General features: G+C 53.3%; 43 protein-coding genes and 2 tRNA genes. 25 read left to right on the forward strand and 20 right to left on the reverse strand.

Annotated elements, in window-relative coordinates; all coding sequences use genetic code 11:
* Positions 1–136: 136 nt before the first annotated feature.
* Positions 137–1228, forward strand: a complete 1092-nt coding sequence (locus BUB55_RS08020) for a hypothetical protein (protein ID WP_143152971.1) — start codon at positions 137–139, stop codon at positions 1226–1228.
* 58 nt (positions 1229–1286) lie between these two features.
* Here BUB55_RS08020 and BUB55_RS08025 read toward each other — a convergent pair whose 3' ends face one another.
* The 4 genes from BUB55_RS08025 to BUB55_RS08040 are packed head-to-tail and all read right to left on the reverse strand — an operon-like array spanning position 1287 to position 4011.
* Positions 1287–2171, reverse strand: coding sequence for a radical SAM/SPASM domain-containing protein (locus BUB55_RS08025; protein ID WP_073189800.1), 885 nt, complete (start codon positions 2169–2171; stop codon positions 1287–1289).
* A gap of 8 nt (positions 2172–2179) precedes the next feature.
* The gene (gene rdgB, locus BUB55_RS08030; RefSeq protein WP_073189802.1) at positions 2180–2806 is read right to left on the reverse strand and encodes an RdgB/HAM1 family non-canonical purine NTP pyrophosphatase; all 627 of its coding nucleotides are present in this window, start codon (positions 2804–2806) and stop codon (positions 2180–2182) included.
* A 29-nt stretch (positions 2807–2835) separates the two neighbouring features.
* The gene (locus tag BUB55_RS08035; RefSeq protein ID WP_073189804.1) at positions 2836–3027 is read right to left on the reverse strand and encodes a TM2 domain-containing protein; all 192 of its coding nucleotides are present in this window, start codon (positions 3025–3027) and stop codon (positions 2836–2838) included.
* Between the two features lie 45 nt (positions 3028–3072).
* Positions 3073–4011, reverse strand: coding sequence for a tRNA-dihydrouridine synthase family protein (locus BUB55_RS08040; protein WP_073189805.1), 939 nt, complete (start codon positions 4009–4011; stop codon positions 3073–3075).
* Positions 4012–4046: 35 nt separating this feature from the next.
* Between BUB55_RS08040 and BUB55_RS08045 the strand changes: the two genes are divergently transcribed.
* The 10 genes from BUB55_RS08045 to nadE all read left to right on the forward strand — a co-directional run bounded on the left by BUB55_RS08045 (position 4047) and on the right by nadE (position 22260).
* Positions 4047–6065, forward strand: coding sequence for an alginate O-acetyltransferase AlgX-related protein (locus BUB55_RS08045; protein ID WP_073189807.1), 2019 nt, complete (start codon positions 4047–4049; stop codon positions 6063–6065).
* Positions 6066–6824, forward strand: a complete 759-nt coding sequence (locus tag BUB55_RS08050) for a transglutaminase family protein (protein ID WP_073189809.1) — start codon at positions 6066–6068, stop codon at positions 6822–6824.
* A gap of 41 nt (positions 6825–6865) precedes the next feature.
* Entirely contained in the window at positions 6866–9619 is a 2754-nt protein-coding gene (locus BUB55_RS08055) for a TIGR02171 family lipoprotein (protein ID WP_073189811.1), read from the forward strand.
* Positions 9620–9646: 27 nt separating this feature from the next.
* On the forward strand, positions 9647–12394 hold the full coding sequence (locus tag BUB55_RS08060) for a TIGR02171 family lipoprotein (RefSeq protein ID WP_073189813.1): 2748 nt from the start codon (positions 9647–9649) through the stop codon (positions 12392–12394).
* 3 nt (positions 12395–12397) lie between these two features.
* Positions 12398–15130 carry a TIGR02171 family lipoprotein gene (locus BUB55_RS08065; protein ID WP_073189815.1) on the forward strand — a complete coding sequence of 911 codons (2733 nt, stop codon included), beginning with the start codon at positions 12398–12400 and terminating at the stop codon, positions 15128–15130.
* 3 nt (positions 15131–15133) lie between these two features.
* Positions 15134–16639: a hypothetical protein gene (locus tag BUB55_RS08070; protein WP_234971862.1), complete on the forward strand. Its 1506-nt coding sequence runs from the start codon at positions 15134–15136 to the stop codon at positions 16637–16639.
* Positions 16640–17018: 379 nt separating this feature from the next.
* Entirely contained in the window at positions 17019–18455 is a 1437-nt protein-coding gene (locus BUB55_RS08075) for a DnaA ATPase domain-containing protein (protein ID WP_234971863.1), read from the forward strand.
* Between the two features lie 11 nt (positions 18456–18466).
* Positions 18467–19333 carry an NAD-dependent epimerase/dehydratase family protein gene (locus BUB55_RS08080; protein ID WP_073189821.1) on the forward strand — a complete coding sequence of 289 codons (867 nt, stop codon included), beginning with the start codon at positions 18467–18469 and terminating at the stop codon, positions 19331–19333.
* A gap of 92 nt (positions 19334–19425) precedes the next feature.
* Entirely contained in the window at positions 19426–20658 is a 1233-nt protein-coding gene (locus BUB55_RS08085; protein WP_073189823.1) for a hypothetical protein, read from the forward strand.
* Between the two features lie 96 nt (positions 20659–20754).
* Positions 20755–22260, forward strand: a complete 1506-nt coding sequence (gene nadE / locus BUB55_RS08090) for an NAD(+) synthase (protein WP_073189825.1) — start codon at positions 20755–20757, stop codon at positions 22258–22260.
* Between the two features lies 1 nt (position 22261).
* Here the strand turns inward: nadE and mnmA are convergent, their stop codons facing one another.
* Positions 22262–23359: a tRNA 2-thiouridine(34) synthase MnmA gene (mnmA, locus tag BUB55_RS08095; protein ID WP_073189827.1), complete on the reverse strand. Its 1098-nt coding sequence runs from the start codon at positions 23357–23359 to the stop codon at positions 22262–22264.
* Between the two features lie 36 nt (positions 23360–23395).
* On the opposite strand from mnmA, the gene BUB55_RS08100 reads away from it, so the two are divergent.
* The 3 genes from BUB55_RS08100 to BUB55_RS08110 are packed head-to-tail and all read left to right on the forward strand — an operon-like array spanning position 23396 to position 27489.
* Entirely contained in the window at positions 23396–24304 is a 909-nt protein-coding gene (locus BUB55_RS08100; RefSeq protein ID WP_073189829.1) for an AAA family ATPase, read from the forward strand.
* A gap of 12 nt (positions 24305–24316) precedes the next feature.
* On the forward strand, positions 24317–25525 hold the full coding sequence (locus BUB55_RS08105) for a DUF58 domain-containing protein (RefSeq protein WP_073189831.1): 1209 nt from the start codon (positions 24317–24319) through the stop codon (positions 25523–25525).
* Complete coding sequence (locus tag BUB55_RS08110) at positions 25522–27489, forward strand: transglutaminase-like domain-containing protein (RefSeq protein WP_234971864.1); 1968 nt, start codon at positions 25522–25524, stop codon at positions 27487–27489. Before BUB55_RS08105 ends, BUB55_RS08110 begins: the two co-directional genes overlap by 4 nt.
* 3 nt (positions 27490–27492) lie before the next feature.
* Here the strand turns inward: BUB55_RS08110 and BUB55_RS08115 are convergent, their stop codons facing one another.
* Positions 27493–28029 (reverse strand): lipocalin-like domain-containing protein, encoded by a 537-nt coding sequence (locus BUB55_RS08115; protein ID WP_073189833.1) that lies wholly within the window; start codon positions 28027–28029, stop codon positions 27493–27495.
* A 254-nt stretch (positions 28030–28283) separates the two neighbouring features.
* On the opposite strand from BUB55_RS08115, the gene BUB55_RS08120 reads away from it, so the two are divergent.
* The gene (locus BUB55_RS08120) at positions 28284–29549 is read left to right on the forward strand and encodes a sialate O-acetylesterase (RefSeq protein ID WP_073189835.1); all 1266 of its coding nucleotides are present in this window, start codon (positions 28284–28286) and stop codon (positions 29547–29549) included.
* Between the two features lie 22 nt (positions 29550–29571).
* Here the strand turns inward: BUB55_RS08120 and tsaA are convergent, their stop codons facing one another.
* Together tsaA and BUB55_RS08130 are read right to left on the reverse strand one after the other, a co-directional pair.
* A complete protein-coding gene (gene tsaA, locus BUB55_RS08125) occupies positions 29572–30252 on the reverse strand; it encodes a tRNA (N6-threonylcarbamoyladenosine(37)-N6)-methyltransferase TrmO (protein WP_073189876.1) in 681 nt (226 codons plus the stop codon).
* Positions 30253–30263: 11 nt separating this feature from the next.
* Positions 30264–31037, reverse strand: a complete 774-nt coding sequence (locus BUB55_RS08130) for a hypothetical protein (protein WP_073189837.1) — start codon at positions 31035–31037, stop codon at positions 30264–30266.
* A gap of 247 nt (positions 31038–31284) precedes the next feature.
* Here BUB55_RS08130 and rpsO point away from each other — a divergent pair, with 247 nt between their 5' ends.
* The 4 genes from rpsO to BUB55_RS08150 all read left to right on the forward strand — a co-directional run bounded on the left by rpsO (position 31285) and on the right by BUB55_RS08150 (position 37392).
* Positions 31285–31557, forward strand: coding sequence for a 30S ribosomal protein S15 (rpsO, locus tag BUB55_RS08135; RefSeq protein WP_073189839.1), 273 nt, complete (start codon positions 31285–31287; stop codon positions 31555–31557).
* A 60-nt stretch (positions 31558–31617) separates the two neighbouring features.
* A complete protein-coding gene (gene pnp, locus BUB55_RS08140) occupies positions 31618–33828 on the forward strand; it encodes a polyribonucleotide nucleotidyltransferase (RefSeq protein WP_369828159.1) in 2211 nt (736 codons plus the stop codon).
* A 172-nt stretch (positions 33829–34000) separates the two neighbouring features.
* Complete coding sequence (locus tag BUB55_RS08145; protein ID WP_073189842.1) at positions 34001–35671, forward strand: HD domain-containing phosphohydrolase; 1671 nt, start codon at positions 34001–34003, stop codon at positions 35669–35671.
* A 50-nt stretch (positions 35672–35721) separates the two neighbouring features.
* Positions 35722–37392: an HD domain-containing phosphohydrolase gene (locus BUB55_RS08150; RefSeq protein WP_073189844.1), complete on the forward strand. Its 1671-nt coding sequence runs from the start codon at positions 35722–35724 to the stop codon at positions 37390–37392.
* A gap of 25 nt (positions 37393–37417) precedes the next feature.
* On the opposite strand, the gene BUB55_RS08155 is transcribed toward BUB55_RS08150, so the two are convergent.
* Positions 37418–38164, reverse strand: coding sequence for a glycosyltransferase family 32 protein (locus BUB55_RS08155; RefSeq protein WP_159431947.1), 747 nt, complete (start codon positions 38162–38164; stop codon positions 37418–37420).
* Positions 38165–38359: 195 nt separating this feature from the next.
* On the opposite strand from BUB55_RS08155, the gene ispG reads away from it, so the two are divergent.
* Both ispG and BUB55_RS08165 read left to right on the forward strand, forming a co-directional pair.
* Positions 38360–40099, forward strand: coding sequence for a (E)-4-hydroxy-3-methylbut-2-enyl-diphosphate synthase (ispG, locus tag BUB55_RS08160; RefSeq protein ID WP_073189847.1), 1740 nt, complete (start codon positions 38360–38362; stop codon positions 40097–40099).
* 81 nt (positions 40100–40180) lie between these two features.
* Positions 40181–41347: a phosphoglycerate dehydrogenase gene (locus BUB55_RS08165; RefSeq protein WP_072810253.1), complete on the forward strand. Its 1167-nt coding sequence runs from the start codon at positions 40181–40183 to the stop codon at positions 41345–41347.
* 12 nt (positions 41348–41359) lie between these two features.
* Here the strand turns inward: BUB55_RS08165 and BUB55_RS08170 are convergent, their stop codons facing one another.
* Entirely contained in the window at positions 41360–43132 is a 1773-nt protein-coding gene (locus BUB55_RS08170) for an AMP-dependent synthetase/ligase (protein WP_143152972.1), read from the reverse strand.
* Between the two features lie 106 nt (positions 43133–43238).
* Between BUB55_RS08170 and BUB55_RS08175 the strand changes: the two genes are divergently transcribed.
* The 3 genes from BUB55_RS08175 (at position 43239) to BUB55_RS08185 (ending at position 49174) form a co-directional block, all read left to right on the forward strand.
* A complete protein-coding gene (locus tag BUB55_RS08175; RefSeq protein WP_073189849.1) occupies positions 43239–43565 on the forward strand; it encodes a hypothetical protein in 327 nt (108 codons plus the stop codon).
* Positions 43566–43798: 233 nt separating this feature from the next.
* Complete coding sequence (locus BUB55_RS08180) at positions 43799–46201, forward strand: pectate lyase family protein (protein ID WP_073189878.1); 2403 nt, start codon at positions 43799–43801, stop codon at positions 46199–46201.
* 222 nt (positions 46202–46423) lie between these two features.
* Positions 46424–49174, forward strand: coding sequence for a CIA30 family protein (locus BUB55_RS08185; protein ID WP_073189851.1), 2751 nt, complete (start codon positions 46424–46426; stop codon positions 49172–49174).
* A gap of 100 nt (positions 49175–49274) precedes the next feature.
* Here BUB55_RS08185 and tgt read toward each other — a convergent pair whose 3' ends face one another.
* The 7 genes from tgt to BUB55_RS08220 form a co-directional block, all read right to left on the reverse strand.
* Entirely contained in the window at positions 49275–50426 is a 1152-nt protein-coding gene (gene tgt / locus BUB55_RS08190; RefSeq protein ID WP_073189853.1) for a tRNA guanosine(34) transglycosylase Tgt, read from the reverse strand.
* Between the two features lie 54 nt (positions 50427–50480).
* A tRNA-Leu gene (locus BUB55_RS08195) sits at positions 50481–50564 on the reverse strand.
* Between the two features lie 121 nt (positions 50565–50685).
* Entirely contained in the window at positions 50686–52029 is a 1344-nt protein-coding gene (gene murD, locus BUB55_RS08200; protein ID WP_073189854.1) for a UDP-N-acetylmuramoyl-L-alanine--D-glutamate ligase, read from the reverse strand.
* Positions 52030–52189: 160 nt separating this feature from the next.
* Positions 52190–52273: transfer RNA gene (locus BUB55_RS08205), tRNA-Leu, on the reverse strand.
* A 30-nt stretch (positions 52274–52303) separates the two neighbouring features.
* The gene (gene secG / locus BUB55_RS08210) at positions 52304–52735 is read right to left on the reverse strand and encodes a preprotein translocase subunit SecG (RefSeq protein ID WP_073189856.1); all 432 of its coding nucleotides are present in this window, start codon (positions 52733–52735) and stop codon (positions 52304–52306) included.
* Positions 52736–52776: 41 nt separating this feature from the next.
* Entirely contained in the window at positions 52777–53538 is a 762-nt protein-coding gene (gene tpiA, locus BUB55_RS08215) for a triose-phosphate isomerase (protein WP_073189857.1), read from the reverse strand.
* A 98-nt stretch (positions 53539–53636) separates the two neighbouring features.
* Positions 53637–54080 (reverse strand): hypothetical protein, encoded by a 444-nt coding sequence (locus BUB55_RS08220; RefSeq protein ID WP_073189859.1) that lies wholly within the window; start codon positions 54078–54080, stop codon positions 53637–53639.
* A gap of 103 nt (positions 54081–54183) precedes the next feature.
* Here BUB55_RS08220 and BUB55_RS08225 point away from each other — a divergent pair, with 103 nt between their 5' ends.
* Entirely contained in the window at positions 54184–55146 is a 963-nt protein-coding gene (locus BUB55_RS08225) for a hypothetical protein (protein ID WP_073189861.1), read from the forward strand.
* Here the strand turns inward: BUB55_RS08225 and BUB55_RS08230 are convergent.
* The 3 genes from BUB55_RS08230 to BUB55_RS08240 form a co-directional block, all read right to left on the reverse strand.
* The gene (locus BUB55_RS08230; protein WP_073189863.1) at positions 55066–55833 is read right to left on the reverse strand and encodes a hypothetical protein; all 768 of its coding nucleotides are present in this window, start codon (positions 55831–55833) and stop codon (positions 55066–55068) included. The two genes, BUB55_RS08225 and BUB55_RS08230, sit on opposite strands and share 81 nt — an antisense overlap.
* A gap of 153 nt (positions 55834–55986) precedes the next feature.
* A complete protein-coding gene (gene recA, locus BUB55_RS08235) occupies positions 55987–57081 on the reverse strand; it encodes a recombinase RecA (protein WP_073189865.1) in 1095 nt (364 codons plus the stop codon).
* Between the two features lie 39 nt (positions 57082–57120).
* Positions 57121–57654: a CinA family protein gene (locus BUB55_RS08240; protein ID WP_143152973.1), complete on the reverse strand. Its 534-nt coding sequence runs from the start codon at positions 57652–57654 to the stop codon at positions 57121–57123.
* Positions 57655–57671: the final 17 nt, after the last annotated feature.

Raw genomic sequence — 57671 nt, forward strand, 5'->3', positions numbered from 1 at the left:
TTGTGTTTGATTTGTGGTTATTTCAAATCTAAAAATTGGAACATCCTATTTTTTTACCCCCTTAGTGGAATTTGCGAAAGAAAATATACGTTACCTTTTGCCGTGGTTTAGGATGTTTAAACTAAGAGGTAAACACATGAAAAAACTGATTGGCCTGATGGCCGTAGTCTCCCTGGTGGCTTGCTCCGAATCGACCGATCCAGCTACCGCCGCTTCAAATTTTGGTGCTGCCGCTAACCAAGGCACTAACCAAGGAACCGATCAAGGTACCGGCACGCAAAACCAGAACCCGTGCACGACCGATGCCCAGGGCGCAGCTTTGGTTTTTGACGCCGCGACCAATCTTTGCTTTAACCAGGTCACAAGAAAGTATTATAACCCGACGACCGGTTTTTATGTTGACCCGGCTACGGGCATTCCTCTCCAGTCCAGCAGCTCTGTGGCTCAGGTTCCGATGTCTGAAACTGTCATTGACCCCTATGCTGGCATGAGCTCTTCTTCTGTAGCCCCGATTGGCCCTGCCTCTTCGTCTGCTGTAGCTCCGGCCTCCTCCTCCTCTTCGCAGACTGTTGCTCCGAAGTCCAGTGCCGCGACGGTAGTAAAATCTTCTTCGTCCGTAGCTGTTGACGACGGCAAGTTCAAACTGGAATTGTGGGACGGCGCCGCTGGCGAAGCCCAGGTGCAGACCGGCAACAAGACCGGAGGCTGGTGGTACAGCTACGGTAACGACGGTTCCGAGATTACATGGGGTGCCGCAGTGGGCGATGAATACGACGATGGTTCCATGGCTCCTGTAGTGGCCGCATGTAGCGGTGTTTGCGGTGACTACGTCATTGGCGGAACCGACGAATATCCGTACCTCGGTTTTGGCTTTGGCTATGCCAAGGCGAATACGACTACGGGTGATGCCACTGCCATTAAGGGCATTTGCGTTACCTACACCTATTCGGGTGATGCCACGTTCGCCATTGAACTTGGTTTGACCACGGCTCAAGAGAACAAGCTTGGCAGTGCCCTCCCGATGGTTGAATTGCCGGCGGGTACCAAGAAGACGCTTGATTTCTCTTGGACCGATTTTGTTCAGCCGACTTGGGCAACTACGACCATGACCGGTGCCAATGCCGCCAAGCAGTTGTCTTCCATCAAGTTCAAGTTTGCAGACCCCAAGGCTGGCGATACGGGCTCCTTCGCGGTCTACAAGATTGGTCCTCAGGGTTCCTGCAACTAATCCCTGCTTACAGGTTAAAAAAAGGTCCCGCATGGCGGGGCTTTTTTTTATGCGCTATTTACTTGAATCGCTTGCAAAAGCTGCAGGTTTTGCAAAGGGGGTGACGCAGCTCGTGCTTTTGGAACCCTTCGCGGAGGTTTGCGGCGAGCGGGCTCTCGAGAATCTCAAGAAGGCTTTGTTCCTGGATGCGCCCGAGGAGTATCTGCCCTCCGTGATCGAGGCAACAGGCGACTACGCGTCCGTCGTGTAGAATGCCGCAGTGCGTGTCGAGGGCGAGGCATGTCCCCCTGGCCGAAACTCCGCTTTGGACCGTTCCGCTTGCTGGCGCTACGGGCCACTCGAACCGGCTATCTTCGTGCAGGTAGAGCCTGCCCGTGACCTCAAAGCTCTTGTGGCGGCTGCAAAAGTGCCCCGGCTCCACCTGCGTCCCGAATGCTTTGTTGACCTGTTCCAGCATATAGCGGTTCCATGCGGAAGCCATGTCGTCGCCCACGTTCCAAAGGCGCAGGTTGATGTACAAGTCGGGCCGCGCCATGAGGGCGATGCGGCAAAAGTCGAGTACATTTTGTAAATGCCCCGTGGCCTCCGCCTGCGGGAGTTCTGCATAGGCGTGCGTCGAAAAGTTCACTTGGCGTACGGCGGGGCTTTGCAAAATGTGGTGCCCGCAGCGTGCAACGGTTGTGCCATTGGTGGTGAGGTTCAGTTTGAGCTTGGTGTGTTCCAGTTTTTTGACGTAGTGCGCGAATCCAGGGTGGAACGTGGGTTCGCCCAGCACGTGGAAGTACACGTTTTGCGCCCCGACCTGCTCGGCGCCTTCAATGCACTTTTCAAAGAGTCCCGAGGGCATGAAAGTGCGGCGTTCCGCTCCGGTGGCGACTCCGCAGGGGCAAAAACTGCAATGCAGGTTACATACGTCTGTAATTTCGATATAGACGCTGTTCATTGTCGGTGCTATTTCCCGAGCGTTTTTTTCAATGCCCGGATGGCGTTGCCTCGGTGGCTGATGAGTTTCTTTTCTTCGAGTTCCATTTGGGCGAAGGTGCGGGTTTCGCCCTCGGGTACAAACAACGGGTCGTAACCGAAGCCCATGTCGCCGACGGGTGCATGATTGATATTGCCGCGGCACTCTCCCTCGTAAATGAGCGGGTCGGTGATGACGAGCTTGCCGTCGGCGGCAGGTTCCACCTTTTGGTACGAGAGGGCGCAAAAGTAGCGTGCCCTGCGGTCCTCGATGCCGTCGAGCTTGGCGAGCAGTTTGTCGTTGTTGGCACCGTCATTGCCGTGGCCACCGGCATAGCGGGCGCTGTAGATTCCCGGTTCGCCGTTCAAGGCTAACACTTCCAGACCCGAGTCGTCGGCGAGGACGGTAGCCTCGATACCGCGGGCGGCAAGCCACTTGGCGGTGGTATTCGATTTGATGATGGCGTTTTCGGCAAAGGTCTTGCCGTCTTCCACGATGTCGCCGTCAAAGCCGATGTCTTTGAGAGTCTTGAATTCGTAATGGTCCGTGCCCAAAATGTGGGCGAAGTCCCTGATTTTCCCAGCGCTGCCGGTAGCGATAACAAATAAATGCTTCATTATTTAGCGGTTGGTGATTTGTTTACTATTTAATAATGTTCCGGTTTCATGACGATTAAGATGGCGTCGACGACAACGCCTACGCCGCACAGGCCCGCGGTGCAGAGCCACAGGATGCCTGTCCAGATTTTTCCTTCGTAAAAGCGGTGTAAGCCCAAGTAGCCCAGCAAAATGCAGAGGGCAAGGGCTATCCATTTGTTGTGTTCACCTTCGGCTGGCATAGAGACTCCTTTGCTTTGGTGTGAATATAAAAAATTTCCTGTTGGTTAAACACCCAAAGACGATGCTTCTGTTACCTCAAATATTTTTTTGTAATCGTTTAACCGCTTGCTTTTCATGATCTGCTTGTGGAGCTTTGCCGGGAGTGCCGTTTGGAATTCCCAAAAGGCGTGCATACGGTTGAGAATCTGGTTTTCTTCGGGGCAAAGGCGAGTCGCGTCGTCTAAAAATCCCTGGTGCATTTTTAGGATGGCCAAAAGCCGCTCTTCGGCGCTCCATGGGCGCCCGCTCATGTATTCGGCGGCGAGGGTCGGCTGGGCGAGCAGCCCTCGGCCAATCATGACACCTGAGAGTTTCGGGTATTTCGTTTTAAAGGCGTGGATTTGCCCAATGTTTTGAATATCGCCGTTAAAAATCAGCGGGTGCTTGCATTGCTCGTAGAATAGTTCAAAGGCCTGCATGTCGAGAGCCCCCTTGTACTGCTGCCGCCCGAGGCGTGGGTGCAACGTGATGTGCTTTAGGGGTATGTTGTTTAAAACAGGGAGCAGTTGCAAACCCTCGCCATCATGATCCAAGCCAAGACGCATTTTTATGGAAAAATGAATGTGGTTCAGTTTGTTTATTTTGTCTGCAATCTGTTTGACTATGTCGGGGTGGGGTAGCATTCCCGAACCGCGACCGTGCCCGGTTTGCATGGGGTAGGGGCATCCCAGGTTCAGGTCGATTTCGGTAAAACCTGCTTGTTCTAGAGATTTGACGAGTTTTTGGAATTCGTCGGGCCCGCTAAAAATGATTTGCGGAACGGTATGGGTAGAGGGGTTGTTCTCGGGGAGGGCGTCTTTTAGGTCGCGCGGGCGGGGTTCCCCCTTTTGCAGCCTGATGAAGGGTGTGTAGTAATGCTCGATGCCGCCGATGTGCCGTGCGAGATTTTCGCGGTAGATGGCGTCGGTATAACCTTGGATGGGGGCAAGAAGCAGGGGGAGCATACTCCTAAAAAATACAAAATGCTATTTTGACTGGTATGAAGACGAATTATGTGCAATATAGCTTGGCGGCCTTCTCGTTGGGCCTGATTTCCCTGGGACTCTTGTCGTGCGCGTCGGGTGGCGCTGCCGAAAAGGCTCCGGCAAACGACGTTCCTCCCGCGGTGCAGGCGGTGAGTGCCGAGGCGGCGCAGCTTCCCATGGTCAATGTGCCCTCGACGACGTTTGAGTTGCGCATGATTGACGCCACGCACGAAGTGCGCGTGATAGAAAAGCCGACGCTTGCGGCTCTAGATTTTGCAGCCTACTACGCGAACCCGATTCGCCTTGCGGGCAAGGATGAAAAACCCGAGAACTACCAGGGAACGATGGCGGGGGCGAAGATTGCCGAGTACCCGTTCCCCATGCTCGATTCCATTTCGGAATTCCAGCCGACTTCGGTGACGACGGTTGTGCCCGTCGTGTGGGAACCGTTCTCCAAGATGCTCTACACGCAAACCGGTTCCGACACGCTTGCACAGGTGTTGAATGCCGTGGAGGCGGTCAAGTGGAACGAACCCGAGGTGTTCCGTGCCTTCCAGATGGTGACCCGCCTGTGGGGCGTGCCCGTCGCAGGTTCCCCCGATGGGGCCTCGGCGAAGGTGGAATGGTGGGTCGAGGTGATGCCAGCTGTTTGGACGAACCGCGCTCCGTTCTATGGAAAACTGAAGTTCGCGTCGTCGGGCGAGACTGCCGAAATCTTGAACTTTTACTTGACGGGTGAATTGAACGCCGAAGACGCCATGAACTGGGCGCGCACGCTCTCTTCGTACTGGTACCCGACTTTGAATACCGACTTGGAACCGCATACGCCGGGCGATGTCTGGCCTGCCGGTACGCGTAACAAGCCGTTCGCCGTGATGCGCGGGAACCCGATGGGGACGCCCATGTGGGTCGCCTTTGAAGTTCCCGCGTTTGCCATGAGCGACGAGGCCCTGTGGGCAAAGCGCAAGGCCGATTCGCTGGCGGCCGCGGGCGAGGTCGTCCCGGTGAACAGAAACCTCGATACCAGTTCTGCATTCAGGCTCGAGACTTTGGCTGCCATGGAGAACAGCTGCCCCGCCAATGCCGAAACCCAAAAGTTCCGCGAAGCGCTCGCAAAGCAGATGGCGAAACTCCCCAAGGAGCAAAACGCCTGGGCTGCGGTGGATGCCAAGGGCAAACCCTCCGCCGAAAAGTTCCTCTGGTTCCGTCGCAACGCCAACTACTTGCTGGCCGACAAAATCAGTGCGCAGGATAGCCTTCACAATCCGCTGCCGCGCATGGTGGAGCTCAAGCAGTACTTGGATTCCCTCGGGATTCAGTTATTGGTGGTCCCTGTCCCGGTGAAGGAGGAAGTCTATGCCGACAAGCTTGTGCCGGGCACCCGCGCCGACTTGTGCGTAAACGTGAACGGTCGTGAATTCATTCGCGAATTGCTCTCGGCGGGCATCGATGTTTTGGATTTGTACCCGGCCCTGATGGCCGCCCGCGCGGCTGACGAGCCTCCGCATTACAGCTACCAGCGCTACGATACGCACTGGGCGCTTCCCGGTATGCTCGCTGCCATGGAACAGCTGGCCACGCGCGTCACGCAGTATTCCTGGTACGCCGAGTCCGGCGCGCAACCAGGAAGCCTCGTGATGAAGGATACCGTTACCCTCCGCGAGGGTGACCTGGTCGCCCACCTCCCGGATGCCGAAAAGTCCAAGTATACCGCCGACACGCTTGCTGTGATGAAGGTCTACAAGGGTGATGCCGCTTACAAGGGAGGCAAGAATGCCCCGATCCTTTTGATGGGCGACTCCTTTACCGGCGTGTTCGAGTCGGTGGATCAAAAAAGCGGCGGTCCGGGCTCACTTTTGGCCTATGCCACCGGCCTCGACGTGCAGGTGGCGACGAGCTGGGGCGGCGGTCCCGGAGTCCGTAGCCGCATGATGAAAATGCAAAAAGACTTGGCCGCCAAGCGTCTGGTAATCTACATGATGACGGCACGCGACTTTTGGCAGAGCCCCATGGAATGGGACGCCTTGAGGTAAATGCGGATCCTGAAGAAATTCTTTTGGCCTGTGTTCACCGCCCTCGTGGCGGTGGCGCTTACGCTTGTGCTGTGGAGCGGTCGCGAAGAGCAAATGAGCTACCGCAAAATGGCGTGTTCCTTTGAAGAGTTGCCTCTTGGCTGTGTCGATGCGAACGCGGAGTGGCAAACGGGCCTTGCGTTTTTTGACAGCGCGGTGACGGCATCCAAGGATACCTTGCAGTCGCTCAAGAACTTGCTATGGGAATATTGGGACATTGAATTTGTGGGGGCGGACTCGGCGGCTTCGAGTCGAGAAGTGATTCTCCCTTTGCAGGTATTGAAAACAAAAAAGTCGGGTTGTATGGGGCTTGCGTGGCTCGCCCTGATGGTGGCCGAGGCGCGGAACTTGCCGCTAAACGCCATCCTTTTGCCGGGGCATGTTTTTTTGCGCTATGGCAAAAAGGACGATGGCCGGGGGCAGTTTGGCGTCAAGCCCAAAACCGAGAACCTGGAGCCGAATCGCCGGGGGTATGGCTATACCGACGAAGAATACCGTGAGAAGTACAAGAATGGCCCGTGGACCGGGCTCGAATTCAAACCGCTGAGCGCAAAGCAGTTCGTGGGGCTGGCCGCCTTCGACATGGGGAACCTCTATTTGACTGGGGAACCGCGGCGGGCGCTCACTTGGTACCGCATGGCCGAGGAACTGTTCCCCGTGTATCCGGGCATTGAAGCCAATCAGAATGTGGCGAAAAGCCTGCTCCCCCAAAGCCTGTAGAGTGTGAAATAGGTATATTGGTTAAAGGAATTTAGAACGAAATGACAAGGTTTTCGGTACAGATTTCTGGGCTCGCGTTGGCTGCGGGGGCGTTCTTTTTTGGAGCGTGCTCTAATTCTGTATCTCCGTTGGATCCGGGAATCTCGGAAGTTGATTTTGATATAGAGCCGGCGGCTTTGGATATGTACCGGGTTGCCGCTTCGGGCAAATATGTTTTACTTGGTACTGACGATAAATCGGCCAGGGTTGACGAACGTAATCAAATGCGAGTGAACTTTGATTACGATTTTGCCATTGGAGCCCACGAAGTGACTTGTGGCGAGTTCAACGACCTGATGCATGCGGAAACAGGCTTGGCGTTGAAATGCGAAGAAAAACAGTTGCCGGCATCGAATGTGACTTATTATGATGCCGTTCTTTTTGCCAACGCCCGCAGCAAGGCGGCTTCGTTCGATACCGCTTACACTTACACAAATATTTCTTTGGACAACGAGGGTCATTGTATTGACCTGGAAGGCTTAGCATTCCACCCAGAAGCCGATGCGTTCAGGTTGCCAACAGAGGCGGAGTGGGTGCTTTCTGCTTTTAATGCATGGAATCCTAAAAAAGATTGGGTCGCTTCCAATTCGTCGCAACGCCCCCATCCCGTATGTACATCTGAGTCGACAACTAAAAAAAGACCTTGTGATATGGCGGGGAACGTCATGGAATGGGTTAATGACTGGTCGGCGAATTTTAAGGATACGGCTTTAGTTGATTATGTCGGCGCATCCAATGGAGGAAGCCTTGGAAAACGGGTGATCAAGGGTGGTAGCTATCAAAGCGATGTTTCTGCGATAAAACTGTACCGTCGTGGCGACGTTTATACGGTGACGTCGTCTACGCGTGCGGCCTACTTGGGATTTCGCTTGGCATATGGAGCGATTCCTAGTGCCACATGGATGGGGGACAACGGCTCTGTTGCCGAGGTTCGTATAAATCTAGTTGCAAATGCAACGACGATTAAAAAATTGACGGGTACATATAAGACAAAGCTGGTTTTCCGTAATGATGTAACCGGGAATTTGGCTTTTGTCGATTATTCTTGGGGCACTCAAAATGTGACGGAGATTGTCGACACCTTGGATTCTTACCATCCTGATGTATCTCCCGATGGAAATCGTGTCGCTTTTTGCACAGGATTGGAAGGTGTTTCTGGGAAATCCTCTTTATATGTGAGGAATCTTGATCGTTCTGGTGGCGATTTGGTGAAACTTGAAGTGGAATCGGCGGCAATTCCCCGTTGGCGGGTGTTGGATTCCGGTGATACCGTGATTGTTTATGTAAGCAGTGCGGCGAACAACAAGGATGCTTCCGCTTTTATTCAAACCAGCACATGGCAGGTCCCTTTTGCCAATGGGCGGTTCGGTGAACCGCAAAAACTCTTTGATGGCGCTTATCATGGAGGAGTCAGTGAAGATAATCGGCTGGCTGTGACTGGGGCCAGGCTGCTGCGCGCGCGCGTGGATGGGCACGATACGGTTTGGTATAACGCTGAACAAGCTTGCAATGCAAGCCTTTCTCAGGATGGTTCTAAACGCACCCTGTTCCTGGATTTTGCGGGGGAAACGGGGAGGAATTTTTCACATTTAGATTACGGTGTCCACGAAATGCTGCTGGTTGCCGACAGTGCCGGAGTCCTTGTTCAGGCGGTTCCGGCTCCAGTAGGCTATAGTTTTGATCATACGGAATGGTCTAGCGAAAAATTGGTATCTGCCACTTTGACCAATGCCAGTGGAGCCCACGAAGAAGTGGTTTTGGTGAACTTGTACGATAGTTCCGTTACCGAGTTGGTCCATAGTGAAGAACTGTGGCATCCTTGTGTGTGGATCAAAAAAGAGAAGTCCGCTACGGACGAGAATCCCCTTGATGTAGATAGCGCTGGGGTGTACTACGTTAATGGCGGGACGGACCGTTCAAAAATTCTTCGCTACCGTATGGAACTCTTTTGGAAATACAAGGATAAAGCAGAATTGATTGCGTTGGGTTCTTCGCGCATGTCCAATGGCTTTGATCCTTCGTTGTTGAGAGCGGCAGAGGCCCCGTTGAACTTGTCTTATTTTCCGAATAATTTTTTTGACATATTGCATTTTTACGAAACTTATATACGAAATAATTGCGGAAAACTGAAGTATTTTATTTTCTCGCTGGATTTGGATTTTTGGAACGAGGTCGAGGACGGCAATTTCTTTAATGATGAGTACAAAAGTTATCCAGGATATGTATACGACATCAACCACAATGCTTGGAGAGGCTATAATAGTCAACCTTTATACGATGCCGCACATGCTGGCCTTGGCGTAGATATATATGAAGCGGTGTTCTTGACGAACCGCAGCTCGATGTTTATGGAACCAATAGGTTGGGAAGGAGATAATCCGATTGTAGATAAAGACAGTACATGGCTTGATACCTTCCATGCAGCGTACCTTAAAACGTTAGTGGCTTTTGAAAAACTGCTAAGCTATGCCGAACAGGATGGGGTGACGATGGTTGGCGTTATCTTCCCACAATCCCCGGGCTACAAAAATACGGGGGCCTTTGGACGGCATGGGCTTCGTCGTAGTGATGCGGCTTCCATTATGTCCGATATTCAAAAAATAACGCTCCAGTACCCCAGCTTTATTTTAATGGATGAAAATAAAATGGGAAACCACGATTATAGTGACGATATGGCCCAGGATTGCGATCATTTGGGTTATTTAGGGGCGGCGCATTTTACGCATCGGTTAGATTCTTTGTTGCAATCTTTGTGATGAAAGTTTTTGTAATAAAGTGCTTGTATGATAAAACGTGAGCGAATCCTTTTTATTGCCTTGCTGCTTATAGTTCTTGGTTGGGTTGGGTGTACAAATTCAACCGATTCCTATGAGACGGTTGAAGTTGACGAAACTTTTGCTGAGGATTTGGACGGTATGATTCGCGTTTTTTCTACAGGTAAGCAAGTGCTGCTGGGAACTAATGATAGTACCGCAAGTGCTGATGAACGTCCGCAAATGAAGGTGCTTTTTGATTATGATTTCTCCATTGGTCAACACGAAGTGACTTGTGGAGAGTTCAACAATTTGGTTCCTGAAAAAACGGGCTTGTCCTTGGATTGTGACGACAAACAGTTGCCTGCGACGAACGTGACGTTTTACGACGCTGTGATTTATGCCAATGCTCTCAGTAAAAAAAATGGCTTGGATACAGCGTATTCTTACACTCGGATGTCCTTTGACCAAGATCACCACTGTTTGAATTTGGAAGGATTTGTTTTTCACCCCAATGTCGAGGCTTATCGTTTGCCCACAGAGATGGAATGGGTTTTTTCGGCGAATAAATTTTGGGATGTAGAAAATGATTGGCTCTCGCATAATTCCGGATACGAAGTACACCAAGTGTGCTCGGTGAAGAGTTCTGTAGAAAAAAGTGAAATTTGCGATATGACCGGCAATGTGATGGAATGGGTTAATGATTGGTCAGGAACCTTTTATGATTTGACCTTAACAAATTATGTTGGTCCTCCCGATGGAGGGACTCTTGATAAACGAATCCTAAAGGGAGGATCGTATCGACGAGCCAAGGATTCTGTGAGTTTGTATCGTCGTGGGGATGTGCATTTGGTAAATTCTACTGTGCATACGGATTATTTGGGCTTTCGTTTGGCATACGGTAAAATTCCCAATGCGATATGGGTTGACAACGACGGCCATGTTTTGACATCCCATTTGGTCTCCATGGCAAATTCACAAACGTTGAATACTTTTGTTGAAACTTCCAAGGCAAAATTGGTGTTTCGAAATGATGATTCCGGAAATCTAGTTCTTATAGATTATTCTACGGGATACCAAAAGATACACGAAATACTGGATACGCTGGATGTATTTTACCCTGATGTGTCGCCCAATGGCTCTCTTGTGGCCTTTAGTACGGCTGCAGAAGGGAATTTGCGGGCATCGTCGCTTTACGTTCGTTCCATTGATCCTGTAAGTTCAAATGTGGTTAAGTTGAATGTGCCGGGTGCGGCGATGCCGCATTGGCGTGTCTTGGATAATGGAGATACCGTAATTGTTTATGTGACAGGCTATGACGGCGGTAAGGATGAAGACGACTTTGCACAAGGTAGTACTTGGCAGGTCAAATTCGAAAAGGGGGAGTTTGGAAAACCGCAAAAAATATTTGATAGACCCTACCATGGCGGGATCAGTACAGATGGCCGTTTGGCGGTAACTGGATCAGGACGGCTTCATGCTCGTGTCAATGGTCGAGATACGGTTTGGTATGACAGCATGCTGGTAAGCAATGTCAGGCTTTCGAAGAGTGACGAAAATCGCACAATGTTCCTGGATTTTGCGGCAAAAACGGGCCTTGATTTTGCTGGTATGGATTATGATGCGAAAACAATGCTTTTGGTTGTTGATAGTACGGGAACTCTGGTACAGTCTGTTCGTGCTCCCAAAGGATATGCTTTTGATCATTTGGGGTGGGCAACCCGATATATGGCGCTGGTGACGCTAACCAATGATAGCGGATCTCATTTTCAAATAGCTCTATTGAATTTGGTAAATGGTTCTGTAATTCCGTTGGTGGAAGGAAATGAACTTTGGCATCCTTGTTTATGGGTGAAAAAAGAAATGTGGTCTATTGACGAATCCTTGAATGTGGATAGTGCAGGAGTCTATTATACTGCTGCTGGAGGGGAATCGGCGATAATCATGCGTTATAAAATGGAACTCTTGTGGAAGTACAAGGATTCTGCAAATGTTGTTTTTATGGGATCTTCACGAACGTTGGCGGCTTTGAATCCCGAAAAAATGTCATCTTCTTTTTATGCCATAAACCTGTCTAGTGCACCGACAAACGTATATGCAGACATCCCGTTCCTAGAGAACTATATTTTGCCTCACGTCAAAAATCTAAAGTATTTGGTCGTTGGGCTCGACATTGATTTTTGGTGGAAAAGCTATGATATCGATAATTTCTTTGCGTCGGAATATCAGAAATATCCTGGCTACGTTTATGATGAAAACCATGGGTATTGGGAAAAGGGGGCTCCCGCGGGGATTTACGAGTTGGCCCACTCCTCGTTGGGAATGCTTGTGTACGAAAAGAACTTAATGCCGCATCGTGGATTCCAGGAGTCGAACTGCCTTGGTTGGGGCGAGGGGGCGTTTGTGGATCACGATAGTACGTGGTATGAGGCGAATCCGCAGTTGTTCTACGATTCGTTTAACCAGCTTAAAACGATATTGGAAATGGCAAAAAATAGGGAAATTTTTGTTATAGGTGTGATTTTTCCCCAGTCCCCGGGCTACCAAAATTCGGGTTCCTTTGGGCGTTATGGCTTACAACGCTCTGTGGCTCCCAGTTTGATATCGGAAATAAAGAATTTAAGTAAAACATATTCTAACTTTATATTGTTGGACGAGAATAAAATGGGAAATCACGATTATGACGAAGGAACAGCTCTGAATTGGGACCATTTGTGTACCAAAGGGGCAGAAAAACTAACGGCTCGTGTAGATTCCTTGTTGCAAACATTAGAGTAGCTTATGAAAAAGGTTTCGTTGACAATAATCTCGTTTGTGATTCCTGTGGCGGTAATGTTTTTGCTCGCCTGTTCCAATTCAGTAGCTCCATTGAGCCCGGAGGTGGAATTTGATGGGGATGCTGTTGCCGATGATATGTACCATGTGCGTTCCAAGGGCATGTTTGTAACGCTTGGCACCGATGACGCGACTGCAAAGGCGGATGAGCGCCCGCAAATGAAGGTGAGTTTTGATTACGATTTTGACATTGGCTCGCATGAAGTGACTTGCGGTGAATTCAATGAATTGATGCAAAATGAGTACGGCTTGGTTTTAGATTGCGAAGATAAACAGCTGCCGGCGGTGAACATTACGTATTACGACGCAGTTCTTTTTGCCAATGCTCGAAGCAAGGCCTTTGCGAAAGATACGGCGTATACGTATGTGAAGATTCTCTTTGATGTCGAAAGACATTGCATAGGGATGGAAGGTTTGGCGTTTCATCCCGAAGCTAATGCGTTCCGTTTGCCCACGGAGGCAGAATGGTCCTTAGTCGCTTTTAGCGCTTGGAACCCGCAAAAGAGCTGGTTCTCTTCGAACTCGGGGTATCGTTTGCACCCGGTATGCACATCGGAATCCTCAAAAAAGGGAATTCCGTGCGATATGGCGGGCAATGCCATGGAATGGGTGAACGATTGGTCCGGGAATTTTAAGGATACTGTATTACAAAATTATGTGGGCGCTCCCGATGGAGGCGGAATTGGCAAACGGATCGTCAAGGGCGGTTCGTGGCGTAATGATGCATCGCTTGTAAATATTTTTAGCCGAGGTGACATTTACACGGTAACGTCATCTACGCGAGCTGATTATGTAGGCTTTAGGTTGGCTTATGGCTCAATTCCCAATCCTTCGTGGATGGGAAACGATGGTGTGATCTCGGATTCCAGAATTATTCCTTTGACGAATTCCTCATCCATTAAGTCCTTTATGGGAACTTATAAGACCATCTTGGCTTTCCGCAATGACGTCACGGGAAATTTAGCGTTTATAGATTATTCGTTTGGGAATGTGTTTGTAATAGAAATCAAAGACACCTTGGATTCCTACCATCCAGATATATCTCCAGATGGGGGGCGCGTTGCTTTTTGTACGGGGCTAGAGGGGGTGTCCGGCGAGTCCAGTGTTTATGTGCGTGATTTGAACGAAAACGGGTCAAACTTGGTTAAGCTGGATGTGGAATCTGCGGCGATTCCGCGTTGGCGTGTTCTTGAAAATGGCGATACGGTTATTGTCTATGTGACGAGTTCCGCCAATAACAAAGATGCATCCGCTTTTGCGCAGTCCGCTACATGGCAAGTGAAGTTTAGCGATGGTAAGTTTGGCGTGCCCGAGAAACTGTTTGACGGGGCGTATCATGGTGGGGTCAGTTACGACAACCAGTTGGCTGTGACTGGGGCTCGATTGCTTCGCGCCCGAGTTCATGGACGTGACACGGTTTGGTACGGTGGCGAACAGGCTTGCAATGTAAGCTTGGCTAAAGATAGCAGCAAACGCACGCTGTTCCTGGATTTTGGTGGAACGCAAGGACGTCAATTTGCTAAGAAAAAGTATTCGAGCCATGAAGTCCTCTTGATTGCCGATAGCACGGGCAAACTAAAAAAGACATTTACGGCTCCCATAGGAATGACTTTTGATCATACGGAATGGGTGAATGACAGCTTGGTGGTTGCAACCTTGGTTAACGACAATGGTGCTCATGTCCAGCTGGTGGCTTTGAACGTGGTTGGCGGCACTATGCTGAACTTGGCTGAGGGAAGTGAACTTTGGCACCCTTGCTTGTGGGTCAGGCATTCGGTAAAGTCCAACGAAGACTTTGTGATAGAATTGGATAGCGCTGGTGTGTACCTGTCTGAATTTCATGATGTGGAACAGTCAAGGTATCGTGTGAAAATGGGACTGTATTGGAAAAATTTGAAGACAACGGAAGTCATTTTATTTGGTAGCTCGCGTATGGAGAGGGGCGTCAACCCGGATCTGTATTTGGAATGGAATATGCTGAATATGGCTGTGTCTGGAATTGACCCGGTCCGCGATATGTATTTTATTCGAAATTACGTATTTAACCATTCTGACGAGATTAAGGCGATTGTATTCTCGATTGATTTGGACAGCTGGCGCGGTCTAGAAGATCACTTGTCTTTGATTGTCTCGGCCGGCCCTGGGTATGTCTATGATATGAATCATAACTACTGGGCTGATTATGTCCCGGAAAGTTTTTTGGATGCCGTAGAAAATTCTTATCCGGCAGAAAAAGTGGTTGTAGATGCTATTACGCAGAGGGGCGGCTTTTATACGCCTTCGCAAAGTTGGAATCCCATTGAAATTCTGGTTGATTCCGTTTATTCTGATATGGAAATGGAGAACTTGGATTTTCGGTTGGATCATGTAATCGAAACCTTCCAAATGGCGAAAGAGAAGAACATATACTTTATAGGGATTATTTTCCCCTTGTCACCGGAGTTTAAAAATACGGGGAGCTTTGGTCCCTATGGTCTTCAGCGTTCTGAAGCCCAGAAACGAATTGAACGGCTTGATTCTCTGGATAAGGCCGAAAAGTACTTTATTTTGATGGATGAAAATAAAATGGGAAACCACGACTACAGTAACGAAATGGCCTTTGACGACGATCATTTGAGTTCTAAGGGGGCGGAAAAAATGACGGCTCGCTTGGTTTCCATCTTGAAAACATTGGAGTAGAACGTGCGTAACGCAGCTTGGCCCGCATATTTGGTTGCCCTAGCTGCAACATTGTTTGCCATTTTCCCGTTGACCGATACCGATATTTGGTGGCACATGGCCTGCGCCCGCGAGTGGGTGACTACGTGGACTCCCGTGCGGATTCCCGTGGTTAATGTGCATGATTTTTTTCAGCAGGTGGTGGCTTTTGTTTATACTGCTGGTGGAGCCCCTTTGCTGGTTGCATTCAAGGCTGTTTTATGGGGGTGTGTCTTTGCCCTTTTTCTGCGAAAGACCTTTTCTCCGTCGCTTGGGACGGCACGCACATGGCCCGTTATGGCGGTGTCGGTCCTTTTACTTTTCATTTTCCGTTTTCAGTTCGAAATTCGACCAGTTGTATTTTCCCTTTTGTTTTTGGGCGTTTACTGGAATGTATTGCCATGGCTCGTTTGCTGTTGGTATGACGGCGTGTCGGTGAAACGGTTGCTTATGGTATCGGTCGTATTGGCGATTTTGGCTTTGCAATGGATTTGGTGCAATGTCCAGGGGCTTTATATTTTGGGACCTCTGTTTGCGGGACTTTGCGTTGCGGCGGCTGTGGCAGAGAATTTCAAAAAAAAGGGGGGGCGGTTTTCTCCCGCTAGGGATGTGCCTGCAATCTTTTTTGTCGCCGTTTTGTTCTTGACGCCTTTTTTTCACCGGGATGGACTCGACTTGTTCTTGTACCCATTCGGTCTGTTGGATCGTCTTTTGGGCATTTCGCCTTCGGCCGTCATTTTTGCGAGTGAAATCGCCGAGAACCGCAGCCCTGTGACGCTCTTGATGGCAGGCGAAAACCTGCTTCCCTCGATCATGATGATTGTCGTGGCTTTGATTGCATTGGCCTTTGCCGTGGAGCGCGCGGTTCAAGGCTTTTGGCGTGAAAATCTTGTCACTTGCGGCTGCTTGGCGATAATGGCGTGTTTGACGCTTGTAGCCGAGCGGAACTTTGTGTTGCTGTTGCCGGTAGCCATGGCGTGCGTTTTGCCCAAGGTGCATTGTGTCCCATTGGCAAAGAAGAGTGTGTGGCTTTCGCTCCTCCTGGTCTTTGCCATATTCGGTTTTTGGGCGAAGTCCTTGACGGCATACGAAGCGACGATGGTTTCGGCTCAACGGGTGCCCGTAATGGCGGCGCAGTGGATGAAAGCGCACCCGCATGCGGGGAGGCTTTTTAACGATGACCGTGCCGGTGGCTACCTGGCGTTTGTGAATCCCATGGATTCCACCTATATTGATGGGCGCTTTATCCTTAAAACGGCTGTTTTTTTTGAACGATATCTGCGGTATTCTGAACAACCGAACGAATTTGTTCGTGACGCTGAAGCGCTGGGCATAGACAGGGCGGTGTTCCCCCGGCGATACTATGCCCGTTGGGGCGCCTTAATTGAGGCTTTGGAAAACGCTCCTATGTGGAGTGCAGAATATGTGGATAGCAACTATGTCGTTTTTGATAAGAAAAAACTACAAGATGCTTACTCAACTGCCCCATAGTCAATGAGTTACGTGCCTATGATGTCAAAAAATGGCTAAAATTTGGCAAAAAAAGCCGTTTTTGGGTGCTGGGACTGCTGATTTGTGCAGTAGGGCGGCTGTCAAGGGATGGTTTAAAATTTTCCTGTTGATATATTGTGAAATCCATATGGGGATGGGATGGATTCTTGCGTGATTAAACTTGGGTGTTTTGCGGAATGAAATGGGCATTTTTGGGGATTAAAATAAATTTGCCGAAATTGCCCCGTTTTGGGCAATCCTTAAAAAAATACGAGAAGTTTTTCCCTCGCCTTTGGGGCTTTACTTAATTTTTTTGTCCCAACGTTTTTTAGACCTACTTATTGATTTTTGGTATAGAGTGGAAAATATTGTTTCTTTATTGATTAATCCCGTGTCGCCATGGCATTCTGTGCGCGAAAAGATTTGTGCAGAATGCAACGATTTTGGCACGGCCATTTTGGACGCCATCGGCTACGAAGGGTTTGAAGCGGGCTACGTTCTCCTTACTGCGCCCGATACTTTCCGTGAGACGTGGCTCAATAGCCATTATGGCAATTTGCTTCGCAAGTATTTTGCCCAGGAACTGGGTTCTGCTTTTATTGACTACAAGGTCCGAATCCTGGAGCCGTCGCAGACCATTCCGGAAATAAAGCTGACGCCCCCGATGCCTCCGGTCATTAGGACTCCGCGTCCTGTAGCGAAAAAAGTTCCCCGTGCCAAAGCCCTGTTTTATAAGAACAATACCTTTGAGAATTTTGTGGAAGGTTCTTGCAATTCTACAGCCCTGCGCGCATGCCAGGCAGTTGTCGAGAATCCGGGGGACAAGGACCTGAATCCGCTTTTGCTGTATGGGGCTACGGGGCTCGGCAAAACGCACCTGATCCAATCTGTTGGGGCGCGCCTTCAAAAGACTTGCCCTGGTTTTAAGATTGTTTATCGACAGGCGTTTGATTTTTTGCGTGATTGCGCTTCTATTGGCAAAGCATCTTATGCCGGAGAAAAGGATTTGGCGCAGGATCTTTTGCAGAAGTTCAAGGAACGTTATGCAGAATGTGATGTTTTGCTGATTGACGATATCCAACTTCTTGAAAGAAGTACCAGAAGCCAGGAACGCCTTGTCCAGTTGATCAAGTTCTTGCGCAGTCGTGGTAAGCAGGTGGTTCTCACATGCGACCGTCATCCCAGTGCCTTCAAAAAGTTGGCTATGGGGGAGAAGCCCGTTCGCGAATCCAAGATTCCGCAGTTGAGCGCCATGCTTTTGGCACACTTGGAAAATTGCGTGGGTGTTGGGCTTGAGGAACCTGATCTTGCCACCCGTATGGACTTGATTCGCAGAAAGTCGGAGGATTTACCTTTTGCCGACAAGGATCGCGAAGAGATTTACCGGTTCCTTTCGATTCCGCCGCGTGCCAACGTGCGCCTGATCGAGGGCTTGCTGAACTGGCTTAGGGCAATGCACACTTTGAACGGTGTGGAGTTGAACCTCAGTTGCGTCAAGCAGTTGCTGGTCTCCCCACAAAATGACGGTGCCACGCTTACGCTCAAGAGCATTAGCGAGATTGTCGCGGCGACATTCGATGTCGACATGGTGGTGCTGACCTCCAGCCGTCAAGACAAGAAGGCTTCGATCCCGCGTAAAATTGCCATGCTCCTGTGCCAGGAATTTACATCGGAAACATTCCAGGAACTGGGTCGCTTTTTTAATCGCAAACATTCCACAGTAATCGCCGCCATCGAATCTTTGAAAGCCATGATGGACAAGGATGATGCCCTTGCGAGGCAGGTCAAAGATCTCCGCTATATGCTAGAAACATAGAGAGGTTTCTGGTGCGGATTCTAGTAACGGGTGGTGCCGGCGTCGTAGGGAAGGCGCTGTGTCGGGAGCTCTTAAAACGCGGTGTGTGTGTTCGCGTTTTGACGCTCCCGGGCGATTGCGTGGATGATGCGATTCCTCCGCAGGTGGAGGTTTTTCGGGGGGATGTTACCGACTACGGTTCCATGCGCCCCGCTTTTGACGGGGTGGATGCCGTCTTTCATTTAGCTGCCGTTTTGCTTTCGACCGACCCGGCCGCCTTTGAGCGTGTCAATGCCGGGGGCACGCGGAACGTGGTGTCTGCCTGCCAGGATGCCGGCATTCGTCGGATTCTTTACGTGTCGAGTATTTCTGTGACTTACCCAGTTTTAACTCCCTATGGCGCAAGCAAACTTGCGGGGGAGGCGTGCGTCAAGGAATCGGGACTCGACTGGACCATCGTGCGCCCGACGCTTGTGATTGGCGATGGTGGCGGTGTCGAGTTCAATATGTACGCCCGTTATGTCAAGCGTTTCCCGGTGTATTTTTTGCCCGGGGGCGGAACGGCGTTGAAACGCCCGGTCCGTAGCGTTGATTTGGTGACGGGTGTTGCGGCGGCGGGCTTGAGCAAGGAATCGGTGGGCAAAACCTATGCCCTTGCCGGTCCCGACGTGATGTCGATGGCGCAGATGGCGCAGCTGATTTTGTCGAGCGCCGGGTTGAGGCACCTCATGCTCCCGCTCCCCTGGTGGGTTGCAAAAAAGGCGGCAGCCTTCAAAAACTGGATTGGTGGCAGCCGGGTTTCGGCCGAACAGGCCCTGGCGGGTTTTTTGTACGACGCTGTCCCCGGGATAGAATCCGCCAAAAAAGATCTGGGTTACGCACCAAAATCGGCATTTTAGTGTGATTTTTTTAGTATAAATTTTGTTTTTTACTCCCTTTTTTAGCTTTTTGGGGGCTTTTGGAGTATATTTTGCTAAAAAGAGGAGCTCTAATGAAAAAGTCATTCCTGTGGGCCGGTTGCTTGGCCGCATCACTTTCGCTCATCGCCTGTGGCGATGACAGCAGTACCTCTGTCGACAATACCGACAAGACGGATAGCAAAATTGTGGAGTCTTCGTCTTCTATGGGCGAAGACGGTTCCAGCGGATCTGACGAGGATAAATCAAGTTCATCGGTGCAAGATGGGGATGAATCGTCTTCTTCTGTTGACGACAACGCCCCGATTCGTGCCGCGACCTTCGATGACCTCGAAAAGAATATGGTTTTGAAGGGACTTTTTGGTACGGATATCAAGCTTTCTGCCGGCGCCAAGAAGGGTTTCTTTACTTTCTGGCTTCCGGGCGAAATCCAGGATTCTGCCTGGGTGGCGGTTCAATCGGATTTTGCCAACGGTAAGCTCAAGATTGGCTCTTCCAATGCGGGCGTTGCCTACATCAGTGGCAATGGTACGATCGACTCCTTGAAGTCCATGGCGCACGACGGCTTGACGATTAACTTTATTGTGAACCAGGAAGGCGAAGAACCTGAGCTCCTGTATTTTGTGGACAAGGGCGACACCAATAAGGTTGTCACGGACAGGGTCAAGTTTAGCGAAGATATCCTTTCGAAAGCCGAAGACGTCACGGGGAAGCGGTTGAGCTGCGAAGTTGGCGACACCACGAATGTCTATTCGTTCTTTGACGACAGCTTTATGCTGGTTCGTGTTGTCGGCAAGGATACTGTCAACTGGATCGCCGGGTATTTCGACATCCAGCGCAGCAAGCTTCTTATGCTGCCCAAGTTCAGAAGGGAATCTTCCAGCGCCCTCTACACCATGGAAGTTTCCTCCTCCTTTGAGATGGGGCCTGTTGTGGGAACCAAGAACTCGTGTAAGGATTCTAAGTTCGAGTTTAAAAATCTCGATGTCGACAAGCTTGCGACGGAATGGGATGCCTCGGCTGGTGGCAAGGAGTGGACCATGAAGTTGAAGTCTGACGAGACCTATGAAATTTTGGTGGGTGTCCAACCGCACTTGACTGGAAACTGGGGTGTGTTTGGCGACTACCTCTTTTTGAGCAGCAAAACTTGCTTTGACCCCGATATTTGCAAGGCGGTCATGGGCAAGGTGACGGATTTTGATGCCGAGAAGGGCTTTACATTTACCCATACGCCTTCGTTCATTGGCGAGGCTGATCCGGCACCAGTCGAAATTCCTGAAACTTGGGCTGCCCCCAAGTACGAATAAGGCTCGCTTGAGTGTTTTTGAAAAGTTGCCGGACTCGCGTTCGGCAACTTTTTATATTTGTGCCGAAAAGGCGCTGTAGCCGCCAAAGGTCGAACGATGAATATCTACATGGTCCAAATGAACGTGGAACCGGGGAATCCGGAAGAGAATTTCAACACGATGAGCGCTGCGATTTCCCGAGCTAAAAAGGCGGGCGCCGATTACGTTCTGTTCCCTGCGGGAGCCCTGTTGGGTAGTTACATGCTGGGGGCAAAAGGCTTCGAGAGCGGTTTGCAAGGCCGCTGGGCGGCTTGTTTTAGGAAGTTCGTGAAGCTCAACAAGGATAAAAAGATTATTGTCGGGGATTCCCTCGAGAAACAGTTTGTCGTGGTCTCGTTGGAGCATACCTACAACCTGGGAAAGGCTGCTGTTGTGAAAGAAAAGTATTCCAAGGTGGCCCGCGAAGCCAAGAGGCCTGTTTTTTATGTGGCGCCGGTGGGCACCTGCAATTCGGGCAAGAACATTTATGCCATGGACGGCGGCAGTTGTATTTTTGACAAGACGGGGAAAATCGTTTTTCGTATGCCGCAGTTCAAGGCGGCGGAAGCCCTGGTGAAGGTGGATGCCAAAGGTGGCATTAAGGTTTACGACCCGGAGGGCAAACCCGCGAAATCGTTCAAACCCTATACCCAAAAGATTGCCGAGGTCCATGACGCCTTGGTGCTCATGATTCGCGAGAACCTGAAGAAGTTTCACATTGGGCGCATGGTCATCGGGGCGAGCGGCGGCATTGATAGTGCCGTCTCTGCGGCGCTCTATGCCGAGGCGATTGGGCCCGAGAACGTTTACCTAGTGAACATGCCCACCCGTTTTAATTCCAGCACCACGAAGAATGCCGCCCACGACCTGGCGGTCAATTTGGGTTGCCCTTATACGGTCGCGCCGATTGAGGGCATGCTGAATGCCATCCGTAAGGATTTGGCCAAGTGCAAGTTCGAACGCAGCAACGCCAAGATCAAGGTCGAGGGCCTCCATTACGAGAATTTGCAGGCGCGTACGCGTTCGTCGAGCGTGTTGCTTTCGATTGCCTCCGTTTTGGGCGCGGGCATTACCTGCAACGGCAACAAGAGCGAAGCCACCGCGGGCTATTGCACGCTCTATGGCGACTCTTGCGGTGTGATGTGCGCCTTGGGCGATCTCTGGAAAACGCAGGTCTACGAACTTGCGAACTACATCAACCGCAATGGCGAAATTATCCCGAAGGCCTCCATTGACGTGCCCGCCAGCGCAGAACTGAGCGACGCGATGAACGTGGACGAGGGTAAGGGCGACCCCATCAAGTACCCCTACCACGACAGACTCTTTGCCTACTGGGTCGATGAACGCCACGCGCTCGAGGATACCGAGAAGTTGCTGGCAAACGGCACGCTCTGCAAAAAGATCGGCGCCGACGAGAAGTACTTCAAGAAGTTATTCAAAACAAAGGATGCCGCCCTCGAAGACATGCGCGCCTGGCATCGCCGGTTCCGCGGCATTGCACTGGCGAAGCGCATTCAGTTCCCGCCGATCCTCTCGGTGAGCGGGAGCGCCTTTGGCGGTGAATATATCGAAAGCCAGGGCTAGGCTATTTGTCGATGACGGCGGAGAGTACGACTCCGTCCCCGTCGTAGAGTACCAGGATTTGACCCGGCGTGGAAGCGAACTGTGGCTCGTCAAAACGCACGGTGATTTCGTTGTCGTTTAAGTTGACGATGCTTGCCATGGAACCCTTGTGGCCCAGGCGGATTTGCGCCGAGAGCTTTTTAGAAAGACATGGCGCGTTATTTTCGACCATGAGGTTCACGTTCACGGCGTGGACTTCGGTGCACTGGAGCGTGTTTCGCGGACCGAGTACCACCTGGTTCTTTTCGGCGTCAATCTTCACGACAAAGAGGGGCTCCGGCTGGCCGCCGATGTTTAAACCCTTGCGCTGGCCGATGGTGTAGTGGACAATGCCTTTGTGGCGCCCGAGTACGTTGCCTTCGAGGTCCACAAAGTCGCCGGGGACGTTGTCGGATTCGTCGAAGAGCACGGAGTAGTCTCCGCATTCCAAAAAATCCTGGCTCTCTTTTTTGTCGGCGTAGTCGGCCCAGCCGATTTCGCGGGCGAGCGCCTTCACGTCTTCTTTGCGCATGCCGCCGAGGGGGAACTTGACGATGGAGAGCTGGTCTATGGAAAGGCGCGATAAAAAGTATGACTGGTCTTTGGACAGGTCGGTAGCGCGGTACAAGAAGGGTTCCGTGGGGCTCTTGAAATCGAGACGGGCATAGTGGCCCGTGGCGAAGTAGTCGAACTGGATTCCCATTTTGCGGGCGGCGTTCAGCAGCGCGCCGAATTTAATGGTCTGGTTGCAGCGCACGCACGGGTTCGGCGTGCGGCCCGCACGGTACTCGCTGCGGAAGTAGTCCAGCACCTCGTGGGTGTATTCGCTAGACACCTGCACGGTGTAGTGCGGGATTCCAAGGCGGTCGGCCACGGTCTTGGCCTCGGCGATGCTCTCGTCCTCGTTGGGACCGTAGCAGCCGGACTTGCCTTCGATTTTGGGAATGTCCAGGGAGCCGTCCCATGTGGCCATGGTGACTCCAATGACGTTGAAGCCTTGCTGCTTGAGCGTCCATGCGGCCAGGGCGGAATCCACTCCGCCCGAGAGCCCGACTATAACGGTGTTGTTCTTAGAATCCATGTTCCAAATATAGAATTTGAGGATATATTTAAAAATATGATTAAACGACTTATAGATGCTTTAGACTCTGTGCTTTTGGGCAAGCACGATTCCGTAGAAATGCTCGTGATGGCCTTGCTGGCCGATGGCCATGTGCTTATTGAAGACGTCCCCGGCACGGGCAAGACGACTTTGGCGAAGGCGCTCGCGGCGGCGGTCGGTGCCGATTTTGCCCGAATCCAATTTACCCCGGACCTGCTCCCGGCCGACGTGACCGGCGGTGCGGTTTACAAGGCGAACAAGGGCGACTTTGAAATTCGCAAGGGTCCTGTGTTTACGCAGGTGCTTTTGGCCGACGAAATCAACCGTGCGTCGCCCCGCACACAGAGCGCCCTGTTGGAGGCCATGGAAGAACGTCAGGTGAGCTTGGAAGGGACTCCCCACAAGTTGCCGGAACTCTTTATGGTGCTTGCGACCGAGAACCCTGTGGAATTCCATGGGGTGTTCCCGCTCCCCGAGGCTCAAATGGACCGCTTTATGATCCGGCTTTCGCTGGGCTACCCAAGCGACGAGACGGAACTCCAGATTTTGCGCAGCCACCGCGAATCCAAACCGCTGGACTCGCTTACTGCAGTGACGACTCCCGACGAGATTTTGAAGACGCGCAAGGAAGTGGTCCGGATCCACGTGGACGAGGCTTTGGAACAATACGTGGTCTCGCTGGTGCAGGCGACTCGCGTGAACCCGGCGGTGCGTTTGGCGGCGAGCCCGCGTGCGGGTATTAACCTGGTGAAGATGGCGCAGGCAAGCGCCTATGTGGCGGGTCGCGATTTCGTGAATCCCGACGATATCCAAAAAGTTTTTTACCCCGTGATGGAACACCGCGTATTTGCCAAGGAGTCGACTCCCGGGATTTCGAGAGTACTTTTGGAACAGATCGTGAAACAGGTGAAAATCCCTAAATAGCGATAGAGTTCCATGTCGTTTGTTCAGCCCCTCACATGGATTGTCAAGGCGATCCCTCGCGCGCCCAAGCGTGCGGGGCTTTTGATGCGCCTTTACTATCGTTGGCAAGAGAACTTTATGCCGGCGGGGCATGCGGCGGCTGCGCTTTTGATGTTTTCGATGTTTGTGGGGATGGTCCCCGGTTTTTGGGCGGCGTGGATTTTTTGCGGAATTGACTTCTTGTTCATTTTGACATTGGTGCCGAGCTTGTTCTTGACAAGCCGTAAGAACAAAGTAATGGCGGGCGAGGTGGTGGTGCCGCCGGCGTTCGAGGGTGGCGAAACCACATTGACGGTTACTGTGACGGCGGCAAACAAAATGGACGCGGTGAGTGTCGGCTGCTTTAGGATGGATCCGAGTATAAAGTGCGAGGAGCCCGATTTGCGACCGCTTGCCATGGGCGAGGTGGCGAATTTACAGTGTCGCCTTCGGGTGGGAAACCGTGGTGCGTATTTGGTTCCGAAGGTGGCGGTGATTGTTCCCGAGGTGCAGGGGATGCTGCGTTATGCGGCGACCGTTGGCAAGGCTGAACTTTTGGTTTTCCCGCGCCCGGTAAAGATTTTAAGTTTTTCCTTCCTCACGTCGGGGGCGAGCGGGGTGGTGTTCGCCCCGCTACTGATGCCGAGCCTTATGCGCGGCATGGATTTTGTGGGCGTGCGCGAGTATCGCGAGGGCGATTCGCTGAGAGACTTGCACCACAAGGCGTTTGCCCGCTACGGGCGCCCCTTCACCAAGGAGTTCGAGACGGAGCGGGGCGCCGGTGCCGTGCTGGTGCTCGACACCACAGCACGGGGCTTGCGCGAAAAGATGAACTTGGAACCGCTTGTGCGCTTGGCCGCGGGCATCGGCCTATGGCTTTTGGAGCGTGGGACTCTCGGACGCTTTTTTATCGGCAACGAGGAAGTCCCGCTGGTCAGTGCCGACGGCGGAGTTTCGCTGCTCGAGTCCCTGGCCCGTATCCCGCGGGCAGGACTGTACCGGCAAAAGGCTCCGCCAAAAAAAACGTGGTCCCCGGCCGCACGTCCCACGGGGCCCGTACTTCGTCTGGGTCTTGAACCCGAGTTGAATGCCCTTGTCCACAAGCAGATTGTGGTTGATATGCGACACGGCGCCCAGCCCGCCGAATCCCCGTCGGATGATGTCCTGTTTTTGCACAGCGTGCCTGCGGAGGTCTCGTTATGATGACGTTCGCCCGTGAAAAAAACGTGCGTGAGATTTGCAGGACGCTCTTTTTGTGCATCGCCTCGTTCAATTTGGGAGTGAGCAGCGAACTCCTTTTTTTGGGCATCCTCTTTTTGGCTCTGTTTGTGTACTTGCCCCTTCGAGGCTGGTTGTTCTCGCAACCGAAGGCGTCTCCCCCTCGCTATAAAAAGACAATTGCCTATTTGGGGATTGTCCCGTGCGCCATTTGGTGGGTGCTGACCCCGAGCGTGGACTACGGGATGTCCCCGTATATCGTCTACATCCCGGCGTGGTACCTACTGTTCCTCGCGTGGCTGCAAAAACGGAGTGTGGGCAACGGAGCCTACGAAGTCTTTGTGGCGTTCAACGGGGTCGCCGCCTTGTTCATGGGACTTTTTCAGGCTCCGCGCCCGTGCGTGGCTCTGGGGGCCGCAGGGCTGTTGCTGGTGGCGGTAACTTACGCCCGCCCACGGACGGCTTTGTACAAACACCTCCTTTTTGTTTTGCTCTTTATGGGGATGGGCGCTGCGGCCATTGGCGGCTGGCAATACTGGAAAAGCCATCGACATTACGATGGACGGTGGGAAAGGGATTTCGCCGAGAGAAACCGCATAATGGGTTTCGACCCCGTGATGTCACTGGGCTCCTTCTCGAACAACTACACGTCGCGCTACAACGATCAAGTCGTGTTGCGTGTTTGGGATTCGCTGGCACCGGAATACCTCCGTGCCGCGGTTTACGAGAAGTACGTTGCCGGGCTTTGGAAGTTGCCCGCCAAGGCCGAAAGCAAAATTTACCCGCAGTATTACCGCGTGGACTACGCCGTTTTTGAACTTGCAGATTCGGTGACGCGTAAACCGGGCGTGAAGTCGGTGTGGGTGCAGTCCGCCTTCGACAACTTTGGCTACCTGTTTGCGGACCCGCGTGCGGTGGGCGTGGCGGCCAAGAACGCGGACTCCCTGGACTATTATGCTTCCGGCATTTTTGCGGGGGCGAACGGCAATCGTGGGGACTGGTACTATTACGTTCCTCCGGCAAAACAAACTTTGTTCGAAATCGATAGCGCGGGAGCGAGGGACTCCGTGAACCTCCAGATAGGGGTGCTTTACCGAGAATTTGTCGATTCGGTGGCTCGGGTCATGGAACTGCCCTCCGATACAAGTATCACCGAGGGGTACCCGGACTCGCTGGCGTACCACATCCGTCAGTACTTTGTTCAAAACTTCAAGTATTCGCTGGTTGTTCCCGGTGTACGTGAAGCGCGCCGCCAGTCCAGCGGCACTCGTGCCGACCCGCTTGTTGTGTTTTGGAATGCCAAGCAAGGGTATTGCGAGTACTACGCGACGTTGGCGACGCTTCTTTTTCGCCACTTTGGGATTCCGGCGCGCTATGTTTCGGGGTTTGCCCATCCCGAGCGCGTGGAGGGCCGCCCATATGCGCTGTTCCGCCGTCGCCATAGCCATGCCTGGGTGGAAGTCTACGCTCACGACCAATGGCTCACGTTCGATCCGACGCCTCCCATAATGGTAATGTGGGATTCAAGGTCGTTCTGGTGGCAGATCAAGTGGGAATCCTTGAAGGGCCGCTTTGCCTACGCATTCCACGTGCTCAGGGAGGGCGAGTGGCGTAGGGTTGTTGACAGTTGGCAAAGCACGACTGCTGGCGTTTTGGACAGCCCCTATTTTTATGCGGGCTTGGTCTTGATGGTGATCCTTGTTGCGTTGTTCAAGGTTCGCAGGGTGTTTTCAAGGAGGCGTGGTCAACCGAAGGGAAATCGGGCTGCCCACTGGATCGCCATCCTCGATCGGGCCGAGCGGACCCTCTTGAAAGCCGGTTATACCAGGGCCGCGGGCGAGACTGTTTCGGCGTTCACCCTCCGTGTACAAAAAAAGCTTCAAGACGAGGACTGCCTTGAAGCTGTAGAAATGCTGCGCCAGTACGAAAAGAACCGTTGGCGTCGTTAACGCCTAGTTGGCGCTAATCGTAAAGATTTCGTGGGTGTTTAGTTTTTCGCTTTCATCGGCATATTCCATCTCGGAGTTCAAGAAGAAAATGCCGGGGATGTCCATTTCAACAACGGCGCCGTTGACCTTGATGCCCGGGGTGCCAGTCCAGGTCTTGGGGTTCATGCAGGTGTTGCCGTTCCTGGTTCTAAGGGTGAGTGTTTTGCCCGAAATGGACCAGTCTCCATAGACGGGGCTTTCTGCACAGGTCGCATGGTTTACCTTGGAGAGGTCAAATTCAAACTTTCCACCTTCGTTGAAGGTGAGCTTGGAAGGGCTTGCCGAGAAGTTGTGGTCGGGGAAGATGCTGCTGGTGACCGTGCCGTCTTCGTTAAGCACGACTTCGTAGGCTCCGTTCAGGTTCCAGGTGCCAATGAGGCAGTCGGCGCTCAGACCGGAGGCGCAGAGCTCGGCACGGGTCGGGTCCGCTTCGTCTTCGCTGCAAGCGCCCAAAAGGCAAAGGCTGGAGATGGCTGCCATGGCCAAAATCTTGTTTTTCATATTGATCCTCTTTTGTTGTTTTTTTTTGGAATATAAATTTTTCGGCTGTAAAAAAAACGATAAACGAAAAAAAACGAATGGTAAAGCCCTTTTTTTGCGTTTGTCGGTTAAAATGGGGCTTTGTAAACGGTCCGATGTTGAATATTTATACAACGGAAATGGAATTTTTTTAGAAAAAAAACATTCTTTCCATAATAATTTATGCTCACGGGCTCTTTAAAGTCCTGTAAAAGTGTGTTGTTAAGGAGTAAAAAATGAACATCAAGTCTTTAGGATTTGCTGCCTTGATGGCGGCGTCCGTCACATTGGCGGACCCAGATCCCAATTTCCACATCTATCTCGCGTTTGGCCAGTCCAATATGGAAGGCCAAGGCAATGTCGAAAACCAGGACAAGACGGTCGACGACCGATTCCAGGACCTCTGGGCTTCAGACAACGGCTCCTGTTCTGGAAAGACCAAGGGAAAGTGGTCCAAGGCCACTCCGCCGCTTGCCCACTGCCAGGGAGCAAAACTCGGGCCTACGGATTACTTCGGCCGTACCATGGTCGAAAAAACCGATTCCCAGATCAAGGTGGGCGTCATCGTGGTGGCCGTTGCAGGTTGCAGCATCCAGTTGTTCGACAAGAATAACTATGCAAATTATGCGAGGTCTCAGCAGAGCTATATGACGCAGCGCATCAACGAATACGGCGGAAACCCCTACGGTCGCTTGATCGAAATGGCCAAGAAGGCGCAGGAGGATGGCGTCATCAAGGGCATCATCTTCCACCAGGGAGAAACCGATGCCAGTGATGGTAGCTGGCCCTCCAAGGTCAAGGGCGTCTACGACAACATCATCAAGGACCTGGGCCTCGGGGCCGACATCCCGTTCCTCGCGGGCGAAGTGCTGCGCAGCGGCGTGAGCAGCGGTGCGAACAACAACATAGCAAAGCTCCCGCAGCAGTCCAAGAACTTCTACGTGGTTTCTTCCGAAGGGTTCAACCAGGCCCTGGGCGACGGCCAGAACGTGCATTTTACTTCGCAGGAATACCGCGATTTTGGTAAGCGCTATGCCGAGAAGATGATAGAGGTGTTGGGCGACAAGCTCAAACCGGTCGGAACAGCGGAATCCAGCAGCAGCGTGGCAGAATCCAGCAGCTCGGTAGCCGAGAGCTCTTCTGCCGTGGCGCCTGCGAGTTCCTCTTCCCATATACACGAGACGTCTTCGTCTTCGCACCACAACTGGTGGGGCGTGAGCTCGAGCGGAGAACCCCAGGGCATTGCCGCTTCGGCTGTGCAACCGGTCATCGGCAGAGCGATGCTCTCGGCCGGCCGCGTGGTGATCCCGGTATCCTTGAACGGCGAAAGGGTCGTTTCGGCAAAGGCATACAGCTTGCTCGGCAAGGAAGTGCTCGACTTTGGTAACAGCTTGACCTCGGGTACGCTTGGCTTTGACGCCAAGGCTCTCCCCGCCGGCAGCTACATGCTCTCGGTGCAGGTGGGCTCGATCGTGATGGTCCAAAAGATTGGGGTTAAGTAGGCTATCCGAGTCTTTGACCCGGTCAGTCAATCGAGGTGACGGTGAGAATGTCGCCGTCTACCTGAAAGTGGACCTCGCTCCCCCCAAAACTGAATCCGTAAATTCGGGATGGGTCGTTTTGGTAGTGGGGGCGCGGGTCCTGTTTCAAAATTTCAATGAGGGTTTCCCGCTTATCGGCGGGAAGTTTTTTTAATTCTTCGGGGGCGCATTCCACCTGCAGGGCTCCCTCGGGAATGCTCCCGGCAAAACCGCCCGCGGCGCCCTCAATACAGTCGGCGTAGGGGAGGTAGGGCTTGATGTCCACAATGGGCGTTTCGCTCATGAGGTCGGCGCCGCTCACCACGATCTCGGGGCCGTTATTTCCGTCCAGGTGGATTTCCTCGATTTTGACGCAACTCATAGCGATGGGGTTCGGGCGAAAACTGCTGCGGGTGGCGAATACGCCCAGACGCTTGTTGCCTCCCAGGCGCGGCGGGCGCACTGTAGGGCTCCACGTGTCGCGGACGTTCTTCGAAAAGATCCACAGGAGCCACAGGTGGCTAAAACCGTCAAGGCCGCGCAGGACGTCGGCGTTGCGGAACTCGGGCTCGAACACGATGGTCGAACGCATTTTGCGCAAGATCCCGCTTTGCCGCGGGACTCCGAACTTTTCGTCAAAGTCGTTTTTGATGCGGGCAATGACCTTGAAGTTGTACGAGTCCATTTTGCCCTCCATTACTTTGCCTTGTTGTTGTAATTGCATTCGTTGCGGCGCTTGAGTTCCTTGTTCAGCGGCCAGTAGATGACGGTGAACAGGGCGTAGCCGCACAAAAGGACAATCCAGTGGTTCCATCCGAGGCGCGTCTCGATAAAGTGCATCTCAAGGAACATGAACGGGCCCGCAATCAAGAAAAGCGGGAGTTGCCTGCACTGGTCGCCCAGCGAGTGGCGGCTCTCGTAGCTCACGATGGAGTTCATCATGGGGAAGCTTGTGCAAAAGCCGCCCATGAGCTTTTTGATGAACATGAGACCTGCGACTACAAAGGCGATGGCGGGCGCCTTGATGTAGACCGGCAGGGGAGTCTTGTAGCGGACTCCCGCCTTGTACTTTTGCGTTTGGAACAGGAATACTCCTGCGGCAAAGTCAAAAATGCAGACGGCGATAAAGAACGGCTCTCCCTCGGGGACTCTCGGCATGAGGAACATGCCTGCGACCACAAAAAAGACGAGCCCCAGGATGATGGCGGGGACGATGGGGATTTTGGCTTTGTAATGCAGAATTCGCACGATGTTCGCGTAGAGCATGCACATGAACCCCGAAATGGCATTTGCCGCCCCGATGGGGAGGCCCACCGCAATGTAGGCGAAGCCGAAGGGGATGGGAATGGTTGCCGTGACCGCCTTGAGCTGCGGGTCCTTGAGGTAGGCACTCACGGTACCGAGCGCCGTGACCATAAAGACTAGGAGCCAGTCGTAAAACGAGAAGTTGAAGTTCAGAGCCTCGAACATAACGTGCCAAAGATAGAAAAAGCTGCTCAGGGGGGCTTTAAAGACGTTTTTTAGGGCTTTTTTCAGTCCATTTTTATGTTTCCGTTTTACATTTCATATTTCACATTTTCTTATATTTAGCCCCAACAGTTGCGTTTTTATCTCGGTTTCGCGTCCAGTTCTACATATTCCACTGGGCGGAGCGAACACTTAGACAAGAAGGCAATTAAAACAATAAACATCAAAACAAAAGGAAATGGATAGTAATATGGCTACCATCACAAAAGAAAAAGCTGCAGAACTCACCGCTAAGTTTGGCGAAAACGAAAAGGACACTGGTAACGTTCGCGTCCAGATCGCCATCCTCACGGAAAAGATCAAGAACCTCACTGAACACATCAAGGTGAACAAGAAGGACTTCCACTCCCTCCGCGGTCTGTCCATGATGGTTGCTAAGCGTAAAAACCTCCTTAAGTACTATGGCGAAAAGGATATTGTCGCCCAGCGTGCTCTTATTAAGGAACTCGGTCTCCGCGGTTAATCTCTGCGGACTGGAGAATAATCTATGTCTATTGACGCATACCAAGCCAAGTATGGCAAGATGCTCGACCCCAAGGAAGTGTCTGTGACGCTTCCCGATGGCCGTGTCATCTCTTTTGAAACGGGTCGCATTGCAAAGCAGGCTCGTGGAGCGGCGGTCGCCAAGATGGGCGACGCCTTTGTTCTCTCTACGGTTTGCTACGGCGAAGAGAAGGATGGCGACTTCTTCCCCCTGACGGTGGAATATCGCGAAAAGTCCTATGCTGCCGGTCGCCTGCCGGGTGGTTACAACAAGCGTGAATCGGGTCGTCCGAGCGATGAGGAAATCCTCTCTGCCCGCATTATCGACCGTCCGATTCGCCCCATGTTCCCCGAAAACTTCACTCGTGAAGTCCAGGTCATTGTTCAGGTCCTTTCGGCCGACAAGAAGTTCGCTCCCGACGTTCTCGGCGTGAGCGCAGCTTCTCTCTCGATTGGCCTTTCGGAACTCCCGTTTGAACAGCAGGTCGCCGCCGTACGTGTGGCCGTGGTTGACGGTCAGAACGTCGTGATGCCGACTTATGACCAGCTCGCCGTGGCCGATCTTGACCTCGTGGTCGCCGGTACCGAAGACTCCGTTTGCATGGTCGAAGGTGGCGCTTATGAAGTCTCCGAAGATTGCATGGTCAATGCGATTCTCGCCGGTCACGAAGTCATCAAGGAACTTTGCAAGGCCCAACAGCAACTGGTGGACCGCTGCGCCAAGCCCAAGATGGAACTCAAGCCGCAGCACGCTGGCGAAGCTCACGACAAGCTCGTGGCTGCCGTCAAGGACGTGGTCTGGGACGAACTCAACAAGGACGTCCACTCCAACATGGTCAAGACGGACTTCTATCCGGCTATGGCGGACCTCTGCGCTCGCATGCTGGAAGACGACCGTATCAAGGCCATCACGGGCGAAGGCGAAGCCGCCGATCCCGCCCTGGTTGCCGACGCCAAGGCCATTTACAGCGACCTTGAACGTACCGCCATGCGCGAGATGATCTTGAACGAAGGCGTGCGTCTCGATGGACGTACCACCACGGAAGTTCGCCCGATCGAAATTGAACTCGGCGTCCTCCCGCGTGCCCACGGTTCCGCCATCTTCCAGCGCGGCGAAACCCAGGGCCTCGTCATTTGTACGCTCGGCACCAAGGCCGACGAACAACGCTTTGAAAGTCTCCAGGGCGAAGGCTCCAAGAGCTACATGCTTCACTACAACTTCCCGCCGTACTCTGTGGGCGAATGCAAGAAGTTGGGCCTTTCCCGTCGTGAAATCGGTCACGGCCACTTGGCAGAACGTTCTCTCGCTGCCGTGCTTCCGCTTCCGGACGACTTCCCGTACACCATCCGCGTGGTTTCCGAAATTCAGGAATCCAACGGTTCTTCTTCCATGGCCTCTGTTTGCGGTGGCTGCTTGAGCTTGATGGACGCTGGCGTTCCTATCAAGGCTCCGGTTGCAGGCGTTGCCATGGGCCTCATCTCCGAAAAGGGTTCCGTGAAGGAAGGCGGCAAGATCAAGATCTTGACCGACATCACCGGTACGGAAGACCACCTCGGTGATATGGACTTCAAGGTGACGGGTACTGCCGAAGGCATTACCGCTTTCCAGATGGATATCAAGATCCGCGGCATCACGCCGGAACTCATGCGCGAAGCCTTGGAACAGGCTAAGCAGGGCCGTCTCCACATCTTGAACAAGATGACGACGCTCGGTCTCGCCGCTCCGCGTCCGAAGGTTTCCGAGAAGGCTCCGACGATGCTCAAAATGCGCATCCCGACCACCAAGATTCGTGACGTCATCGGTTCTGGTGGCTCCGTCATCAAGGGCATGCAGGCCCAGACGGGTTGCACCATCAATATCGACGACAACGGCAACATCGACATCGCTGCGCCGACCGGCAAGGCTGGTGAAGTTTGCCGCCGCATGATCGAGGAATTGACTGCTGAACCGGAACCGGGTCGCAAGTACAAGGGCAAGGTCAAGACGATCCAGCCGTTTGGCGCCTTCGTCGAGATCCTCCCGGGTCGTGACGGCCTCGTGCACATCTCCGAACTTGCCGACCACCGCGTCGAAAAGGTCGAAGACGTTGTCCATGTCGGCGACGAAGTCGAAGTGCTCTGCCTCGGCGTTGACCCGAAGGGCAAGGTGAAGCTCTCCATGAAGGCTTTGCTCCCTCCGAAGGCCGCTGAAGCCGCCCCGGCCGAAGCCGCTCCCGAGGCGCCTGCCGCAGATGCTCCTGTGGAAGGCTAATCAGTAGCAAACCGCTTTAAAGAACCCGGTGCCGATAGGCATCGGGTTTTTTATTTTACCCTGAAAATGAGAATAAAGTAATAGCCGTGTTTTTTTGTTTGCCAACAAAAATGTTAACTTTGTGAAACAAGCCTTTGGTTTATGATTAATGGGTGAAATTTATTTAGTTCTGATGTTTGCTTTTTCGACGGTAAATCTTGCCGTTTTGACCGTTTTTTTTAGAAAACAGCAGAATAATTTCATTTTCTACGTATTTTGTGCTACGGTGGTCGCAAACTTTGGGCACATGCTCCTCGGGTTTTCGACTACACTTGAGGGGGCTATTATCGCCAACAAGGTGAACTACCTTGGCGCGGCGTTCCTCCCTATGTTCATGTTTCTTGCCTTGTTGAAGGTCTGCAAACTTCGAATTTCCACGTTCTTAGGACTGTTCCTGCTATTGCTTTCTATTTTTGTTTGTACACTCTCGATGACGGTGGGGTACAGCCCTGTTTATTACAAGACCGTCGAGTTTCTCATATCGGGTGGCGTGGGCAATTACGTCGCCACTTACGGCTGGGGACACGATGTATTCAACGTCATGCTTTTGGGCTATGTTGTTTCGGATATCGCCATCATCGTTTTTGCCGCCTTGCGCCGCAAGAGTGTTTCGGTCAAGAATATCGTCGCTTTGACGCTCATCGAGATTGTGACGATTTCCTCGTTCCTCGTTGCACGGAGCGTAGAAAATGATACGCTCGTCATGCCGATGGTCTACGTGATAGACCAGGTCCTCTTGTTGTACATTTGCTCGAACGTCAAGTGGTACGACATTTTTGGAAGCGTCGTCAAGTCCATGGAAAACGACAACGTGAGCGCCTACGTCTCGTTCTCGACTCGCAAACTTTATCTGGGTTGCAACGACATTGCCTTGAAGTATTTCCCGGCCTTGGTAGGTTGCCGTGTGGACTGGGCACTTGCCAACGACTCCGAAATGGGGAAGCTTTTCAACCCATGGGTGACCCGTCTCGAGGCTTCCAAAACTGTGGCCCCGTTCGATTTCCATCGGGGTGGACGCTATTACCACTGTACGGTCAAGGTGTTGCCCCAGATATACCGCAAGCGTGTTTACCTCTTTAAGATAGAAGACAACACGGAGGTCCGTCTTTATATTGATTCGCTGGGCAAGAACCAGAGCCGACTCAAAAAGACCATTGCCGAGAATTCCAACTTTATGCACGTTTTGCAAGAGCAAATGATTGTGGGCATGGCGAAGATGGTCGAAAGCCGCGACGCCAATACGGGTGGTCACATCATGAGGACAAGCGAAGTCGTGAAGATCCTGGCCGACGAGATCCGTAAGGACGAGACGCAAAAGATGTCGGGGACTTTCCTCAAGGCGGTGGTGGCCTCTGCCCCAATGCACGACTTGGGTAAAATTGCCGTGGACGACCAAATATTGAGGAAACCGGGTAAGTTTACCAAGGAAGAGTTCGAGGTCATGAAGACGCATGCCGCTAAGGGGGCTGTGATTGTCGAGAACCTCCTGACCTCGATCGAGGACCCTGAGTTTGTCCGCATTGCCAAGAACGTGGCCAATTTCCATCATGAGCGTTGGGATGGTGGTGGATACCCGATGGGCCTTGCCGGCGAAAATATCCCGCTAGAAGCCCGCATTATGGCCGTTGCCGATGTTTTTGATGCCCTGGTGAGCCGCAGGTGTTACAAGGACCGCATGGACTTCAATGACGCCTACGATATTATTGTGGACGGCATGGGGTCGCAATTTGACCCCGCCTTGGAAAAATACTTTGTTGAAATTTACGATTCTTTGATGAAATATTACGTTTCTGTGCAACATTGATTTTTTTTATATAGTTTATTAGAAACATGATTATTGCGTATTTAATAGCGATGTGTGCGATTTCCGTTGTGAACGCCTGCATTCTGTCGTTCTTTTATAGGCGGCGGCTCAACAGCTATTTTACGGCTATTTTCTTTGCCATCATTGTGGCGAATTTTGGGCATTTGTTTGTCGCCCTCTCCCAAACTTTGGAGGGCGTCATTGTTGCAAACAAGGTGTGCTACCTGGGGGCATGTTTTTTGCCCATGTTCGTTTTTTTTGTGGTGCTGCGCCTTTGCAATTTCAATTTCCCCATTTGGGGGAAGATTTTGCTCGGCATTGTCAACGCCGTGCTGTTTGGCCTCTCTTGTACTGTGGGCGAGAGCGATATCTATTATGAATCCGTTCGCTATGTGGTGTCGAGCGGAGTAGGCAGTTATGTGGCCACGTATGGTCCGGCGCATGTTTTGTGGGATATCATGCTTGTGGGCTACACCTGTGCCACGGTAGCGATTATTGTGTACGCCGGCGTGAACGAGCGCAATGTGAGCTACAAGAACCTGATTGCCTTGGCCGTACTGGAGTTCATCACCATAGCCGCCTTTATTGTATCGCGCCAAATCGAGAACGACATGCTCATCATGCCGTTGGTGTACGTTTTGAACGAAGTCGTGCTTCTGTACGTTTGCGTGCAAATCAAGATGTACGATATTTCCAACAGCGTGCTGGAATCGCTGGAGGCGGAGAATATTTGCGCCTATGTGGCTTTTTCGACCAAGGGTTCTTATTTGGGCTGCAACGATATTGCGACCAAGTTCTTCCCCGATTTACTGACCTACCGTGTTGACCACATGTTGCCAGAGGAAGGGGAGATTGCCCGGGTGTTTCGTGGCTGGATCAAGGACCTGGCGGAGGGCCGTGGATCCAAGTACAACCAGTTTGTATATAACAACAGGCATTTCAAGTCTTCGCTCAAGGAAGTGCGCAATAAAAAGCGCTCGCAAATCTACTTGTTCGGCATTGAAGATGAAACCCGGTTGCAACGCTACATCGAGCATCTCGGTGCCAAGAACAACAAACTCGAGAACGTCGTCAAGAACAACGCCTCGCATATCCACGCCATCCAAGAACAGATGATCGTGGGCATGGCGAAGATGGTCGAAAGCCGCGACAGCAATACGGGCGGCCACATTATGCGAACCAGCGAAGTGGCGACGATTTTAGCCCACGAAATCCAAAAGGACGAGTCCCTCTCGTACTCCAAGGACTTCTTTGACGCCCTGGTGGCGGCGGCTCCTATGCATGACTTGGGTAAGATTGCCATTGACGACCAGATCCTGAGGAAGCCGGGCCGTTTTACTCCGGAAGAATTCGAGGTGATGAAAACGCATGCCGAAAAGGGTTGCGCCATTGTCGAGAACCTGCTCTCTGAAATTGAGAAGCCCTTCTTTGTGGAAATTGCCAAGAATGTGGCATGCTACCATCACGAACGCTGGAACGGCGAAGGCTACCCGCGAGGTCTCAAGGGCGAAGAGATCCCGTTTGAAGCACGAATCATGGCGATAGCCGATGTCTACGACGCCTTGGTCAGTCACCGTTGCTACAAGGACTGCATGTCGTTCGGCGAAGCCTATAGCATTATCATTGGTTCCATGGGCAGCCATTTTGATCCCGGCCTAAAGCGGCACTTCATTAACTGTCGAGGCAAGCTCGAAAGTTACTACAAGAGCGTGGAGCATTAAAAAAAGCGGTTTTGAACCGCTTTTTTTATTTGGTGAAAATCTTCTTGACCGCTTTGAAGAGTCCCATCGCCCGCACGTTGTCGAGGAACGAGAACGGTGCCGCGATGAGCTCGGCGATGGGCCGCGGGAACTTGCGGAAAAAGTATTGCCTGCGCTTCATGCCGATGCGGACTGCCTCGGGGCGCCAGTTGCTGCCAAAGTGGTGGATGCTCACGGTTTCGTCGGCGGTGGTGATGGCGCCGTCCAAAAAACGCTTGGGCGAGAAATACCATTCCGGCAAAATTTCAAGGCCGTAGAACTGGTCGCAGGCGTTTGCCAGAATCTGCGGGAGCACGAGCTTTTCGACCTGTTCTTCGTTGTACTCGTAGTGACGTTCCGTGTAGTACTTCAGGGCTTCGCCGATGATGGGCGACTCCGGTTCGGCGCCAAGGAAAGAGGGCTCAATGCGCTTGGACCCGTTCTCGTAACCGAGGATGTAGGGGCGGTCGAGCAGTTCGTCGGGAGACTTGAGGAGTTCCACGTCGGAATCCAAGTAAATTCCACCTTCGGTATACAAGGCGTAAAGCCTTACCGCGTCGGCGGCAAATGCCCAGTTCTGCTGCCCCAGGGCTTCAAGTACCCAGGGAATGCCGGTGGCCACGGCTTTTTGGTAATCCCAGAAATAGACTTCGTAATCGCCGAGGTACTTTTCCCAGGATTCCATGCACTTTTGAACCTTTGGAGGGAAAGGTTCATTGGACAGCCAGCAATAGTGAATCTTCTTTGGAATCATAAAAACTCCGTGTACATATTTTAACAAATTTTTCGCGAAATGGCGCATTTTTTCGCAATTTTGTATGAAAAAATGTTATGAGTCACAATATTGTAAGCAAAGATGTCCTTAAACTTGGACAAATGGGCCGCCCTCTGGTTCGAATCACTTTTTTCACGGGCGAAAACTTGCCCCGATTTTGTTAAATTTGGAGGCATGACTAAGTTTTCTGAATTCCCTTATGTTGCCGACCGCCTGAGGGCAGTCCGTAGGGAAACTGTACAGGTCCGCGTGGGCGAGGCCTTGATCGGGGGCGGGGCCCCCATTTTAGTTCAGTCGATGACCACCACCAAACCGAAGGACGTCGAGAAGACGGTCGCCGAGACGCTTGCTCTTGCCAAGGTGGGCTGTGGCCTTGTCCGCATTACGGCTCCGACATTTGCCGACGCCGCCGGCCTCGAAGAGGTGATGAAGCGCGTGCGAGCCGCCGGTTGCACTGTGCCGGTCTCCGCCGACATTCACTTCCAGCCCAAGGCCGCGTTCGAGGCGCTCAAGTGGGTCGAGAAGGTCCGCATCAATCCGGGCAACTTCGTCGATACCGGAATCCTCACGCTCGACCAGCAGACTGACAAGAATTTTGACGAAGGCAAGGAGAAGGTGGCCGAAGCCTTCACTCCGTTTGTACAGGAGGCCAAGCGCCTGGGACGCGCCATCCGCATTGGCGTGAACCACGGTTCGCTCTCTGCCCGCATGATTTACCGCTACGGCGACACGGTGGAAGGCATGGTCGAAAGTGCCATGGAATACCTGGCCGTGTGCGAAGCCGAACATTTTGACCAGGTCGTTTTAAGTTTGAAGAGCAGCAACCCGCGCGTGGCGATTGCCGCCTACCGCATGCTCGCTGCCCGCATCAAGCAGGAAGGCTTCAAGCCGTATCCGTTCCACGTGGGCGTGACCGAGGCCGGAGCCGGTGCCGACGGGCGTTTGAAGTCCGCTGCGGGTATCGGTGCGCTTTTGCTCGATGGCCTGGCAGATACGATTCGTGTTTCCCTGACCGAAGATCCGGTGGCCGAAGTCCCGGTGGCGCAGGAACTCATCAAGGCGTGCGCTCTCCCGACAAAGCCGGTGAGCTACGCTGTGCCCGTATTCGAGAAGGACCCGTACCATTACGAACGCCGCGCGACTTCTGTCGTGAAGGTTGCAGGCGTGGATATTGGCGGAGGTAGTCCGGTGAAGGTCGGCGTGAAGGCCGACGCGATTGCACTTACCGGCGAACGCCGCAACGCTGAATTCGCTCTCCCGAGTCTGGATGCCGCCCCCGTGGTGCAGTTCAAGGATGCTATGGACATCGCGGGGTTCGCCGCAAATCCGGCGACCGTGCCTGCGGGTTCCGTGTTCTGCTATACTGGAGCCGAGATGGTCTCCGGCGTGCGCGCCCTTGCTGCAGCACTGGATGCCGCAGGTCGCCAAGACCCGATTTTGCTCTACGCCAAGATTAACGACAACGAACGAGAAACGCTCCGCGTGTCCGCCGACATCGGAAGCCTCGTGACGGACGGTCTTGGCGATGCCGTCGTTATCGACGGCTACAAGGGCGCGAAGGAATGCGTGCTCCTTGCATTCGACATTCTGCAGGCAGCCTACTGCCGCCGCAGCAAGACGAACTTCATCAGTTGCCCGAGCTGCGGCCGCACCCTCTACGACATTCAGCAGGTGATGGGCAAGATCAAGGCCCGCTTCGGACACCTCTCCGACATTTCCATCGGCATCATGGGCTGCATCGTGAACGGCCCGGGCGAAATGGCCGACGCCGACTTCGGCTACGTGGGCGGTGGCCCCGGCCGCATTACCTTGTTCGAGGGCAAGACGGCGGTGAAGAAGAATATCCCCGAAGAGGATGCCATCGAGGAACTCGTGAATTTGATTAAGGAGCGCGGCCGCTGGCAGGAACCGTAATTACAACGTGTCATCCTGAGCGAAACGAAGTGAAGTCGAAGGATCTCAAAGAAGTTTAACATCAAAACAAAGGACATAAAAATGGCAACTATTAAGACGATGAACAACATTTCCAAGAAAGGCTTGAGCCTGTTTGGCTCGTTCTACCAGGTTTCCGACTCCGTCGAGAATCCGGATGCCATCTTGGTGCGTTCCGCCCAGGTTGATACCGACAACTTTGACGGCCTGCTGGCTGTCGCCCGCGCCGGCGCTGGCGTGAACAACATCACCATCGACAAGGCCTCTGCGAAGGGCATCTGCGTGTTCAACACCCCGGGTGCAAACGCCAACGCCGTTGCCGAGCTCGTGATGACCGTGCTCGGCATGGCCGTCCGTAACGTGGACAAGGCCGCCGCATGGGTCAAGAACCTCGACACCACCGACCCGGATTTAGCGAAGACCGTCGAAAGCGGCAAGAAGAAGTTCGCCGGCATGGAACTCGCAGGCAAGACTCTCGGCGTGATTGGCCTTGGCAAGATTGGCGTGCTCGTCGCTAACTATGCCCGTTGGAAGAACATGCGCGTCATCGCTTACGAACCGTATCCGAACGCCGCCAACATGCACGAACTTTCCAACAAGGTCGAAATTGCCGACCTCGACACCGTGATTGCGAAGTCTGACTTCCTCACCGTGCACGTTCCGTTCATCAAGGGCGTGACCGAGAACTTGCTCAACCGCAAGAATCTCGCCGGCTTCAAGGGCAGCTACATCATGAACTTCGCCCGCGGTGGCATTGTGGAAATGGCTCCGGTCAACGAAATGCTCGCTTCCGGTTCCCTCCAGGGCTACCTCTGCGACTTCCCGGATGCCGACCTCATCAAGAACGACAAGGTGACTTGCTTCCCGCACCTCGGCGCTTCTACCGAAGAAGCCGAAGAAAACTGCGCCGTGATGGCTGTCGAAGAACTGAAGGACTACATCGAATTCGGTTGCGTCCGCAATTCCGTGAACTTCCCGGCCCTCGTCGATCACCCGCACGCTGGCGTCAAGAGCCGCGTTGTGGTCATCAACCAGGACGTCCCGAACATGATTTCCGAAATCACGAAGGTGTTCGGCGCCGAAGGCATCAACATCGCCAGCTTCTCTAACAAGAGCAACGGCAAGATCGGCTACAACCTCGTTGACGTCGAAAGCAAGGTCGATGACTCCATCATCGAGAAGCTCTCCAAGCTCGACAAGGTCATCAAGGTTAGAGTTATCCATTTCTAAGATGAGCGAGGTTTAAGCCTCGTACATCTTCTCAATTTCTTCGGCGTACCGCGCTTCGGCGACGGTGCGCCGAATTTTTAATGTGGGCGTCAGGAGTCCTGATTCGACGGTAAGTTCGTCGCCGATGAGAGTCCACTTGCGGATTTGTTCCCAGTGGTTCAGCTTTTTGTTGATGCGTGCGATATGCCTGTTGATGGCCTCGCGGACGCGTCCCGATTCCATGGCCTTCTCGGTGCTGAATTCTTCCTTGGAGAACTTGAGCAGGCGGCGCGCGCCTTCGGGGTTCAGCCAAATGATCGCCGAGACAAACTTGCGGTCGTTCGCGATGACCAGCGCCTGTTCCACCACGGGGTGGCGGCTGATTTCGAGTTCGATGGGGTTCGGACTCACGTACTTGCCGGTGCTCGTCTTCAATAGTTCCTTGATGCGGCCGGTAAAGTTCAGGTAGCCGTCTTCGTCAAAGAAACCCTGGTCGCCTGTCTTGTAGAAGCCGTCCTCGGTAAAGAGTTGCGTGTTCACCTCGGGCATGTTGTGGTAGCCGTTGAAGACGCTGTCGCCCTTCACCAAAATTTCGTTGTTCTCGCCGATTTTCACGTCAAGGTGGGCGAGGGGCTTGCCTATGGTCCCCGGCTTGCAATCGAGCTTGCTGTTGGCGGAGACCACGGGGCTGCACTCGGTCATGCCGTAACCTTCGTAAATGGGGAGCCCGATGTTCAGCAGGAACCTTAGAATGGATTTGTTCAGGGCGCAACTGCCGCTCACAATGAACCTGAAGTTCCCGCCGAGGGCTTCGCGCATCTTGCGGTACACGAGACGGTCGTAAAGGCGGGCCATGACAGTTGCGCGCTTGGTGGGGTCGTTGATCTTGGCGACCTTGATGGCGTTTTTCACGAGCCAGCGCTTGGGACCGTGGGCGGTGTCGCCGGCGGCGGTCATGCTCTCGTACAGGCGCTCCAAAATGCGGGGCACCACAATCATCACGGTGGGGTGGATTTCCTTGAGTAATTCGGCAGTGTTCTTGGGATCGTCGGCAAAGTACACGGGGATTCCCGTCAAAATGTAGAAGTACACTGCCATGCGTTCGAACACATGCGCGACCGGCAAAATGGTGAGGCTCTTGTCGACCTTGCGGTTCAAGTGGAAGAACGGCAAAATATTCTGGATCTGGACCAGCATGTTGCGGTGGCTCAGTTCCACGCCCTTGGGACGCCCGGTGGAACCGCTCGTGTAGATGATACTGAAGAGGTCGTCGGGGTGGATGGTCTGGATTTGGTCGTCGACCCAGTCAAAGTACTTTTTGTGCTTGCCCGCTTCCTTGCCTTCTTCCAGCAGGTCGTCCCAGTAAATTCCGTTGGGCGGGAGGCTGCATTCCCTATCGATGCAAATGATGAGCTTGAAGCGGTTGAGGAGCACGCGGAGGGGCACATCCAGTTCGTCGATGGCGTCCACGAGCAGCACCTGCACGTCGGAGTCGTCGCACTGGAAGGTGAAATTCTCGGACGAGATGTTCGGGAACAGCGGCACTACGCGGGCGTGGTTGATTTGCGTCGCGATGTCGGCGATGAACCACTCGGGCGAACTCGGGGCGATAATCCCCACGCTTTGCCCGGTTTTGAGACCGCGGTTGTTGAAGGCTACGGCGAGGCTGATTGCCGTGTCGCGCAGCTCCTCTTTAGAGAAATACCTCCACTCGCCGTTCGCGCGCTTGTACCAACCCCCGAAATCGTCCCGGGCGCAGTTGGCAAAAAACAGGGCTGCAAGCGATGTGAACTGAAGCGGTTCCATATTTCCTCGATGTTCTATTATGAAAATAGCATTCTAATTTTTTAATAAGCCGTTAAAAAAGATATTTTTTCGGTATATTCACGAGAGAACCTTCTGGAGGCGCCTTATGTTGAAGAAATTGCGCGATTACGAGCAGATCCTTGCCGCGATGGCAGGCGAGGACCGCCCTTTGACCCCGGAGCAGTTGCTGTCGGTGCGTACGCACATCGCGTTTTTTCAACACGAGCGCCTGGTTCATGAACTCGTGATGATTCTCTTTGCCATCCTCAGTGTCGGCGGCATCTTCTTTTTTGCCGCAATCCCCCAAATTCCCGTTTTTTGCCTGGATTTGCTGTTTTTTGCCCTTTTGATCCCCTACGTCAAGCACTATTACGGGCTCGAAAACGGAGTGCAACGGCTTTACGACCTCTACGACCGGCTCGAAAAGCTCTAGTTTTTTTTTGGGGGGGGGGGGGGGGGTGTGGATTTCCCCCGGTTTTGACTGACCTGTACAAAAAAAATGAAATTTTTGAGAACATCAAGATAGATGTTCTTTTTGTTTTTATGTAAAATTTTAAATATTTTTGCTTCTTTTTCTGAAATTTTATATTATATTTTGAGAAATGATTTGAGAACATGACGACGAACGGCGTCAAAACTCAGGTTGATTTAAAAAAGGGATGCAATATGAAATTCTTGAACATGACTCTCGCTTGCTTGGGATTGGTGGTGTGGTCCCAGGCCCAGGTCACCTTGGGCGATGCCGCCGGCTGGCTCGAAACCGCCTACGTGGAATGGGCCGACAACGGTGCCGACAGCTACAACGTCTACTATTCGGGTGAGGGCAAGACCAATGTCAAGCTCGACGCCCAGCTGGTGCGCAAGTACGGTTCCAAGATGCGTGCCGACGCCGTGGGTCTCAAGGCGGGTACCTACACGTTGAAGGTGGTGCCGGTGAAGGGCGGTTCCGAAGGCACTGCGGCGACCACTTCGGCGCTTACAGTCAAGGCCCACGATCGTGCGGGCTTTGCCTTCAGCAATGGTCGCGTCCCTGGCGCCTACAATACGGATGGTACCCTCAAGAATGGCGCCGTCGTCCTTTACATTTCTGAATCCACAAAAAATACGGTCACGCTCGACGTAACGACGAATTCCAAGGGCACGCAGACAACCTGCAAGAGCTTCCAGGGAATCCTCAACTGCATGAAGAAGGGTTACGAAACACGCCCCGTGGATTTCCGCTTTGTCGGCAACGTTACGGATTCCGACTCGCTTGTGGCGGGCGACATGGTGGCCGACCTGGGTAGCTCCGAGACTACGTTCCTTACTATCGAAGGAGTTGGCGCCGATGCCGTGGCGAACGGCTGGGGAATCCGCCTGAAGAACGCGCAGAACGTGGAAATCCGCAATATGGGCTTCATGAACGTGGATAGCGACGAAGGTGACAACATCGGCCTGCAGCAGAACGACCAATACATTTGGGTGCACAATAACGACTTCTTTTACGGCCATGCTGGCTCCGACAAGGACCAGGTCAAGGGCGACGGCGCACTCGACTGCAAAAAGTCTACCTACGTGACGTTCAGCTACAACCACTTTTGGGATAGCGGCAAGTCGAACCTGCTCGGGCTTTCCGAGGGTACGACCGAAGGGCTCTACATTACCTATCACCACAACTGGTACGACCATTCCGACAGCCGCCACCCGCGCGTCCGCTTTTACAGCGCCCACGTGTACAACAACTATTACGACGGCAACTCCAAGTACGGCGCGGGTTCTACGTTGGGCTCGTCCGTGTTCATGGAAAACAACTACTTCCGCAATTGCAAGTACCCAATGATGACTTCCATGCAGGGTTCCGATGTTTACGCCGGTGGCACTACGCGTGACACCAAGAACAATCCGACTTTCAGCAGTGAAGATGGCGGCACCATCAAGGCGTTTGGCAACTATATGGAAGGCTCCTATACATTCATTCCCTATGGGGCGTCGTCCTATAAGGTCAAGGGGAGCGAGACGACTGCTGCAAGCCAGGGAATCAATACCGTCCAGGATTTTGACGCCTACGTTGTCGATAGTCGCGACGCGAAGGTGCCGTCCAGCGTAAAGTCCTATGCAGGTGCAAACGTATACAACAACTTCGATACGGACAATTCGGTGATGTACAGCTACAAGGCAGATGACGCCGCTACGGCAAGGGACAACGTGGTCCGTTATGCGGGCCGCGTGCAGGGCGGTGATTTCAAGTGGACCTTCAACAACGACGTGGACGACGCTTCTTCCGACGTGAACCAGGCGCTCAAGGACGCGGTCGTTGCGTACAAGGGCTGGAGCGGTTCTGCAATACCCGTTTCGAGTTCGAGCAGCTCTGACAAGTCGAGTTCTTCGTCCGTGCCAGCGTCTTCCAGCAGTTCCGTGAATTCGTCCTCATCAGAAACCGTACCTGTTTCCTCGAGCGTGTCGGGCACCGCCATTGAGGGCGACATCGTGCACAACTTTACCACCGACGGCAAGGCCAGCGACTTCTTTACCATCACGGGCAACCTCTCCAAGGACAAGGGGAGCGTCACCTACGGTGGCGAGACGCTCACGCAGTGCCTTAAGCTGGAGTCGGCGACCGAGATTTCGTTTACGCTCTCCAGCGCGGCGACCATGACCTTGGTCCTTAATGCCGATTTCAATGGCGCGGTCAAGGTGAACGGTGAAAAGTATACGGCAGTGGGCGGCATTGTGACGGTTGAACTTTCCGCCGGTGCCAACACCATTACCAAGGGCGACTCGGGCAATCTCTTCCTCATCAGCATCAAGAATAACGGCTCGGGTTCGGGAACGCCGCAGGCAATCGCCTCGGTGAAAAACGTCCAGAATCCGGTGGTTTACAGCGCCCGCGATGCCAAACTGGTCGTAAATGCCGGTGATGTGCGTCACGTGGGGATTGTGCGCATGGACGGCCGCAAGGTGGATGCTTTTGCCGTGCAAAAGGGGTCGTTTGGCTCCGTTTACGACCTCAGTGCTCTCCGTCCGGGCGTGTACGTGGTGCGGGTGGTGACTAGCGACGGCGCCTATTTGCGTAAAATTTTGAAAAAATAAACAATCCGTCAAGTTTTGTTTGTTGGGTAGGATCGTCTGCGGGGAAACCCGCGGGCGGTCTTTTTTTTGAGTTTTTCCATGTTGGACATGTAAAAAGAAATTTTCTTTGGACGTGTTTATAAGGCTCGCGCCAATGTATCCAAATAAATTACAACAAAAATCCATATATAAATGTATTTTTTTGCAGGGATTGGTGCTAACCAATAAATCAGAGGATGTCAGATGAAAAAAATATTCGTCGCAATATTGCTTGCTGTCGTGTCCACCATGGCAGTATCTCCAACGAGAGTTGGACCCGTAAGTACTTACGGTAAACTCAAAGCTAACGGTGGCAAGCTTGTCGGTTCTTGCCCGACATACGCAAACCAGGCAGTACAGGTCAAGGGCATGAGCCTTTTCTGGAGTTCCGCTGCCGATAGCGCTCTTGCATACTACACACCGCAAGCTATGAAACTCATGGTTCAGGACATGGGCATTGAAGTGCTCCGTTTTGCCATGGGCGTCGCCGACGAAAAGTTTGATAGCCATGGCCGTTCTTACACGACCGGTGGTGCCAACGACCAGAAGGCCATGCTCAAGAAGATGGTCTACGCTGCCGTCGAAAACGACATCTACCTCATCATTGACTGGCACATCGAAAGCTCTACGGGCTTTACCAACGAAGCCAAGGAATTCTTTGAATGGGCTGCCAGCGAATTTGGCAAGACCAACAACGTGATCTTTGAAGTGTGGAACGAACCGACCGGCGATATGAATACCGTCGCTCAGCATGCTAACACGCTTATCCCAATCATTCGTAAGTACTCCGAGAACCTGATTCTCGTGGGTAGCCCCGGATGGTCCAGCCAGCCGGCAGCTTGTGCCGAAGCCGGCATTAACGACAATAACTATGCTTGCTCCCTCCACTTCTATGCGGCAACGCACCAGGTTGGCAATGGCGGCTATAACTCGTCTGCTGAATCGGCTATGGCCAAGGGTGTTCCTGTGTTCGCCTCTGAATGGGGAACGGTTTCTGCCGACGGTAAGGGTGATCCGAACCAGGGTGCTAGCGATGCATGGAACAGCTGGATGAACCAGAACAAGGTCTCTTGGACCAACTGGTCTGCATCTGCCATTAGCGAAACATCCGCTGCATTTACGAATATCGCCATGAACGGTGGTCTAAAGTATACCGCTTCCGGAAACATCGTCAAGGGCTATTTGGCTGGCTCTCACAACTATAAGGATTGCGGCCTCGAAAACAGCATCGGTTCCTCCTCTGCCGATAACGGTTTCTCTGAAGGCGTTGCCAATGGCGCAACGACGAACATTATTGACGACATGGAAGACGGTGACCATTACGCATATACCTCTGGTTGGTGGTCCGCCTTTACCGATGCCAACGAAAGCGGTAAGGATGGTATTGGCAAGTCCTCCGTTACTAACGGAAAGTGGACCGATGACTTCGGTAAGGAAGTTTACGACGTCTTGATGAAGACTAGTGAACATCCCAATGCCTCCGGCAATACTTCCAAGTATGTTGTTGGCCTCGAAGGCATTGATGTCGACCAGGGCAACTACAAGTGGGATCCCTATATCACTATCAGCGTGAACCTGGCCAAGGATACTTCTGACTACAGTGCTTTCAAGAGCTGCAAGACCATCAGCTACAAGTACAAGGGTGCAGAACACCACTTCCGTGTTCAGACGTCCACGATTACCGACTATAACTACCATTATTCCGATGCCGAAGCTTCTGACGAATGGAAGACGATTGAACTCACCATGGACATGTTCAAGCAGAACACGACCTGGGCCAATACGACCATTGTTGGTTTGGGCACAATCCTCGACAAGACGAACCGCTTGGCATGGGAAGTGAAGTGCGCTGCCGGTTTGCCGAAGTCTGCTTGCCAGCCTGCTTACAACTATCTCTATATTGATGACGTTCGTTGCGATGGACTTTCCATCAAGGCTGTTTCTGGCAACTCCGATACTCCGACTTCCAGCAGCTCCGTGGGCGGCAACTCCTCCAGCTCTGTGGGTGGCAAGTCTTCCAGCTCTGTTGGTGGCAATACCTCCAGCTCTTCTGTGACTCCGACTTCGTCCTCTGTGGTTACGCCGATAGTCTTGACTGCCACTCTCGATATCGATGACGTGGAAGATGGTGATGAAGTCCTCAAGACCACTGGAACCTGGTATGCCTATAACGACAGCGAACCGGGTGGCAAGTCCTCTATCACCAATACCTACGATCCGGCTCTCCCCGGTTACGTGGTTGTGTTCCCGGGTACTGCCGACGCGACGAACGGCTCCCAGGGCTTTGTCGGCTTGACCGGCATCGTTTGGAACCAGGCCGAATACGCCGAAGCCCCGTTTGTGGCCCTTGGCCTCAACACCATGGCTGACACCTCTAAGGGTCTTGACATGAGCGCTTGCGAAGCGATCTCTTACCGCTACAAGGGCGCCGCCCACCAGTTCAAGATTCAGGATGGTCAGGTGACTGACTATGCCTACCACTACTTCTTGAACGACGATGCCGCTGATTGGACGACGGTGGTGATGACTTGGGACAAGATTGAGCAGCCGCCTTGGACTGACGATCCGAAGGATCTGAACAAGGCTGCAATCAAGAAGATGTCTTGGGAAGTCGTTGGCTACAAGGGTTATCCCGAAATTCAGCCGAATTACAACTTCCTCTATGTGGATGACCTCAAGTGCGTCAACAAGCCGGCTGCTATCAAGGCTGCCCGTGTTGCCCAGAGCGGCATCAAGCTCGGTGTCCAGGGCGCAAAGCTGAACATCGCCCTCAACAAAACTGGCCTTGTGAAGGTGCAGATCTTCGACTTGATGGGTCACGTGGTCGAATCTCATTCCGAGAACATGACCGCCGGCATGCACCAGGTTTCCTTGGAGAACTTGACCAAGGGTAACTATGTGGTCCGCGTCATGAACGGCAGCGATGCCAAGACCGCCCGCATCTCTCTGAAGTAAGGTTTTCTAACCATCAAAAAACGCCTCGGACAAATGTCCGGGGCGTTTTTTTTGTAAGCATCAAAGGACAGTCACGCCCGCAGCTCGCTGCGGCAACGCTTTATTGCAGGTCCCGCTGCAGTATTTCGCACTGCACCTTCGACCATTCCTCGAAGGTGTCGTCGGCAATGTGCTTGCGCGCCTCGTCCATCAAATGCAAATAGAAGTGCAGGTTGTGGATGGTGGCGAGCGTCATCGCGAGCATTTCGCCCGCGTGGTGTAGGTGGCGCAGGTAGGCACGGCTAAAGTTCTTGCAGCAGTAGCAGTCGCAGTTCGGGTCAACGGGCTTGTCGAGCTCCTCGGCATGACGGGCCGCCTTGTAGCGGAGCACGCCTTCGCTTGTGAAGAGCATGCCGTTGCGGGCGTTGCGGCTCGGCATCACGCAGTCGCACATGTCCACGCCGCGACTAATGAGTTCCAGCAAATTCCACGGGGTGCCCACACCCATCACGTAGCGGGCGTGGTCCTTGGGCATGTAGTCGGTGCAGTAGTCTGCAATCTCGTACATGGTCTCGGTGGGCTCGCCTACCGAGAGCCCGCCGAGTGCGTAGCCGTCGGGGCCTGTGCCGCCGGGACCCGCTTCTGCAATGCGCTCGATGGCTTCCTTGCGCAGGTTCTTGTGCATCCCGCCCTGGATAATGCCAAAGAACTGCTGGTCGTACCCGTGAATAGGCGGGTGCTCGGCAAGCCATTCCATGGCTTCGCGGGTCCACTTGAGCGTAAAGTTCAGGCTGTGTTCCGCTTCCTTTGCGGTACTCGGGAATGGAGTGCATTCGTCGAACGCCATGATGATGTCGGCGCCGATTTCTCGCTGGGCGTTCATCACGCTTGCGGGGCTAAAAAAGTGCTTGGATCCGTCCAGGTGGCTGCGGAATTCCACGCCCTCGGGCTTGATCTTTCGCAGTTCCTTGAGGCTCCACACCTGGAATCCGCCACTGTCGGTAAGTACCGGGCCGTCCCACCCCATGAACTTGTGGACGCCGCCCGCCTTGGCGATCAAGGGCGTTCCCGGACGCAGGTACAGGTGGTACGTGTTTGCCAAAATGATTTGCGCGTGCACGTCGTGGATCTGCTGCGGGGTGAGCCCCTTGACGGTCGCTTCCGTGCCCACGGGCATAAAGATGGGCGTCTGGATGTCGCCGTGGTCCGTGTGCAAAATGCCGAGGCGCGCCTTGGACTTTGTGGAGGTCTTTAAAAGTTCGAAACGGTTCATATTTTTGGGCAAAATATAAAAAAAGAAAACCCAGCCTTTCAGCTGGGTTTCTTCTGCGGTCGGACAGACTTGAACTGTCATGAGATCGCTCCCACTAGCACCTCAAGCTAGCGTGTCTACCAATTCCACCACGACCGCGTAGTCCTTAATGGAACGGCTCAAATTTAGTTTGATTCGCCTCGTTTGTAAAGGGGTCAGGGCTGTTTTTTTTATAAAAAAGGTGAAAACTCATTTCACATTCCACATTTCACATCTCACACTACACATTTTCCACCAGCTTGTCGAACACCTGCCCGCGGACCTTGTAGTTCTTAAAGAGGCCAAAACTGGCGCAGGCGGGGCTCATGATCACGGAGCCGCCTTTCCCGATTTTGAGGCTGTCGGCAAATGCCTCCTCCAGGTTGGGGAAGATGGTTGCCGGTACAAGCGTCTTGTCGAGCCCGGCCTGTGCGAGTGACTCGAGCATGCGCTCGGCGGTGGCGCCAATCAGGGCGATGCGCTTCAGGTTCGGGCGTTCCTTCACCAGCAGGTTCGAGAGCTCGGTGAAGTCGGCGTTCTTTTCGGAACCGCCCAAAATGAGGGCGAAGGGGCGCTTCATGCTCGCGGTCGCGGCGATGGTCGCGTCGGGTCGGGTGGCGTAGCTGTCGTTGTAGAACTCGATGCCGTTTTTTTCTCCCTTGAATTCCATGCGGAAGGGAAGCGTCTCGTAGCTCTGGAGTGACTCGAAGGCGTCATGGACGCTCACGCCCAGTGCGGTGCAGGCAAGCGTCGCTGCGGCCATGTTCTCGAGCTGGTAGAGCCCGCGCACCTTGCAGGAGGAAAGGTCCAGGGTCTCGCCGCCGATGGCGAGGGTCGGTCCCTCGATTATGGCGTCGCCGTTTGCGTAGCTTACCGAGAGCTTTTTACCTGCGGGCGATTCGCTTGCGATTTTTGCCGTCGGGTCGGCGTCTTTCAGGTACACGCAGGTGCCGCTTCGTTTTTGCCAGCGTACCAGGTTCGCCTTGGCGTCACGGTATTCCTCCACGCTCTTGTGCCAGTCCAAATGCTCGGTCGAAACTCGCAGCACCACGCCCACGTCGGGCGAAACCGAGAGCGTCATCAACTGAAAACTCGAAAGCTCCAGAATGCTAATGCGGTCCGGGGTCTCGTCCTCGAGCAGGTCGAGCGCCGGCACGCCAAAGTTCCCGCCAATCGCGTTATTTTTGCCACACTTGTCCAAAATGTGGCTAATCATGCTCACGGTGCTCCCCTTGCCGAGGGTGCCCGTGACGCCCACGGTCGCGACCGATTTAGTTTGTTCTAAAAACAACTGAATCTGGCTCGTCATGAGCCCGCCGTTCATCTGGAACTTGAAAAGCTCTTGGCTCATTGGGTAGACCCCTGCCGAGCGCACCACCGTGACGCAGTCCTTGAGCCCGTCCAGGTAGCCTTCGCCGCTGAACGTCGTCACGTTCACGCCCGCAGGGACATCTGGGAGTGTCACCGGGTTCTTGTCCATCACGACAATTTCCTTGATGCCTTCACGGACTAGGTACTTGAACGTGCTTTGGCCTTCGACGCCAAAGCCCAAAACTCCAACCGGTGCGACTAAAGTATTCTGCATAAAAACCTCTGAAAAAAAGTAGAAAACGGTGTATAATGTGGAATGACAAATGACAAATTAAATATCACACATCTCACACTTCACATCACACATCTCACATTATTTTTTTTGTGCCTATGGCAAAAAAAATCCGCCCCGCAAGGCAGGGAGGACTTTCTAATGCGGTCGGACAGACTTGAACTGTCATGAGATTGCTCTCACTAGCACCTCAAGCTAGCGTGTCTACCAATTCCACCACGACCGCAGGTCCGCGGACATTAAGTCCGCTTAAACCTTACTCTGCGGGGGCAGCCGGGACTTCGGCAGCCGGTGCGGCTGGAGCTTCAGCAGCGGGGGCTGCTTCGGCGGGAGCCACGTTCTCGGCAGGGGCGTTGAACGCACCCGGGAGAACCGGGGCTTCTACGGGCTGCTGTTGGGCTGCGTTTTCGCGGGTTGCCTTCTGCATGGCGGATTCTTCAACGGCCTGGTCCTGCTTGGCGGTAATGAGGCCAAGAGCAAAGACCACGATGAAGAACACCACGGCAACGCCACGGGTCAACTTCTGGATGAAAGTCGCTGCGCCAGCGGTGGAGAATGCCGATTGAGATGTCATTCCACCGAGACCTGCGAGGCCGCCCATCTTGTCGTTCTGCACGAGAACGAGCAGCATGAGGAACAAGCAGAGGAAAACGTGGACAACGATGAGTACCCAAAAAAGAGTTGCCATGTGACGATCCTTTTTTAAAGTTAAAGTTTAAACCGAACCTATTACTTGGCTTCGGCGGCGTCGATGATTTCCTTGAAGGTGTTGGCCTTGAGACCGGCACCGCCAATGAGACCGCCATCGATGTCCTTCTGGGCGAGGAGGCCGGCAGCGTTGGCGCCCTTCATGGAGCCACCGTACTGGATGCGCATGCCTTCGGCAACGGCTTCGCCGTAGATTTCCTTGACCACAGAGCGGACAAAAGCCTGGGTGTCTTCGGCCTGTTCGTCGGTGGCGGTCACGCCGGTACCGATGGCCCAAACCGGTTCGTAAGCGAGCACGCACTTGGCAGCGTCTTCGGCGGAGACGTCCTTGAAAGCGCCCTTGACCTGGGTGCTGAGCACGGCTTCGAGCTTACCGCCGTTGCGTTCGTCGAGGGTTTCACCGATGCAGATGATCGGCTTGATGCCTGCTTCGAGGGTCTTCTTGACCTTGAGGTTCACGGTTTCGTCAGTTTCGTGGAAGTACTGGCGCTGTTCGGAGTGGCCGATGATGATGTATTCGGCGCCGATTTCCTTGACCATGTCAACGGAGACCTTGCCGGTGAATGCGCCCTGGTCCTTCCAGTGGATGTCCTGGATGGCGAGCTTCACGTTGGTGCCCTTGATCACGTCGGCGACCTTGGCGGCGGCGAGGTAGGTCGGAGCGATGACCACTTCGGTCTTCTTCACGTCCTTGACGGCTTCAACGATATCCTTAGCGAGCTGAACGCTTTCGCTAACGGTCTTGTTCATCTTCCAGTTACCAGCAATGATGTACTGACGCATGATTAACTCCTTGAGAGGTTTAAAATTTAACGGGCGTAAATATAGCAAAAAAGCCGCCTTTGGGAAGGAGGCTTTTGCTTGTCTAACCCGGAATTAGGCTAGTTGTAGTTGCTGGAACGGCTCGAGGTCGGGGCCGGGGAGCCGCCGTAGCGGTCGCCCTCGATCTTGTCGAGGATCCATTCGCCTTCGTAGCCCTTCAAACGGGCGGTATCGGGGTGCTTCCAGATGAGGCGGGTGATGAGCTTGCCTTCACGGGTGTAGTATTCCCAAATGCTCTGCTCGTCGTTCGAGGTCTCGTGGTCAGGGGGGCCCCAAAGGAGGTTCACCATGTCATTGGTCATGCCTTCTTCAATGTAGCCTTGCTTAAAGACGTCCTTGAGGCGCTTGTCAATGCCCATGCTTTCTTTTACAACGAAGTATTCGCGTTCAAATTCCTTGCGACCTTCGCCACGTTCGATAAGAATCGGGGAAGAATAACGGCTTGCGCAACTCCAGAACAGCATGGCGCTGAGGGCGAGCAGGCACAGGTGAGGGATTTTCATATGGTCTCCTTGAGATTTAGATGCTCACAAAATAAGAATTTATCATGCAAGTGGGGGAATATTTTTTAGATTTTACACTGAAATGAAGAAAATGGGTCGTTCAATGAAGAAAATTTTACTTGGTATGCTGTGTGCCGCCACGTTGTCTGTGGCCGACGGCTTTGACCAAGGGGCCCAGAACGGCTTCCGCTATGGCCCTAATTTGTCTTGGGGCGTTATGGGCAACACTCCCTTTGTCTGGGGGCAGTGGCTGCCCCAGTTGACGGGCGACTTCTATTACACCTGGCTGGAACCCCTGGACGAACTCAAGTACGGGCAGAGCCTTGAAAAGAACCCCACCTACCTCAAAATGAAGGCCGCCGTGGAGGCGTCCCCGTTCTACGGAGGCTACGTGGCTGGTCTCGGGCTGCGCCCCTTCAAAATGAACCCCCAGTTCGAGGTCAACTTTGTGTACGAGAGCTATCTGTTCTTTAAGTCGAACCTCGAGATGGTGACCGCCGACGTGCAGGGCGGGGGCCGCATTGCCGAGAGCTGGAACGCCGACTACGTGACCGACAACGTGTGGACCAATGACGCCGCCAATTACGACTACGCCCAGTTGTTCGACATGAACCTGGTCATGGAGTACGCCTTTGCGGGCAAGTCCATTGTCGGCACCGGCATTCATTACATTTTGAGCGACATCAGTACCGACTTCGCGGGCAAAAGTTACGACTACAAGCGCAACATGCCCGTGTTCAGCCGCGATTTCTTGCTGGAATTCGATTTTTACGGACGCCTGGTTTTCAACGAGCACTGGGCGGGCGTGTTCGAGACGAACTATTACCGCACGGGCTACCTGCGCCACGGCAGTACTGTTGAAAAGGAATCCCTCGGTTACTCCATGGTCATGGCGGGTCCGCAGTTCTCGTGGTACTACGGCCTCAGAAGCATCTCCCTGGAATTCGGCGGCTGGAAGCGCCGCAAGAGCCGTTTCTACGACGGTTCACTCTCTCAGGAATTCTTGGTTCAGCTTGAGTATCAGGGGTATTTTACGCTCCCCACTCACCGGAACCTTTCGGAATAATACCGGCGTTTTGATCGGGTTTGGTGGGGTCTTCTCCAGGAGAGGGTCCTTTTGCTGTTTTGGGACGGGGTAGGCGGAACGAACCCACAGGCTGCCGCTGTACTTTTCGCTGCTCAGCGTCACGAGTGTGGGGAGCTGGACTCCCGAAAAATCCTTCCACGCGCCAATGCTAAAGGTGCGCGACTCTTTGCGGACGCCGCGCATCATGGCGGTGCTGGGCTGGGGCAGGGTGTCTACCACCATGGACCACCACGTGTTCGAGAACGCGGTCGACATCACCTTGGGTCGCGGATTGGCGGAGTCGGGGCAGAGGAACGAACCGTTGGCGAGGAGTTCCAGGTCGTCCAGCTTGAGCGGTGTGTTCCCGATGGTCTCGCGCAGGTGGTGGAGACCCAGTTGGCGCTTGACCCTGGGAGCGTTGTACTCCATGTAGCGGTACTCGCCCGCGGTCACGAACTTGAACGACTTTTTGTTGGGGAGGTTCACAAAGAACGTGTCGAGGGCTTCGGGATGGTGGTGCCACTCGACGTCCAGGCTTGCGCGGCTCTTTTGCACGTTGATGAACCGTCCCTCCACGTTCACGATCATCGCGGAGTCGAGCATAAAGTGCGGGCACAAGTTCTGTGCGTTCGCGCAGTACATGCCTGCAGCGACGACGATTGCGGATAAACGCTTGAACTTGGTCATACGATTTTAAGATAATAAAATGCAGGGGGCGGTAAGGGTCGCCTCCAAAAAAAGAAAACCCCGATCGCACCCAATGGCTAAAAGGCGAAACCGGGGTTTATTGTTTTTCAGGAAGAATTTCTTTTGTCGGCCTCGCGGCCTTGGCGATAGGGCTTAGCCTTCGCCGTCGACAGCCTCGATGGCCTCGTCGTCGGCTTCGACCGCTTCGTTTTCGCCGAGCTTGAAGAGCTCCACGTCCTTCATGCTCTCGCGGATCTTCTGCTCAATCTCGTTGCAGAGTTCCGGATTGTCCTTGAGGAAGAGGCGGGTGTTCTCGCGGCCCTGGCCGATGCGTTCGTTGTTGTAGCTGAACCAGGAACCGCTCTTCTGGATGATGTCCAGTTCGGCGGCGAGGTCCAGAATGGAGGCTTCGCGGGAGATGCCGCAGCCGTAGAGGATGTCGAACTCGCACTGGGTGAACGGTGCTGCCACCTTGTTCTTGACGACTTTCACGCGGGTGCGGTTGCCAATGACCTCCTCGCCGTCCTTGATGGCGGCGATGCGGCGGATGTCGATGCGCTGCGTGGCGTAGAACTTGAGGGCGTTACCGCCGGTGGTGGTCTCGGGGTTGCCGAACATGACGCCGATCTTCATGCGGAGCTGGTTGATGAACAGCATGCACGTGTTGGACTTGGAGAGAATGCCGGTAAGCTTGCGGAGCGCCTGGCTCATGAGGCGGGCTTGGAGCCCCACATGATTGTCGCCCATTTCGCCGTTGATTTCGGCCTGCGGCACGAGGGCTGCCACAGAGTCGATGACGATGATGTCGATGGCGCCGGAGCGGACGAGGGTCTCGGCGATGTCGAGCGCCTGCTCGCCGGTGTCGGGCTGCGAAACGAGGAGGGATTCGATGTCCACGCCGAGCTTGCGGGCGTAGACGGCGTCGAAGGCGTGTTCGGCGTCGATGAAGGCGGCGACGCCGCCGAGCTTTTGCGCCTCTGCGATGGCGTGGAGGGTGAGGGTCGTTTTACCGGAAGATTCGGGTCCGTAGATTTCGATGATGCGGCCGCGCGGAAAGCCTCCGACGCCGAGGGCCATATCGAGCTGGATACAACCGCTGGGGATTACCGGGATTTCTTCGACGGGCTGCTGGCCCAGAGCCATGATGGAACCTTTACCATAATTTTTTTCGATTTGCGCGATGGCGGCTTCGACTGCCTTGGCCTTGTCTGCGGAAAGGTTGCTCGTGGGTGTTGTTTTCTTTGCCATTTTTGACTCCATTTTCTTTGTTTTGTTTTAATATAATAATTAGTGTTCGTTTGTGCAAGTGCTTTTTTGGTTATTTATCAAAAAAAGTAGCCTGCTCAACACCTTATAAACGGATTTTTCCCGGATTTCGTTCCTGTTTCCCTCGAAAATCTCGAAAAAAGCTTCATTTTGCCAACAACTGTTGACCGCCATCCACACGGAACCGACCGGTTTGCCGGGTTCTGCACCCCCGGGGCCGGCGATGCCCGATGTGGCGACCGCCCATTGGCAGTTGAACTTTTTACGGGCGCCCTCGGCCATGGCCTTGACGGTCTGTTCGCTGACGGCTCCGTATTTGTCGAGTGTTTCTTGGGGAACTCCGAGCAGCTCGTGCTTGACGTAGTTCTGGTAGGCGACGATGCCACCGGCCAGGACCTCGGACGAACCCGCTTCGCTCACAATGTCGGAGGCGATGAGGCCCCCGGTGCAAGACTCCGCCGTCGCCATCATCTCGCCCCGTTCAATCAGGGCGGCCTTGATGGCGAGCACCAGCTCGCGGGTTTGTTCGTTCAAGTTCTCGTTGCTCATTGTCATACCTATAATTTAGAATC

Source organism: Fibrobacter sp. UWP2, assembly GCF_900141705.1.
Taxonomy (GTDB): domain Bacteria; phylum Fibrobacterota; class Fibrobacteria; order Fibrobacterales; family Fibrobacteraceae; genus Fibrobacter.

Excerpts from the sequence above, each read along its gene's own strand:
- BUB55_RS08020 (WP_143152971.1), top strand. The coding sequence starts at position 137 with ATGAAAAAACTGATTGGCCTGATGGCCGTAGTCTCCCTGGTGGCTTGC.
- BUB55_RS08025 (WP_073189800.1), bottom strand. The coding sequence starts at position 2,171 with ATGAACAGCGTCTATATCGAAATTACAGACGTATGTAACCTGCATTGC.
- rdgB (WP_073189802.1), bottom strand. The coding sequence starts at position 2,806 with ATGAAGCATTTATTTGTTATCGCTACCGGCAGCGCTGGGAAAATCAGG.
- BUB55_RS08035 (WP_073189804.1), bottom strand. The coding sequence starts at position 3,027 with ATGCCAGCCGAAGGTGAACACAACAAATGGATAGCCCTTGCCCTCTGC.
- BUB55_RS08040 (WP_073189805.1), bottom strand. The coding sequence starts at position 4,011 with ATGCTCCCCCTGCTTCTTGCCCCCATCCAAGGTTATACCGACGCCATC.
- BUB55_RS08045 (WP_073189807.1), top strand. The coding sequence starts at position 4,047 with ATGAAGACGAATTATGTGCAATATAGCTTGGCGGCCTTCTCGTTGGGC.
- BUB55_RS08050 (WP_073189809.1), top strand. The coding sequence starts at position 6,066 with ATGCGGATCCTGAAGAAATTCTTTTGGCCTGTGTTCACCGCCCTCGTG.
- BUB55_RS08055 (WP_073189811.1), top strand. The coding sequence starts at position 6,866 with ATGACAAGGTTTTCGGTACAGATTTCTGGGCTCGCGTTGGCTGCGGGG.
- BUB55_RS08060 (WP_073189813.1), top strand. The coding sequence starts at position 9,647 with ATGATAAAACGTGAGCGAATCCTTTTTATTGCCTTGCTGCTTATAGTT.
- BUB55_RS08065 (WP_073189815.1), top strand. The coding sequence starts at position 12,398 with ATGAAAAAGGTTTCGTTGACAATAATCTCGTTTGTGATTCCTGTGGCG.
- BUB55_RS08085 (WP_073189823.1), top strand. The coding sequence starts at position 19,426 with ATGAAAAAGTCATTCCTGTGGGCCGGTTGCTTGGCCGCATCACTTTCG.
- nadE (WP_073189825.1), top strand. The coding sequence starts at position 20,755 with ATGAATATCTACATGGTCCAAATGAACGTGGAACCGGGGAATCCGGAA.
- mnmA (WP_073189827.1), bottom strand. The coding sequence starts at position 23,359 with ATGGATTCTAAGAACAACACCGTTATAGTCGGGCTCTCGGGCGGAGTG.
- BUB55_RS08100 (WP_073189829.1), top strand. The coding sequence starts at position 23,396 with ATGATTAAACGACTTATAGATGCTTTAGACTCTGTGCTTTTGGGCAAG.
- BUB55_RS08105 (WP_073189831.1), top strand. The coding sequence starts at position 24,317 with ATGTCGTTTGTTCAGCCCCTCACATGGATTGTCAAGGCGATCCCTCGC.
- BUB55_RS08110 (WP_234971864.1), top strand. The coding sequence starts at position 25,522 with ATGATGACGTTCGCCCGTGAAAAAAACGTGCGTGAGATTTGCAGGACG.
- BUB55_RS08115 (WP_073189833.1), bottom strand. The coding sequence starts at position 28,029 with ATGAAAAACAAGATTTTGGCCATGGCAGCCATCTCCAGCCTTTGCCTT.
- BUB55_RS08120 (WP_073189835.1), top strand. The coding sequence starts at position 28,284 with ATGAACATCAAGTCTTTAGGATTTGCTGCCTTGATGGCGGCGTCCGTC.
- tsaA (WP_073189876.1), bottom strand. The coding sequence starts at position 30,252 with ATGGACTCGTACAACTTCAAGGTCATTGCCCGCATCAAAAACGACTTT.
- BUB55_RS08130 (WP_073189837.1), bottom strand. The coding sequence starts at position 31,037 with ATGTTCGAGGCTCTGAACTTCAACTTCTCGTTTTACGACTGGCTCCTA.
- rpsO (WP_073189839.1), top strand. The coding sequence starts at position 31,285 with ATGGCTACCATCACAAAAGAAAAAGCTGCAGAACTCACCGCTAAGTTT.
- pnp (WP_369828159.1), top strand. The coding sequence starts at position 31,618 with ATGCTCGACCCCAAGGAAGTGTCTGTGACGCTTCCCGATGGCCGTGTC.
- BUB55_RS08145 (WP_073189842.1), top strand. The coding sequence starts at position 34,001 with ATGTTTGCTTTTTCGACGGTAAATCTTGCCGTTTTGACCGTTTTTTTT.
- BUB55_RS08150 (WP_073189844.1), top strand. The coding sequence starts at position 35,722 with ATGTGTGCGATTTCCGTTGTGAACGCCTGCATTCTGTCGTTCTTTTAT.
- BUB55_RS08155 (WP_159431947.1), bottom strand. The coding sequence starts at position 38,164 with ATGATTCCAAAGAAGATTCACTATTGCTGGCTGTCCAATGAACCTTTC.
- ispG (WP_073189847.1), top strand. The coding sequence starts at position 38,360 with ATGACTAAGTTTTCTGAATTCCCTTATGTTGCCGACCGCCTGAGGGCA.
- BUB55_RS08165 (WP_072810253.1), top strand. The coding sequence starts at position 40,181 with ATGGCAACTATTAAGACGATGAACAACATTTCCAAGAAAGGCTTGAGC.
- BUB55_RS08170 (WP_143152972.1), bottom strand. The coding sequence starts at position 43,132 with ATGGAACCGCTTCAGTTCACATCGCTTGCAGCCCTGTTTTTTGCCAAC.
- BUB55_RS08175 (WP_073189849.1), top strand. The coding sequence starts at position 43,239 with ATGTTGAAGAAATTGCGCGATTACGAGCAGATCCTTGCCGCGATGGCA.
- BUB55_RS08180 (WP_073189878.1), top strand. The coding sequence starts at position 43,799 with ATGAAATTCTTGAACATGACTCTCGCTTGCTTGGGATTGGTGGTGTGG.
- BUB55_RS08185 (WP_073189851.1), top strand. The coding sequence starts at position 46,424 with ATGAAAAAAATATTCGTCGCAATATTGCTTGCTGTCGTGTCCACCATG.
- tgt (WP_073189853.1), bottom strand. The coding sequence starts at position 50,426 with ATGAACCGTTTCGAACTTTTAAAGACCTCCACAAAGTCCAAGGCGCGC.
- murD (WP_073189854.1), bottom strand. The coding sequence starts at position 52,029 with ATGCAGAATACTTTAGTCGCACCGGTTGGAGTTTTGGGCTTTGGCGTC.
- secG (WP_073189856.1), bottom strand. The coding sequence starts at position 52,735 with ATGGCAACTCTTTTTTGGGTACTCATCGTTGTCCACGTTTTCCTCTGC.
- tpiA (WP_073189857.1), bottom strand. The coding sequence starts at position 53,538 with ATGCGTCAGTACATCATTGCTGGTAACTGGAAGATGAACAAGACCGTT.
- BUB55_RS08220 (WP_073189859.1), bottom strand. The coding sequence starts at position 54,080 with ATGAAAATCCCTCACCTGTGCCTGCTCGCCCTCAGCGCCATGCTGTTC.
- BUB55_RS08225 (WP_073189861.1), top strand. The coding sequence starts at position 54,184 with ATGAAGAAAATTTTACTTGGTATGCTGTGTGCCGCCACGTTGTCTGTG.
- BUB55_RS08230 (WP_073189863.1), bottom strand. The coding sequence starts at position 55,833 with ATGACCAAGTTCAAGCGTTTATCCGCAATCGTCGTCGCTGCAGGCATG.
- recA (WP_073189865.1), bottom strand. The coding sequence starts at position 57,081 with ATGGCAAAGAAAACAACACCCACGAGCAACCTTTCCGCAGACAAGGCC.
- BUB55_RS08240 (WP_143152973.1), bottom strand. The coding sequence starts at position 57,654 with ATGACAATGAGCAACGAGAACTTGAACGAACAAACCCGCGAGCTGGTG.